Origin of the sequence: Amycolatopsis sp. NPDC001319 (assembly GCF_042896185.1) — a bacterium.
Taxonomy (GTDB): Bacteria; Actinomycetota; Actinomycetes; order Mycobacteriales; family Pseudonocardiaceae; genus Amycolatopsis.
Map to the genome: position 1 here is coordinate 1 of NZ_JBIAWY010000017.1, position 55,386 is coordinate 55,386.

The 55,386-nt window shown below is 71.4% G+C and carries 54 protein-coding genes, 1 tRNA gene and 1 rRNA gene (1 of these 56 only partly in view); 28 read left to right on the forward strand and 28 right to left on the reverse strand.

Going from position 1 to position 55,386, the window contains the following annotated elements; genetic code table 11:
• Window positions 1–88 (forward strand): 5S ribosomal RNA (gene rrf / locus ACFY1H_RS42495); the annotation flags it as partial.
• Between the two features lie 86 nt (window positions 89–174).
• On the opposite strand, the gene ACFY1H_RS42500 is transcribed toward rrf, so the two are convergent.
• Entirely contained in the window at window positions 175–1,119 is a 945-nt protein-coding gene (locus tag ACFY1H_RS42500) for an NADP-dependent oxidoreductase (protein ID WP_366590305.1), read from the reverse strand.
• Between the two features lie 92 nt (window positions 1,120–1,211).
• On the opposite strand from ACFY1H_RS42500, the gene ACFY1H_RS42505 reads away from it, so the two are divergent.
• Window positions 1,212–1,787 carry a TetR/AcrR family transcriptional regulator gene (locus tag ACFY1H_RS42505; protein ID WP_386955864.1) on the forward strand — a complete coding sequence of 192 codons (576 nt, stop codon included), beginning with the start codon at window positions 1,212–1,214 and terminating at the stop codon, window positions 1,785–1,787.
• Window positions 1,788–1,793: 6 nt separating this feature from the next.
• On the opposite strand, the gene cobF is transcribed toward ACFY1H_RS42505, so the two are convergent.
• Window positions 1,794–2,555, reverse strand: coding sequence for a precorrin-6A synthase (deacetylating) (gene cobF, locus ACFY1H_RS42510; protein WP_386955865.1), 762 nt, complete (start codon window positions 2,553–2,555; stop codon window positions 1,794–1,796).
• Window positions 2,556–2,667: 112 nt separating this feature from the next.
• Here cobF and ACFY1H_RS42515 point away from each other — a divergent pair, with 112 nt between their 5' ends.
• Entirely contained in the window at window positions 2,668–2,874 is a 207-nt protein-coding gene (locus ACFY1H_RS42515) for a heavy-metal-associated domain-containing protein (RefSeq protein ID WP_220243038.1), read from the forward strand.
• 6 nt (window positions 2,875–2,880) lie between these two features.
• Window positions 2,881–5,115: a heavy metal translocating P-type ATPase gene (locus tag ACFY1H_RS42520; protein WP_386955867.1), complete on the forward strand. Its 2,235-nt coding sequence runs from the start codon at window positions 2,881–2,883 to the stop codon at window positions 5,113–5,115.
• 84 nt (window positions 5,116–5,199) lie between these two features.
• Here ACFY1H_RS42520 and ACFY1H_RS42525 read toward each other — a convergent pair whose 3' ends face one another.
• The 4 genes from ACFY1H_RS42525 to ACFY1H_RS42540 form a co-directional block, all read right to left on the reverse strand.
• On the reverse strand, window positions 5,200–5,481 hold the full coding sequence (locus tag ACFY1H_RS42525; protein ID WP_366590316.1) for a metal-sensitive transcriptional regulator: 282 nt from the start codon (window positions 5,479–5,481) through the stop codon (window positions 5,200–5,202).
• A 78-nt stretch (window positions 5,482–5,559) separates the two neighbouring features.
• Window positions 5,560–6,276, reverse strand: coding sequence for a CPBP family intramembrane glutamic endopeptidase (locus ACFY1H_RS42530; protein WP_386955868.1), 717 nt, complete (start codon window positions 6,274–6,276; stop codon window positions 5,560–5,562).
• Between the two features lie 126 nt (window positions 6,277–6,402).
• Window positions 6,403–7,425, reverse strand: a complete 1,023-nt coding sequence (locus ACFY1H_RS42535; RefSeq protein WP_366590320.1) for a M protein — start codon at window positions 7,423–7,425, stop codon at window positions 6,403–6,405.
• Window positions 7,426–7,545: 120 nt separating this feature from the next.
• Entirely contained in the window at window positions 7,546–8,265 is a 720-nt protein-coding gene (locus ACFY1H_RS42540) for an MgtC/SapB family protein (RefSeq protein ID WP_386955869.1), read from the reverse strand.
• A 73-nt stretch (window positions 8,266–8,338) separates the two neighbouring features.
• On the opposite strand from ACFY1H_RS42540, the gene ACFY1H_RS42545 reads away from it, so the two are divergent.
• Window positions 8,339–8,959, forward strand: a complete 621-nt coding sequence (locus tag ACFY1H_RS42545; protein ID WP_386955870.1) for an L-threonylcarbamoyladenylate synthase — start codon at window positions 8,339–8,341, stop codon at window positions 8,957–8,959.
• 13 nt (window positions 8,960–8,972) lie between these two features.
• Here the strand turns inward: ACFY1H_RS42545 and ACFY1H_RS42550 are convergent, their stop codons facing one another.
• Window positions 8,973–9,533 carry a TetR family transcriptional regulator gene (locus ACFY1H_RS42550; protein ID WP_386955871.1) on the reverse strand — a complete coding sequence of 187 codons (561 nt, stop codon included), beginning with the start codon at window positions 9,531–9,533 and terminating at the stop codon, window positions 8,973–8,975.
• A 112-nt stretch (window positions 9,534–9,645) separates the two neighbouring features.
• Here ACFY1H_RS42550 and ACFY1H_RS42555 point away from each other — a divergent pair, with 112 nt between their 5' ends.
• The gene (locus ACFY1H_RS42555) at window positions 9,646–11,001 is read left to right on the forward strand and encodes an FAD-dependent monooxygenase (RefSeq protein ID WP_386955872.1); all 1,356 of its coding nucleotides are present in this window, start codon (window positions 9,646–9,648) and stop codon (window positions 10,999–11,001) included.
• Window positions 11,002–11,412: 411 nt separating this feature from the next.
• Here ACFY1H_RS42555 and ACFY1H_RS42560 read toward each other — a convergent pair whose 3' ends face one another.
• A complete protein-coding gene (locus ACFY1H_RS42560; protein WP_386955873.1) occupies window positions 11,413–12,957 on the reverse strand; it encodes an FAD-dependent monooxygenase in 1,545 nt (514 codons plus the stop codon).
• 111 nt (window positions 12,958–13,068) lie between these two features.
• On the opposite strand from ACFY1H_RS42560, the gene ACFY1H_RS42565 reads away from it, so the two are divergent.
• The 5 genes from ACFY1H_RS42565 (at window position 13,069) to ACFY1H_RS42585 (ending at window position 16,855) form a co-directional block, all read left to right on the forward strand.
• Window positions 13,069–13,809, forward strand: coding sequence for a TetR/AcrR family transcriptional regulator (locus tag ACFY1H_RS42565; RefSeq protein ID WP_366590335.1), 741 nt, complete (start codon window positions 13,069–13,071; stop codon window positions 13,807–13,809).
• Window positions 13,810–13,877: 68 nt separating this feature from the next.
• Window positions 13,878–14,261 carry a YciI family protein gene (locus ACFY1H_RS42570; protein WP_366590338.1) on the forward strand — a complete coding sequence of 128 codons (384 nt, stop codon included), beginning with the start codon at window positions 13,878–13,880 and terminating at the stop codon, window positions 14,259–14,261.
• On the forward strand, window positions 14,261–15,487 hold the full coding sequence (locus ACFY1H_RS42575) for an RNA polymerase sigma factor (protein ID WP_386955874.1): 1,227 nt from the start codon (window positions 14,261–14,263) through the stop codon (window positions 15,485–15,487). The genes ACFY1H_RS42570 and ACFY1H_RS42575 overlap by 1 nt, the downstream gene beginning before the upstream one ends.
• Before the next feature lie 59 nt (window positions 15,488–15,546).
• The gene (locus ACFY1H_RS42580; RefSeq protein WP_366590343.1) at window positions 15,547–15,936 is read left to right on the forward strand and encodes an SgcJ/EcaC family oxidoreductase; all 390 of its coding nucleotides are present in this window, start codon (window positions 15,547–15,549) and stop codon (window positions 15,934–15,936) included.
• 1 nt (window position 15,937) lies between these two features.
• Entirely contained in the window at window positions 15,938–16,855 is a 918-nt protein-coding gene (locus tag ACFY1H_RS42585; RefSeq protein WP_366590345.1) for a sigma-70 family RNA polymerase sigma factor, read from the forward strand.
• A 17-nt stretch (window positions 16,856–16,872) separates the two neighbouring features.
• Here the strand turns inward: ACFY1H_RS42585 and ACFY1H_RS42590 are convergent, their stop codons facing one another.
• The 4 genes from ACFY1H_RS42590 to ACFY1H_RS42605 form a co-directional block, all read right to left on the reverse strand.
• A complete protein-coding gene (locus tag ACFY1H_RS42590) occupies window positions 16,873–17,205 on the reverse strand; it encodes a YciI family protein (protein WP_366590347.1) in 333 nt (110 codons plus the stop codon).
• A 33-nt stretch (window positions 17,206–17,238) separates the two neighbouring features.
• Window positions 17,239–17,706 carry a nitroreductase family deazaflavin-dependent oxidoreductase gene (locus ACFY1H_RS42595; protein ID WP_366590349.1) on the reverse strand — a complete coding sequence of 156 codons (468 nt, stop codon included), beginning with the start codon at window positions 17,704–17,706 and terminating at the stop codon, window positions 17,239–17,241.
• A gap of 10 nt (window positions 17,707–17,716) precedes the next feature.
• Window positions 17,717–18,457, reverse strand: coding sequence for an alpha/beta fold hydrolase (locus ACFY1H_RS42600; protein WP_366590351.1), 741 nt, complete (start codon window positions 18,455–18,457; stop codon window positions 17,717–17,719).
• Window positions 18,458–18,526: 69 nt separating this feature from the next.
• Window positions 18,527–19,711, reverse strand: a complete 1,185-nt coding sequence (locus ACFY1H_RS42605) for an exo-alpha-sialidase (RefSeq protein WP_386955876.1) — start codon at window positions 19,709–19,711, stop codon at window positions 18,527–18,529.
• 139 nt (window positions 19,712–19,850) lie between these two features.
• On the opposite strand from ACFY1H_RS42605, the gene ACFY1H_RS42610 reads away from it, so the two are divergent.
• Both ACFY1H_RS42610 and ACFY1H_RS42615 read left to right on the forward strand, forming a co-directional pair.
• Complete coding sequence (locus ACFY1H_RS42610; protein WP_366590356.1) at window positions 19,851–20,441, forward strand: TetR/AcrR family transcriptional regulator; 591 nt, start codon at window positions 19,851–19,853, stop codon at window positions 20,439–20,441.
• A 53-nt stretch (window positions 20,442–20,494) separates the two neighbouring features.
• Window positions 20,495–21,109 (forward strand): MBL fold metallo-hydrolase, encoded by a 615-nt coding sequence (locus tag ACFY1H_RS42615; RefSeq protein WP_366590358.1) that lies wholly within the window; start codon window positions 20,495–20,497, stop codon window positions 21,107–21,109.
• 10 nt (window positions 21,110–21,119) lie between these two features.
• Here ACFY1H_RS42615 and ACFY1H_RS42620 read toward each other — a convergent pair whose 3' ends face one another.
• Entirely contained in the window at window positions 21,120–21,365 is a 246-nt protein-coding gene (locus ACFY1H_RS42620) for a hypothetical protein (RefSeq protein ID WP_386955877.1), read from the reverse strand.
• Window positions 21,366–21,549: 184 nt separating this feature from the next.
• On the opposite strand from ACFY1H_RS42620, the gene ACFY1H_RS42625 reads away from it, so the two are divergent.
• Window positions 21,550–22,128, forward strand: a complete 579-nt coding sequence (locus ACFY1H_RS42625; RefSeq protein WP_386955878.1) for a TetR/AcrR family transcriptional regulator — start codon at window positions 21,550–21,552, stop codon at window positions 22,126–22,128.
• 77 nt (window positions 22,129–22,205) lie between these two features.
• Here ACFY1H_RS42625 and ACFY1H_RS42630 read toward each other — a convergent pair whose 3' ends face one another.
• From ACFY1H_RS42630 to ACFY1H_RS42655, 6 genes are all read right to left on the reverse strand, one after another.
• Window positions 22,206–23,066 (reverse strand): alpha/beta hydrolase, encoded by an 861-nt coding sequence (locus ACFY1H_RS42630; RefSeq protein WP_366590364.1) that lies wholly within the window; start codon window positions 23,064–23,066, stop codon window positions 22,206–22,208.
• Window positions 23,067–23,169: 103 nt separating this feature from the next.
• A complete protein-coding gene (locus ACFY1H_RS42635; RefSeq protein ID WP_366590659.1) occupies window positions 23,170–23,526 on the reverse strand; it encodes a hypothetical protein in 357 nt (118 codons plus the stop codon).
• A gap of 48 nt (window positions 23,527–23,574) precedes the next feature.
• Window positions 23,575–23,814: a hypothetical protein gene (locus ACFY1H_RS42640; RefSeq protein ID WP_386955879.1), complete on the reverse strand. Its 240-nt coding sequence runs from the start codon at window positions 23,812–23,814 to the stop codon at window positions 23,575–23,577.
• Window positions 23,815–24,153: 339 nt separating this feature from the next.
• Window positions 24,154–24,230, reverse strand: a tRNA-Arg gene (locus ACFY1H_RS42645).
• Window positions 24,231–25,921: 1,691 nt separating this feature from the next.
• Window positions 25,922–26,455 carry a peptidase inhibitor family I36 protein gene (locus tag ACFY1H_RS42650; protein WP_386955880.1) on the reverse strand — a complete coding sequence of 178 codons (534 nt, stop codon included), beginning with the start codon at window positions 26,453–26,455 and terminating at the stop codon, window positions 25,922–25,924.
• Between the two features lie 168 nt (window positions 26,456–26,623).
• Window positions 26,624–27,691 carry a LacI family DNA-binding transcriptional regulator gene (locus tag ACFY1H_RS42655; RefSeq protein ID WP_386955881.1) on the reverse strand — a complete coding sequence of 356 codons (1,068 nt, stop codon included), beginning with the start codon at window positions 27,689–27,691 and terminating at the stop codon, window positions 26,624–26,626.
• A gap of 83 nt (window positions 27,692–27,774) precedes the next feature.
• Here ACFY1H_RS42655 and ACFY1H_RS42660 point away from each other — a divergent pair, with 83 nt between their 5' ends.
• Window positions 27,775–28,956, forward strand: a complete 1,182-nt coding sequence (locus ACFY1H_RS42660; RefSeq protein ID WP_386955882.1) for an MFS transporter — start codon at window positions 27,775–27,777, stop codon at window positions 28,954–28,956.
• On the opposite strand, the gene ACFY1H_RS42665 is transcribed toward ACFY1H_RS42660, so the two are convergent.
• Window positions 28,930–29,568: a histidine phosphatase family protein gene (locus tag ACFY1H_RS42665; RefSeq protein WP_366586677.1), complete on the reverse strand. Its 639-nt coding sequence runs from the start codon at window positions 29,566–29,568 to the stop codon at window positions 28,930–28,932. The genes ACFY1H_RS42660 and ACFY1H_RS42665 overlap by 27 nt on opposite strands.
• 63 nt (window positions 29,569–29,631) lie before the next feature.
• Here ACFY1H_RS42665 and ACFY1H_RS42670 point away from each other — a divergent pair, with 63 nt between their 5' ends.
• From ACFY1H_RS42670 to ACFY1H_RS42705, 8 genes are all read left to right on the forward strand, one after another.
• Window positions 29,632–31,650, forward strand: coding sequence for a cytochrome c oxidase assembly protein (locus ACFY1H_RS42670; protein WP_366586674.1), 2,019 nt, complete (start codon window positions 29,632–29,634; stop codon window positions 31,648–31,650).
• Window positions 31,651–31,750: 100 nt separating this feature from the next.
• Window positions 31,751–33,427: an energy-dependent translational throttle protein EttA gene (gene ettA, locus ACFY1H_RS42675; RefSeq protein WP_366586672.1), complete on the forward strand. Its 1,677-nt coding sequence runs from the start codon at window positions 31,751–31,753 to the stop codon at window positions 33,425–33,427.
• Between the two features lie 14 nt (window positions 33,428–33,441).
• On the forward strand, window positions 33,442–36,024 hold the full coding sequence (locus tag ACFY1H_RS42680) for a hypothetical protein (RefSeq protein WP_386955883.1): 2,583 nt from the start codon (window positions 33,442–33,444) through the stop codon (window positions 36,022–36,024).
• Window positions 36,025–36,517: 493 nt separating this feature from the next.
• Window positions 36,518–41,503: an NAD-glutamate dehydrogenase gene (locus ACFY1H_RS42685; protein ID WP_386955884.1), complete on the forward strand. Its 4,986-nt coding sequence runs from the start codon at window positions 36,518–36,520 to the stop codon at window positions 41,501–41,503.
• Complete coding sequence (locus ACFY1H_RS42690) at window positions 41,500–41,922, forward strand: thioesterase family protein (protein WP_366586665.1); 423 nt, start codon at window positions 41,500–41,502, stop codon at window positions 41,920–41,922. The genes ACFY1H_RS42685 and ACFY1H_RS42690 overlap by 4 nt, the downstream gene beginning before the upstream one ends.
• Window positions 41,915–42,559, forward strand: coding sequence for a hypothetical protein (locus ACFY1H_RS42695; protein WP_386955885.1), 645 nt, complete (start codon window positions 41,915–41,917; stop codon window positions 42,557–42,559). Before ACFY1H_RS42690 ends, ACFY1H_RS42695 begins: the two co-directional genes overlap by 8 nt.
• A gap of 185 nt (window positions 42,560–42,744) precedes the next feature.
• The gene (locus ACFY1H_RS42700; protein WP_386955886.1) at window positions 42,745–43,014 is read left to right on the forward strand and encodes a hypothetical protein; all 270 of its coding nucleotides are present in this window, start codon (window positions 42,745–42,747) and stop codon (window positions 43,012–43,014) included.
• Between the two features lie 231 nt (window positions 43,015–43,245).
• Entirely contained in the window at window positions 43,246–43,650 is a 405-nt protein-coding gene (locus tag ACFY1H_RS42705; protein WP_366586657.1) for a DUF6292 family protein, read from the forward strand.
• Here the strand turns inward: ACFY1H_RS42705 and ACFY1H_RS42710 are convergent.
• Window positions 43,637–44,533, reverse strand: coding sequence for an acyl-CoA desaturase (locus tag ACFY1H_RS42710; protein ID WP_386955887.1), 897 nt, complete (start codon window positions 44,531–44,533; stop codon window positions 43,637–43,639). The two genes, ACFY1H_RS42705 and ACFY1H_RS42710, sit on opposite strands and share 14 nt — an antisense overlap.
• A gap of 348 nt (window positions 44,534–44,881) precedes the next feature.
• Complete coding sequence (locus ACFY1H_RS42715) at window positions 44,882–45,085, reverse strand: cold-shock protein (protein WP_366586653.1); 204 nt, start codon at window positions 45,083–45,085, stop codon at window positions 44,882–44,884.
• 459 nt (window positions 45,086–45,544) lie between these two features.
• Here ACFY1H_RS42715 and ACFY1H_RS42720 point away from each other — a divergent pair, with 459 nt between their 5' ends.
• Entirely contained in the window at window positions 45,545–45,733 is a 189-nt protein-coding gene (locus tag ACFY1H_RS42720) for a hypothetical protein (RefSeq protein ID WP_220242999.1), read from the forward strand.
• Between the two features lie 19 nt (window positions 45,734–45,752).
• On the opposite strand, the gene ACFY1H_RS42725 is transcribed toward ACFY1H_RS42720, so the two are convergent.
• From ACFY1H_RS42725 to ACFY1H_RS42735, 3 genes are read right to left on the reverse strand one after another with little or no spacing between them, the layout of a single operon-like run.
• Complete coding sequence (locus ACFY1H_RS42725; RefSeq protein ID WP_386955888.1) at window positions 45,753–47,351, reverse strand: glycoside hydrolase family 13 protein; 1,599 nt, start codon at window positions 47,349–47,351, stop codon at window positions 45,753–45,755.
• A complete protein-coding gene (locus tag ACFY1H_RS42730) occupies window positions 47,351–47,749 on the reverse strand; it encodes a globin (protein WP_386955889.1) in 399 nt (132 codons plus the stop codon). Before ACFY1H_RS42730 ends, ACFY1H_RS42725 begins: the two co-directional genes overlap by 1 nt.
• A 24-nt stretch (window positions 47,750–47,773) precedes the next feature.
• Complete coding sequence (locus tag ACFY1H_RS42735; RefSeq protein WP_366586647.1) at window positions 47,774–48,754, reverse strand: mechanosensitive ion channel family protein; 981 nt, start codon at window positions 48,752–48,754, stop codon at window positions 47,774–47,776.
• A gap of 398 nt (window positions 48,755–49,152) precedes the next feature.
• Between ACFY1H_RS42735 and ACFY1H_RS42740 the strand changes: the two genes are divergently transcribed.
• Window positions 49,153–49,605, forward strand: a complete 453-nt coding sequence (locus tag ACFY1H_RS42740) for an HNH endonuclease (protein ID WP_366586692.1) — start codon at window positions 49,153–49,155, stop codon at window positions 49,603–49,605.
• A 143-nt stretch (window positions 49,606–49,748) separates the two neighbouring features.
• On the opposite strand, the gene ACFY1H_RS42745 is transcribed toward ACFY1H_RS42740, so the two are convergent.
• Window positions 49,749–49,892: a hypothetical protein gene (locus ACFY1H_RS42745; RefSeq protein ID WP_366586645.1), complete on the reverse strand. Its 144-nt coding sequence runs from the start codon at window positions 49,890–49,892 to the stop codon at window positions 49,749–49,751.
• Window positions 49,893–50,423: 531 nt separating this feature from the next.
• On the opposite strand from ACFY1H_RS42745, the gene ACFY1H_RS42750 reads away from it, so the two are divergent.
• Entirely contained in the window at window positions 50,424–50,678 is a 255-nt protein-coding gene (locus ACFY1H_RS42750) for a hypothetical protein (protein ID WP_220242995.1), read from the forward strand.
• The gene (locus tag ACFY1H_RS42755) at window positions 50,665–51,159 is read left to right on the forward strand and encodes a DUF5130 family protein (RefSeq protein WP_366586642.1); all 495 of its coding nucleotides are present in this window, start codon (window positions 50,665–50,667) and stop codon (window positions 51,157–51,159) included. Before ACFY1H_RS42750 ends, ACFY1H_RS42755 begins: the two co-directional genes overlap by 14 nt.
• Window positions 51,160–51,258: 99 nt before the next feature.
• On the opposite strand, the gene pepN is transcribed toward ACFY1H_RS42755, so the two are convergent.
• Window positions 51,259–53,823 (reverse strand): aminopeptidase N, encoded by a 2,565-nt coding sequence (gene pepN / locus ACFY1H_RS42760; protein ID WP_366586640.1) that lies wholly within the window; start codon window positions 53,821–53,823, stop codon window positions 51,259–51,261.
• A 181-nt stretch (window positions 53,824–54,004) separates the two neighbouring features.
• On the opposite strand from pepN, the gene ACFY1H_RS42765 reads away from it, so the two are divergent.
• Window positions 54,005–54,625, forward strand: a complete 621-nt coding sequence (locus ACFY1H_RS42765) for a DsbA family protein (protein ID WP_386955890.1) — start codon at window positions 54,005–54,007, stop codon at window positions 54,623–54,625.
• 4 nt (window positions 54,626–54,629) lie between these two features.
• On the opposite strand, the gene ACFY1H_RS42770 is transcribed toward ACFY1H_RS42765, so the two are convergent.
• Window positions 54,630–55,386 carry the 3' portion of an MBL fold metallo-hydrolase gene (locus tag ACFY1H_RS42770; RefSeq protein ID WP_386955891.1) on the reverse strand. Its footprint extends 47 nt past the window's final position, so 757 of the gene's 804 nt are visible here — the last part of the coding sequence; its start codon lies beyond the right edge, outside the window; the stop codon is at window positions 54,630–54,632.

Consider the following 55,386-nt stretch of genomic DNA (forward strand, 5'->3'; position numbering starts at 1 on the left):
CGGTCCCATTCCGAACCCGGAAGCTAAGCCTGGTAGCGCCGATGGTACTGCAACCGAAGGGTTGTGGGAGAGTAGGACGCCGCCGAACTTACTTTGACAGTCAGGCCCCGGTTGAGAACGCGACAGCGATCTCCCGGGGCCTGACTGCATTTCCACACCATTTTCGGCCTTGATCTAGAGGTCGATGACGATCTTGCCGCGCACGTGCCGGCCGGCCTGGAGCTCAGTCGCGCGGTGGATCTGCTCGACCGGGAAACTCGCCGCGATCGGCACCCGGAGCCGGCCTGCCGCGACCAGGCGGGCGATCTCTTCCAGGGCACCGGGAGCGGCGTTCGCGCCGTTGGCCGCCGGCACCCCGTCGACTTTCGTGGCGATGGTGCAGATGCGGCTGTCCGGAACGCCGAGTTCCCTCGCTGCGTGCAGTGTCTCTGTCCCGTACAGGTCGATGGCGGCGGTGACCCCACCGGGAGCGAGGGCTCGAACCCGGTCGGCCAGGCCGTCGCCGTAGGTGACCGGCTCCGCTCCCAGCTCGCGCAGGAACTCGGACGACGCCGCTGATCCCGTGCCGATCACGCGCGCTCCGGCCATCCGCGCCAGCTGGACGGCGAAGACCCCGACCCCGCCGCCCGCGCCGCCGATCAGCACGGTGTCGCCCGGGCCGGGCGACACCGCGGCGAGGGCGGCGGAGGCCGTGCGGCCGGCGATGGTGAAGGTGGCGGCGGTGCGGTCGTCGACGCCCTCGGGAGTGTGGTGGGCCTCGTTCGCCGCGGCCCCGGCCGGGTCGATCACCACGAAGTCGGCGACCGCGCGCGACAGGGCGCCTCCGAACACGCGGTCGCCGGGCGCGAAGCCGGTCACTTCGGCACCGACCTGGTCGACGACCCCCGCGTAGTCGGTCCCGAACCCGGCCGGGAGGCTCAAGCCGAACCGGGCGGCGGTGTCCGCGTCGGCGGTCATGATCCAGTCCATCGGGTTCAGGCCGGCCGCGGTGACCCGCACCCGGACCTGTCCCGGCCCGGCCTGCGGAGCGGGAATCTCGCGGACGCCCAGGACTTCAGGGCCGCCGAACGAATCGAGCTGCACCGCCCTGCTCCTGCTCGTGGGCAAGTGATCGCTCATGTATGCCTGTCTCCTTGGCTGAGGGAACGCAGTGAAACGGACTATGCTCCGTTTGCATGGACGACCCTAACACAATCGGAGCGTGATCCGTTTTGGCTGAGGCGGAGATGCGTACGCCGCGCGCGGACGCAACCCGTAACCGCGAGCAGCTGCTCGCGGTGGCGACTCGCGTGTTCGTGACGGCTGACGCCGAGCCGTCGATGCGCGCGATCGCCCGCGAGGCCGGGGTCGGCATCGCCACGCTGTACCGGCACTTCCCGACCCGCGAGTCCCTGGTCGACGCGGTCTACCGGGATCAGGTCGTGCGGCTGACGACCGGCGCTCGTGAACTGCTCGCCCGGGTGCCCCCGGCCGCGGCGATGCGGCGCTGGATGGACTTGTTCGGCGACTGGATCGCGACCAAGAACGGGATGCTCGACACGCTGCTCGCGATGATCGAGTCGGGCGAGATCGCCCACGCGCAGACGCGGACCGAACTGCTGGCGGCCATCACGACGATCCTCGACGCCGGCCGCGCGGCGGGCGACCTGCGCTCCGACGTCACCGCCGAAGACCTCGCCGCCGCCCTCATCGGCATCTTCACCGTGGCCCCGCGGCGCGAGCAGGAGGCCAAGGCCGGCCGCCTGCTGAACCTCCTGATCGACGGCCTCCGGCCACCGCCTGGCTGAGCCGCCTTAACGCTGGGGCCGGCGCAGGAGATACGTGTCCATGATCCAGCCGTGCTTCTCCCGCGCCTCCGCACGGACCGAGCTGATGCGCGCCGCCAGGGCGGAGTCCAGCGGGCCCGACAGCAGAATCTCGTCCGGCGTCCCCACGTATGCGCCCCAGTAGATGTGGATCCCCTGGTCGGCGAACTGGTCGAAGGTGGTGTGGGCGTCGAGCAGGACGAAGACGTCGTCGGCGTCCGCGGGCCAGCCCGCGGCGAGGCGGCGGCCGGTGGTGAGCTGGACGGCGCGGCCGATCTGGTTCATCGTCGTGCGGTGGCGGGCGACCAGCGCGGAAATGCTGCTCACGCCGGGGATCACCTCGTAGTCGAAAGCGATGTTGCCGCGCGCGAGGACTGCCTCGATGAGGGCGATGGTGCTGTCGTACAGCGACGGGTCGCCCCAGACGAGGAAGGCGCCGGTGTCGTCGGGGCCGAGCTCGTCGCGGATGAGGCGCTCGTAGACGTCCGCGCGGAGCTCGTGCCAGTCGGCGACAGCGGCGCGGTAGTCGGTCGGTGTGCGGTCGCGCGAAGGATCCGTGGCCGTGACCACGCGGTGGGGGCGTGTGACGAAGCGCGCCAGGATGTCCTGGCGCAGCCGCACGAGGTCGGCCTTCGCGGAGCCCTTGTCGAGGACGAAGAACACGTCGACGCGGTTGAGGCGGTCGATCGCCTGCACCGTGAGGTGTTCCGGGTCGCCGGCGCCGATCCCGATCGCGTAGAGCTTCCGCATCACCGCAGTCTGCCGGGCCGGGTAACCGGTCCCACAGGCGGCCCACGTGGTGAACCCCTACCCCCAAGGGGTATAAAGAGATCAGGAAAGCCACAGCACGAAGGAGCCGGTGATGACCGAAGCCACCTACACCGTCGAGGGTATGACCTGCGCGCACTGCGTCGGCGCGGTGCGTGAAGAGGTCGGGGAGCTCGCCGGTGTCCGGGAAGTCGACGTGGACCTCGCGTCGGGTGCGGTGAAGGTCGTCAGCGAGCAGCCGCTGGCCGTGGACGCCGTCTCGGCGGCCGTCACCGAGGCCGGCTACCGGCTGGTCGCGTAGGCCGCCATGACCACGACGACACACGCTCCACAGACGGTCGAGCTCGTCATCGGCGGGATGACGTGCGCCTCGTGCGCCGCCCGCGTGGAGCGCAAGCTGAACAAGGTCGACGGGGTCACGGCGAGCGTCAACTACGCCACCGAGAAGGCCCACGTCGAGTTCCCGGCCACGATCTCGGTCGACGACCTGGTCGGCGTCGTCGAGGCCACCGGCTACACGGCGCAGCGCCCCGAGCCCGAGAAGCCCGAAGCGCCCGAGCCCGACGACGAGACGCGTCCCCTGCGCGACCGGCTCGTCTACTCGGCGCTGCTGACGGTGCCGGTGATCCTTCTCGCGATGGTCCCCGCGCTGCAGTTCGACAACTGGCAGTGGCTCTCGCTCACCCTGGCCGCGCCGGTCGTGGTGTGGGGCGCGTTCCCGTTCCACCGCGCCGCGTGGACCAACCTGCGCCACGGCGCCGCGACCATGGACACGCTGATCTCTCTCGGCGTCTCCGCGGCCACGCTCTGGTCGCTCTACGCCCTGTTCTTCGGCACCGCCGGCATGACCGGGATGCGCGACGCCTTCACCCTGACCGTGACGCCGGGGATGGGCACGAACAGCATCTACCTCGAGGTCGCCTCCGGCGTCACCACGTTCATCCTCGCCGGCCGCTACTTCGAAGCCCGCGCCAAGCGCCGCTCCGGCGCCGCCCTGCGAGCGTTGTTCGAGCTCGGCGCGAAGGACGTCACCGTCCTCCGGAACGGCACCGAGCGTCGGGTCCCCGTGAGCGAACTGCGCGTGGGCGACAGCTTCGTCGTCCGGCCCGGCGAGAAGATCGCCACCGACGGCGTGGTCACCGAAGGCAGCTCCGCGGTCGACCTCAGCATGATCACCGGCGAGTCCGTGCCCGTCGAAGTCGCCGCCGGCGACGCCGTGACCGGCGCGACCGTGAACGTCGGCGGCCGCCTGGTCGTGAAAGCCACCCGGATCGGCGCCGACACCCGCCTCGCCCAGATGGCGCGCCTCGTCGAGGAAGCCCAGAACGGCAAGGCCGCCGTCCAGCGGCTGGCCGACCGGGTGTCCGGGATCTTCGTCCCGATCGTGCTCATGCTCGCTCTGATCACCCTCGTCGCGTGGCTGGCCGGTGGCGGCGACGTCGCCGAAGCCTTCACCGCCGCGGTCGCCGTGCTGATCATCGCCTGCCCCTGCGCGCTCGGCCTCGCCACGCCCACGGCGCTGCTGGTCGGCACCGGCCGCGGCGCGCAGCTCGGCATCCTGATCAAGGGCCCCGAGGTGCTCGAGTCCACCCGGCGCGTCGACACCGTCGTGCTCGACAAAACCGGCACCGTCACCACCGGTCGCATGAGCCTCACCGCCGTCCACGCCGCCGAGGGCGTCACGGAGGCCGAGGTCCTGCGCTACGCCGGAGCCGTCGAAGACGCCTCCGAGCACCCCATCGCGAAGGCCATCGTGGCCGGCGCCCGCGACCGCGTCGGCGAACTGCCCGCGGTCCAGGAGTTCCGCTCGACCGAGGGCCTCGGCGTCACCGGCCTCGTCGACGGCACCGCCGTCCTCGCCGGCCGCGCCGCTTTCCTGGCCGACTGGGGCATTCACGTCGACGGTCCGCTCGCCGACGCCAAGTCGGCGGCCGAGCAGCAGGGCGCCACGGCGGTGTTCGTGGCCTGGGACGGCGCGGCCCAAGCCGTGCTGGTCGTCGCCGACACGATCAAACCCACCTCGGCCCGAGCCGTCGCCGAGCTGCGCGCGCTCGGCCTCACCCCGGTCCTGCTGACCGGTGACAACGCGGGCGCCGCTCAGGCCATCGCGCAGGCCGCCGGGATCGACGAGGTCATCGCCGAGGTCCTGCCCGAAGACAAGGTCGCGGTGGTCAAGCGGCTGCAGTCCGAGGGCCGCGTGGTCGCCATGGTCGGCGACGGCGTGAACGACGCCGCCGCCCTCGCCCAAGCCGACCTCGGCCTGTCCATGGGCACCGGCACCGACGCCGCCATCGAGGCCGGCGACCTCACTCTCGTCCGCGGTGACCTGCGCGCCGCCGTCGACGCCATCCGCCTCGCGCGGCGCACGCTCGGCACGATCAAGGGCAATCTGTTCTGGGCTTTCGCCTACAACGTCGCCGCTCTGCCGCTGGCGGCGTTCGGCCTGCTCAACCCGATGATCGCCGGGGCTGCCATGGCCGTTTCGTCGGTGTTCGTGGTCTCGAACAGCCTCCGCCTGCGCGGCTTCCGCGCCGCACGCTGAATCGCACACAAAAGAGGGGCACCCCGGCCGGGGTGCCCCTCTTTCAGTGTCCGAATTTCACGGTCCGGATTTCACCGTCCGAACCTACGAGCGGACCAGCCGCGCGATCGCGTCGGAGGCCTCGCGGACCTTCAGATCGGCTTCCTCACCGCCGGCCGCCGCGGCCTCCACGACGCAGGTGGCCAGGTGCTCGTCGAGCAACTCGAGCGAGAACGACTGCAGCGCCTTCGTGGCCGCCGACACCTGCGTGAGGATGTCGATGCAGTACTTGTCCTCCTCGACCATGCGTTGCAGGCCCCGGATCTGTCCCTCGATGCGGCGCAGACGCTTCAGATAGGCATCCCGCTCGTTGCCGTAGCCCGTCATCGCGCATCGTCCCCTTCGTTCGCACCCGTACGTCGTCGAGTATACCCACCCCACGTATCCGATACGGGGTATGCGTATTCACGCCCGGACGGCCACCGCGATGACGAGCCCGCCGACGTTCGTCGTGAAGTGCACCAGCACCGACGCCAGCACGCCCCGGCCGAAGTGCCGCCACGCGTACAGGAAGACACCCGCCGCGGCGGCCGCGACCATCGCGAGCACCTGCAACAGCTGCGTCGGGATGCCGCCCAACGCCGCGTGCACGGCCGCGTTGCGCCCGACGGCCAGCGCCGGCAGGAAGTGCCACAGCCCGAAGAACGCCGACGCTCCGAGGATCGGCCCCCACCGCCAGCGGTCGTCACGCGCGCCGAGCAGCGCCGGCAGCACGCCGCGGAACGCGATCTCCTCCACGATCACCGTGCCGAACGTGATCCGCCCGAGCGTGAGCCACAGCAGTTGCGGCAGGTCGGGGTCGCCGACGCGCCCGTCGTCGTAGACGGTCCGCAACGCCGGCACCGCGGCCGCGATGCCGAAGACGACCAGGAAGAACGCCGCCCCGATCAACCCGGTGACGGCCGCCCGCCCGAGCGTCGCGCGGCTGACGCCGAGGTCGGCCGACGTGTACCCGGCGCCGAACGCGAGCGCGAGCAGCACCGCCGCCGTCACCGCACCGCAGATCGGGTATGCCCAACCCGGCAGGACCCGGTTGGCGAGCGTGGTCGCCGTGGCCAGCACCACCACGCACACGACGACGAGCAGCAACCGCGTCGACGTCCTCGGCCCGGTGATGGTCATGGCCCCAACTTAGGGGCGCACGTGATCTCGGCAGGGCGCTCCACGCCGGGGACGGGGTGAAAAGCCGGGGCGGCGCCGCGTGCTCAGGCTGCCCGGAAGAAGTTGCAGGAGTGAGACAACCGCAGGTCAGCCGGTTGCGGTTGCCTCGGTGAGCGCCGGTTTGCGGCGCTGGACGGGCACGGGGGTGTCGGTGTCGCCGGGCTGCGGGTCGAGCGCGGCGGTCGCCGACGCGAGGAGCTCGCGCGTGCCGGTGAGCGCCGTTTTCAGGCGGTGGTGGATGGCCGTCAGTTCGGCGACGCGATCGTCGGCCTGGGTGACGATGTCGTTGGCGTGCTCGGTCGCGCGGCGAACCCGGGCGTCGGCCTCCGTCTGCGCTTCGGCGATCTGCGCGGCGAGCACGCGGTGGGTTTCCGTGCGCTGGTTCTCCAGGTCGCGCAGGGTTTCCGTGCGCTGGGCAGCCAGCGCCCGCTCGGTTTCGACGCGTTCGGTCTCCAGCTTGCGCAGCGTTTCGGTGCGCTGCGCGTTCAGGTTCCGCACTGTCTCGGTGCGGTGGGCGTCGAGCTCGCGCAGCGTTTTCGTGCGCTGGGTGTCCAGTTCGGTGATCGTTGCGGTGCGGCGCTGGTGCAGGGCCTCGGTGAGGTCGTCCTCCATGCGGCGGCGCCGCGTGGCGGCGGCCTCGTCGGCGGCGGCGCGTTCGGCGGCCGCGCGGCGCATGAACTCCTCGTGCGCGGCCTGCTGGCGACGGCGATCTTCCTCGGTCGCGGCGACGAGCGCGCGTTCCTTCTCGGTGAGCCGCACCGCCTCGGCCTCGGCGTCGAGCCGCGTCTGCTCCGCCTTTTCCTTTGCCCGTGCGATGATTTCCGAAGCTTCTTCGCGAGTCAGCTCGATCATGCGCCGTGATCGTTCCTGGAGCGCGTCGGCTTCTATGGGGGTGCGGCTGATGCGGTCGATCGTCGCGTGCAGCTCGCGGTTGTGCTCCGCCAGCCGGGCCGAGCGCCGCATCGCCGCGTCGCGTTCGGCCGCCACGCGGCGGAGCTCTTCCTGGGCCCAGGCCACGAATTCCTTGACCTGGCCTCGGTGATAGCCGCGCCAAGCCGGTTCGAAACGCGGCTCGACGGACATCAGGTCCTCGCCACCTTCGGGGGCCATGGCCTCACCTCCCATTTGGATGGTTTCTCCCCGGGCGCGTTTTTTTCGTTGCCGCACCGAGGTTTCCGTGTGCCGTCCAGTGTGCCCGAAGACCGGGCCGCTGTGTGGACAGGCACGCGATCAATCTTCGAGTGGATCTTCCGCGCCCGTCGCGGTGCTCCGCACACCGGCCAGTTCCGCGAGTTCCGCCGTCAATTCCGCGAGATCACCGCGGCCCTGCAGGCGCAGCGTGACGACCGCGATCCGTTGCCCCTCTTCGGAAACCGTCTCCCTGTCGACCGCCACCTGGTGGACCACCCAGCCGCGTTCGGTACAGCTCGCGAGAACGTTTCGCAAAACTCCGTGCCCATCGGAGTAGCTCAGCCGCAGAATGGGTGGTTCACGCCGATGCCGTGCCACGAACCGGGAAAGGGGCGGGAAACCGCGAGTGATCACGATCAGTCCGACGGTCGTCGCCACCGCGAGCACGGGCAGCCCCGCGCCGCACGCGACGCCGACGGCCGCCGCGAGCCACACCGTCGCGGCCGTCGTGAGCCCGCGCACGGCGTCGCGGCGCACGAAGATCAGCCCGCCGCCGACGAACCCGATGCCCGAGACGATCTGCGCCGCGATCCGCGACGGGTCGAGCGCCACGTGCTCGGTGTTCAGCAGATCGGCGAACCCGTACTTCGACACGAGCATGAACACCGCCGACCCCACGCCCACCAGCGTGTGTGTGCGCAGGCCGGCCTGTTTGTTGCCGACCTCGCGCTCGAGGCCGATCGCCGTGCTCAGCACCAGGGCGAGCAGCACGGGGAGCAGCAGTGACCACTGTGCGTCCGTGGACCAGAGAGCGTGCACGCGGACACTTTGCCTCGCCGCGCGCTGGCGCGCCCGCCCGGCCCCCGAGGTGGATCACCCCTAAGCTCGGCGCATGGCCCGCTACTTCGACGTGCACCCGCAGAACCCGCAGCGGCGCTCGCTGGCCCAGGTTGTGGACCTGCTTCGCGAAGACGGGCTCATCGCGTACCCCACCGACTCGTGCTTCGCGCTCGGCTGCCGGCTCGGCAACCAGGAGGGCATGGAGCGGATCCGGGCGATCCGCAAGCTCGACCACCGCCACCACTTCACGCTCGTCTGCCAGGACTTCGCCCAGCTCGGGCAGTTCGTGCATGTGGACAACGCGGTGTTCCGCGCGATCAAGGCCACCACGCCCGGGCCGTACACGTTCATCCTCCCCGCGACGAAGGAAGTGCCGCGGCGGTTGATGCACGCGAAGAAGAAGACGGTCGGCGTGCGCATCCCGGAGCACGTGGTCACGCAGGCGCTGCTGGCCGAGTTCGGGGAGCCGATCCTGTCGAGCACGCTGCTGCTGCCCGACTCCGGCGAGCCCCTCACGCAGGGCTGGGAGATCAAGGAAGAGCTCGATCACCAGCTCGACGCGGTGCTCGACTCCGGCGACTGCGGCGTCGAACCGACCACGGTGGTCGACTTCTCGTCCGGTGAGGCGGAGATCGTCCGCTACGGCGCGGGCGACGCGACGCGGTTCGAGTGAGCTTCGAGGGAGCTCAGTACCCCACGAGGTAGCGCTGCAGCGTCGGCCCGAGCCAGCGCACGGCCTCGTCGTCGGTCATCTCCGCGACCGGCGGTAGCCGCAGCACGAACCGGCACAGCGCCAGACCCAGCACCTGCGACGAGATCAGCCCGGCGCGCACCGGCGCCTCGGCGGGATCCGGGCACACCTTCGCGACCTGCGGTCCGAGCTGGTCGGCGAAGATCGAGCGCATGCGTCCGGCCGCCGTATCGTTGGTGACGCCCGCGCGCAGGAGCGCGAACAGCGTCTCGTCGCCCGACCAGCGCGCCAGCACGTGCCGGGCGAGCAGCGTGCCGATGTTTTCGAGCGGCAGCTGCGTGAAGTCGGGCAGGCGCAGGTCGAACTGGGCCGCGGCCGCGAAGAGCTTCTCCTTGGAGCCGTAGTAGCGCATCACCATCGACGGGTCGATGGCCGCGTCGGCCGCGATCGCGCGGATCGTCGCGCGCTCGTACCCGTCCGCGGCGAAGCGCTCGCGGGCGGCGTCGAGGATGGCGGCGCGCGTCGCGTCGGAGCGCCGGGGTCGGGCCGAGGTCATGCCAACAACTGTAGGCCAACAGGTGTTGACACAGCTAGTACCAGGGCGTCTACTGAATGCCAACAGGTGTTGGCAAACGGATGTTGACTTGGGGGTCGGCATGGAATCGGAAGTGCTGGTGGTCGGAGCCGGACCCGTCGGGCTGCTGCTCGCCGGGGATCTCGCCGAGGCGGGCGTGGCCGTGACGGTGCTCGAACGGCGGACCACGGGATCGAACCTGACCCGGGCGTTCGGGGTGCACGCCCGCACGCTGGAGCACCTCGACGTGCGCGGCGTCGCCGACGAGCTCATCGCCACCGGCGCGCGGCTGCGTGAGCTGCGGCTGTTCGACCGGGTCGAGATCGACCTCGCGAAGCTGCCCTCGCGCTACGGCTACCTGCTGATCACCCCGCAGACCCACACCGAGGAGATCCTGCGTTCGCGCGCCGAGCGGCTGGGCGCGAAGTTCGTGTGGGGCGCCGCGGTGCGCACGCTCGCCCAGGACCACGACGGCGTCGACGTCACCACCGCCGACGGCGCGCGCTACCGCGCCCGCTACCTCGTCGGCACCGACGGCCTGCACAGCGTCGTACGCCGGCAGCTCGGCCTGCCGTTCCCCGGCCGTTCGGTGCTGAAGTCGATCATGCTGGCCGACGTCCGCCTCGCCTCGCCGCCCGAAGACCTCCTCATGGTCAACGGCGTCGGCGACGGCTTCGCGTTCGTCGCCCCCTTCGGCGACGGCTACTACCGCGTGTTCGCCTGGGACCGGCGCTCCCAGGCGCCGGACGACGCGCCGCTCTCGCTCGACGAGGTCCGCGACATCACCCGCCGCTCCCTCGGCACCGACCTCGGCATGCACGACGCCCGCTGGCTCTCCCGCTTCCACAGCGACGAGCGCCAGGCCCCGCACTACCGCTCCGGCCGCGTCTTCCTCGCCGGCGACGCCGCCCACGTCCACTCACCCGCCGGCGGCCAGGGCATGAACACCGGCCTGCAGGACGCGGCCAACCTGAGCTGGAAACTCGCCGAGGTCCTGGCCGGCCGCATGCCGGAGACGCTGCTCGACACGTACGAGACCGAGCGCCACCCGGTCGGCCGCCTCGTGCTCCGCAGCAGCGGCGCGATCATCCGCCTGGCGATGATCAAGCCGCTCGTGCTCCGCGAAGCCCGCAACCGCCTCCTCGGCGCCGCGTTGTCCGTGGGCCCGCTCGCCCGCCGCGTCGCGGGGGTTGTCTCGGGGGTGGGTATTCGTTACGCGCCTCCGAAGGGTGCTGATCGTCTGGTCGGAGCTCGTGCTGAGGACCGGGTGCTTCCTGGGAGCCGGCTGTACGAGCAGTTGCGGGGTGGCCGGTTTGTGTACGTCGGTGACCGCCGGCCGGCCGGATTGCCGGAGCGGGTGGTGTTCGCACGGGGTGCCGGGGAGGTGCTGGTGCGGCCGGATGCGCACGTCGGCTGGGTCGGGGATCCGGCGCGGTACTTCGGCCGGTGAGCTCGGTTTGCCCGGGTGGCTGCCTGTGTTGGTGGTTGCGGGGCGGTCATGTCTTCGTCGGCGAGCACCGCTCGGCCGGGTTGCCGGACCAGGTGGTGTTCGTGTGGAGGTGCGGGCAGGTACTGGTCCGGTCCGTGGCCCATATGGGCTGGGGCGGGATGCGGTGGGGTGCTGCGGCCGGTGAGCTCGGCTTGCTCGGGCGGCTGCCTGTGTTGGTGGTTGCGTGGCGGTCATGTCTTCGTGGGTGACCACCGCCTCGCGAGTCGGCCGGACCAGGAGGTGTTCGCGCGGGGAGGTCCTGGTCCGGGCTGATGTGCATGTGGGCGTGGGGGATCCGGGCGTGTACTTCGGCCGCCGAGCCGGGCTGGGCACGGTGGGCGGGCCGCGTCGGACGGCCGCCCGTGGGAGTGGTCAGCCAACGACGGCCGCCGGGTGGCCGAGGATGCGGGCGCAGGCGTCGGCGAGGGGGAGGTCGGAGGACGAGTGCCACGCGACGATGGCATCGGGGCGGAGGAGGAGGGCGCCGTCGGGGGAGAGGGCGGTGGAGGTGAGCCAGGTGGGGTCGGGGATCGAGACCGTGCGGAGGCCGAGGTGGTGGGCGATCGCGGTCCAGTGGGTTTCGCCGGGCGGAGTGAGGAGGACGAAGCCCGGGCCGGCGACGTCCACAGTGGACACCCCGGGCGAGACCCAGGCGTGGGGCACGCGGGTGCCAGGCCGGCCGGCCGGCGCGTAGTGGTCGGAGGGGGCGGGGCCGCGGGTGTCGGGGACGAAGGCGCCCTCGTCGTACTGCACGCCGAAGAGGGCGGTGACCGGGTCGACCGGGACGTCGCCGCTGGTGACGGACGTGATCATGGTGCCCAGGTGGCCGCTGATCCGGCTGGAGAACTCGGCCGTCGCGTAGCCCAGGGGCCGGCGTTCGGCGTGGTAGGTGTCGAGCAGCGCGGGTGACGCCGACCCGGCGAGCACGGCCGCGAGCTTCCACGCCAGGTTGTGGACGTCGCCGATCGCGGTGTTCGCGCCGGCCGCGGCCAGGGGCGGCATGGCGTGCGCGGCGTCGCCGGCGAGGAAGACGCGGCCCTCGGCGTAGCGGTCGGCCACGTACATGCCCGACTCCCACGGCATCAGGCTCAGCACCTCCACGTCGAGGTCCGGTACGCCGACCACGGTGCGCAGCAGGTCGCGCCAGCCGTCGTCGCCCAGGGTCGCGGAGCCGGTGAAGTCCGACGTGGAGAACAGCCCCCGATCGGTGCCGTTCACCGACACGAACGCGCCCGACGCCGCCGGGTTCTCGATCCGGCACAGGTTGAACTTCTTGTCCCGCACCAGATCCGTGAGATCCGCGCGGAAGGCGATGTCGAGGTTGTCCGCGAGGTGGCCGTAGCCGCTGCGCGGGATCCCCAGCGCCTCGCGGACCGGGCTGCGCGCCCCGTCGGCCGCGATCAGGTAATCCGCCGTCACTTCCGAGATCTCGCCCCCGGCGGAACGCAGCGACGCCGTGACCTCCGAGGGGGACTGCGTGAACGACACCAGCTCCGTCGAGAACCGCACCGAAACCCCACGATCCTCCGCGGCGCGGCGCAATACCGGCTCCAGCACGTCCTGCGGGCACAGCACGCTCGGCGCCGGGCTCTGATCGTTCATCCGGCCGAACTGCGCCATGCCGGCCTCCATTGCCGGCGTGACCTCCGGCCACGTCGCCTCGGCCAGCGTCGGCCCGCTCAGCATCCCCGCGAACGACGCCAGCGGCGCACTCGCCTCCGCCACCGCGTCGCTCAGGCCGAGCGCGCGGAACACCTCGTTGCTGCGGTGGTTGAACCGCCGCGCCTTCGGCTGCGGTGACGTGCTCGCGTGCTTCTCCACCAGCACCGCGCGCACGCCGTGGTGGTGCAGCAGCAGCGCGGCGGTCAATCCGGCGACCCCACCGCCGCTGATCAGCACCTGCGTCCGTTCGTTCATGACAACCCCCAATTCGACCGGCTTGGACATCCATTGATCGTGTGTGTACGTCGTACACTCTATGTACGTTGTACACGCCGAGTAGGATCGACGCAACCGACAGGAGGCCGCTTGAGCGCTCAGGGAACCCCGACCCCGCCGATCTGGCTGCTGCCCGAACCACCGGAACGGCGGTGGGGCCTCGGCCGCGCGGAGATCGTGAAGACCGCGATCGCGATCGCCGACTCCGGTGGCTCCGACGCGCTCACCATGCGCGCCGTCGCGAAGGAGCTGGGCTCGTCCACGCCCATGTCGCTCTACCGCTACGTGCACAACAAGGACGGCCTCGTCGACCTCATGCTCGACGCCGCGAACGCCGAGGTCACCACCCCCGAGAAGCCGAGCGAGGACTGGCGTGCCGAGCTCTCGCGCGTCGCGCACGACTCGTGGTCGATGATGAAACGCCACTCGTGGTTCGCCGAGCTCGTGCACCAGCGCCCGCCCGCCGGGCCGCACGCGAGCCGCCGCCAGGAGTTCGTGCTGAGCACCTTCGTCGGGCTGGGCCAGGACCTGCCGGCCGCGGTCTCCTACCACCGGCTGCTCGACGGTTACGTCGTCGGCCAGGCCCTGCAGCGGACCGAGGAGCGGAAGATGTGGCAGCGGCAGGGGTTCCGCGGGCTCGGCGACGTCCAGGAACTGGCCGGAGCCTGGTTCGTCGACTTCAGCGACGCGGAGCCGCGTTTCCCGCTGCTCGAACGCGTGGTCAAGGACTTCCTCAGCGCCGACCCCCACGCCCCGGCCACCCCCGCCGAAGACGTTCAGTTCGAGCTCGGGCTCGACTGCCTGCTCGACGGGATCGCCGCGCGCCTGTAGCACCGGCGCCGTGTGGTCCGGGACACGCTAGGTTGGGCCTCGTCGGGATCCGCACCGGGGAGGACGTCGTGAAGTTCCTGCTGATCATGCACATGAACCCCGAGGTCTGGGACGGCCTCTCGGAGGAGACCCGCAACGCGGTCATGGCCGGCCAGGGTGACTTCATGGCGAAGATCCGCGCGACGGGCGAGATGATCAACACCCAGGCGCTCGGTTCGCCCGCGGACAGTGCCGTGGTGCGCGTCCGCGACGGGGTGCCGGCGGTGACCGACGGGCCGTTCATCGAGTCGAAGGAGTTCCTCGCGGGCTTCTACCTGGTGGAGTGCGAGAGCCGGGAGCGCGCGCTCGAGGTCGCCGCGATGATCCCCGACGCCGGGATCGAGGGCCTCGGTGTCGAGGTCCGGCCGATCCTGTTCTACGCCGACGCCGAGAGCGACATCGAGCCCGGCTGATGGACGTCGACCTGCTCCGGCCGCTCGTGCCGCAGGTGCTCGGGGTGCTGGTGCGCCGGTACGGCCAGTTCGAGGCGTGCGAGGACGCCGTGCAGGAGGCGTTGCTCGCGGCCGTCGAGCAGTGGGCCGACGGAGACGTGCCGGACAACCCGCGCGCGTGGCTGCTCACCGTCGCGACCCGGCGGCTCACCGACTTGTGGCGCAGCGAGAGCGCCCGGCGCCGGCGCGAGGAGAACGTGGCCGTCCAAGAGGTCACCCAGGTGGCCGGGCCGGGCGAGGACCGCGCGCCGGAGCACGACGACACGTTGACGCTGCTGTTCCTGTGCTGCCATCCGGCGGTGACGCCGAGCTCGCAGGTCGCGCTGACGTTGCGCGCGGTGGGCGGCCTGACCACGGCGGAGATCGCGACCGCGTTCCTGGTGCCCGAGGCCACGATGACGCGGCGGATCACGCGCGCGAAGGAGAGCATCGCGGTCGCGGGGTCGACGTTCGCCGAGCCCTCGGCCGAGGACTGGCCCGCGCGGCTGCAGGTCGTGCTCCACGTGCTGTACCTGATCTTCAACGAGGGCTACACCGCGTCTTCGGGCGAGGAGCTGCACCGCGTGGAGCTGACCGCGGAAGCGATCCGGCTGACCCGCGCCGTGCACACGCTGCTGCCCGACGACGGTGAGGTCGCGGGACTGCTCGCCCTGATGTTGCTCACGGACGCCCGGCGCCCCGCGCGGACGCACGAGGGTGCGTTGCTGCCGCTGGCCGACCAGGACCGTCGCTTGTGGACGGTGCCGCTGATCGCGGAGGGCCTCGTGCTCGTGAACCGCACGCTCGGGCGCGGACCGGTGGGGCCGTACCAGGTGCAGGCCGCGATCGCCGCGCTGCACGACCGCGCGGCGAGCACCGAGACCACGGACTGGCCGCAGATCGTCGAGCTCTACAACGTGCTGGCGGAGCTCGCGCCGAGCCCGGTCGTGACGCTCAACCGGGCGATCGCCGTCGCGATGGTCGACGGGCCGGCCGCCGCGCTGGCCCTGCTCGCCACCGTGGCGGACGACAGCCGGCTCAAGCAGGGCCACCGCCTCGACGCCGTGCGCGCCCACCTGCTGGAGCTCGCCGGCGACACCGACGCGGCCCACGCGCACTACCTCCGCGCGGCCAAACGGACGTCGAGCCTGCCCGAACGCCGGTACCTGCAATCGCGAGCCGAAAAGTTCCTGCCGGTTCGGCGATGAGTTCCGGGCGGCCCGCCGGTATGTCCCTGCGAAACCACTTCACGGAAGGGACCGCCACGATGACCACCACCGCCACCCCCACCGAGATCCGCGATCTGCTGACCGGCCTCTACGCCGCGTGGGCCGACAACGACGCCGACGCGTTCGCCGCGCGCTACACAGAGAACGCGACCGTGGTGATGCCCGGCGTCTTCCACCAGGGCCGTGCCGCCGTGCGCGAGTACATGGGCGCCGCGTTCGCCGGTCCGCTCAAGGGTTCGCGCGGCGTCGACGAGCCGCAGGACGTGCGCGTGGACGGCGACACCGCGATCGTCGTCAGCCGCGCCGGGATCCTGTTCGCCGGCGAGGACGCCCTGCCGGCCGAACGCGAGCGCATCGCCACCTGGGTCCTGACCCGCGCCGACGGGTCGTGGTCGGTCGCCGCCTACAGCAACGCCCCGGCGCACTGACGTGCCCGACTTCGCGGCGAGCACCGGTCCGCACCGGGCCGAGCTGGTGGTGCACTGCTACCGCCTGCTCGGCTCGGTGCACGAGGCCGAGGACCTCGTGCAGGAGACGATGCTGCGCGCCTGGCGCGCGTGGGATCGCTACGACAGCACGCGCGCCTCGATCCGGACCTGGCTCTACCGCATCGCGACCAACGCGTGCCTCACCGCGCTCGAAGGCCGCGCCCGCCGGCCGTTGCCGACGGGACTCGGCGGCCCGAGCGAAGACCCGCTGCAGCCGCTGGTGCCGGCGTTCGACGTGCCGTGGCTGCAGCCGCTGCCCGACGACCCGGCCGCCGTCACCGCCGCGCGCTCGGGCGTGCGGCTCGCGTTCGTCGCGGCGATGCAGATGCTGCCGCCGCGTCAACGCGCGGTGCTCGTGTTGCGGGACGTGCTCGACTTCAGCGCCGTCGAGGTCGCCGAACTGCTCGGCACCACCGCGGCCTCGGTGAACAGCGCCTTGCAACGCGCGCGAACCGGCGTCGCCGGGGTGTCGGCCGACGAGCTCACCGAATCGGGGGACGAGGTGATCGACGGCTATGTCCGCGCTTTCGAGGCGGCCGACGTCGACGCGCTGGTTTCTCTGCTGACCGACGAGGTCGTGCTGGAGATGCCGCCCGTCCCGCTCTGGTACCGCGGCCGCGCCGACTACGCCCGCTTCATGGCGCGCGTGTTCGAGATGCGCGGCACGCGCTGGCAGCTGCGGCGTACGCACGCCAACGGCCAGCCGGCCTTCGCCGCCTACTGCTGGGACGGCTCGGACTTCCGCTTGCACACGCTGCAGGTGTTCTCGATCGCCGACGGCCGCGTCGCGCACACCGTCGTGTTCCAGGACCCCGGGGTGTTCGAGGTGTTCGGCCTGGCGCCGGTGCTCACTCGCTGAAGCCCGCCCGTTCGGACTCAGCCGCCGAGCAGCGGCCGGACCTCGACGCCGCCGTCGAGCACGGGGACGAAACCGCCGATCTCCACGGCGTGGTCGAGGTCGCGCGCGTCGACGATGAAGAAGCCGGCCATGGCTTCCGGGCTCACCGCGAAGGCGCCGGGGGTGACCGACGCGCCGCGAAGCGACCGCGTCATGGCCGAGGGCTGGGTGGCGTACCCGGCGATCAGCGTGCCGCCCGAAGCGGTGATGCGGTCCTCGACGCGGGCGTGCTCTTCAAGCAGCTCGGGCGGGAGATCCGCGACGCCGCCGGGCGTCTCGCGTTCGTAGATCAGGATCGCGTAGTGCGGCATCCGCCTCTCCTTCGCTCGGCCGAATGGCCCAAGCTACCGGGGCGAGAGGAGGAACACCCGGATTTCGCGATGGGCGGCGCGCACGGCGTACGTGTCGTAGGCGGGCCAGTACCGGGCGACGGCGTCCCACATCTCCTGGCGCTCGTCGCCTTCGAGGAGCCGGCCGCGGACCGGGGTGGTGCGCCCGCGCATGCTGACCGTCGCCTCGGGCTGGGCGAGCAGGTTCGCCGACCACGCGGGTTGTTTCTCGCCGCCCCAGTTGGAGCCGATCACGACGTAGCCCCCGTCGCGTTCGACGTAGAGCAGCGGCACCTGGCGCGGCTCACCGCTCGTGCGGCCGACCGTGGTGAGCAGCAGGGCCGGCAGACCCAGCGGCGTGCCGACGCCGAGGCGGCCGCCGGTCACGCGCAGCATCAGGCGGTCGGCGGGGACGAGCGCCCGGCCGAGCGCGGCGAACGCGGGGGTCTTGCCGAACCCGGTGAGGAGCTTTCGCAGTCCCATTTCGCGCACCCTACTGGGTGATCACCAAGGTCTTCCGCAGTGCCGCCACGACGTCGGCGAGGTGCTCGGTGAGGTAGAAGTGGCCGCCGGGGTGGGTCGTGAAGTCGAAACCGCCGGTGGTGTGGGCGGCCCAGGCGCGGACGTCTTCGGGGGTCACGCGCGGGTCGTCGGCGCCGGCGTGCGCGTGGATCGGCGCAGCCAGCGGTGGGGCGTCGGGGTGGGTGTGGGTTTCGACGGCGGTGTAGTCGGCGCGCAGCGCGGGCAGGACGAGGGCACGCAGTTCTTCGTCGGCGAGCACGCGCGGGTCGGTGCCGCTGAGGTTCGCGACTTCGGCGAGCAACGCGTTGTCGTCGAGCAGGTGTTTGGTGTTGTCGCCCGGGCGGGACGGGGCGCGGCGGGCGGAGACGACCACGGCGTGCGGCCCGGAACCCCGGGCCTCCAGCCGCAGGCCGACTTCGTAGGCGAGCATGGCGCCCATGCTGTGGCCGAAGAGCACCACGGGCACGTCGAGCCACGGCAGCACGGCTTGGGTGATGGCGTCGGCGAGGTCCGGGATCCGCGTGAGCGGCGGTTCGCCGAAGCGGTCCTGCCGGCCGGGGTACTGCACGGCGAGCACGTCGACGTCGGGCGAGAGCGCCTTCGAGAACGGGTGGAAGAACGACGCCGAACCGCCCGCGTGCGGCAGGAACACCAGGCGCACCGGTGCGTCGTCCGCCGGGTGGTAGCGCCGGATCCACCGGTCTTCGGTCATCGCCGTGCCCCTTCCGCCCCGGTCCCCGATCCTGCCGCACCCCCAGGCGCGGCAGGACCGAGGTGTGGGTCAGCGCACGCCGGAAAGCGGGATGCGCTGGAACACCACGCTTTCGTAGGGGCCGGCGGTGCCCGTCTCGTACAGCAGGCCGACGGTCGCCGGGTCGGCTTGCACGAGGTCGGAGTAGCCCGCCGGGTTGCTCGTCAGCGTGCGGCCCGGGTTCCACGTACGCCCGCCGTCCGAGCTGAGCCGCAGCTGCATCACCGCGCGGGTGGCCGGGTCGGCCGGACCGGAGTAGACCAGCAGCCAGGGGATCGTGGTCTGCAGCACGCTGCCTTCCACCTTCGTGCCGGAGATCCCCGGCTGCACCTGGTACGGGCGCACGAGCGTCTTGCCGCCGTCGAAGCTGTAGCCGTCGACGCGGTGGTCGGCGGCGGAGCCCTGGTTGCGGCTGGTGAAGTACAGCGCGCCCGTGGGCAGCTCGGTCATCGACGTCTCGTTGGCGGCGATCACGCCGTCGGTGCGGTCGTCGGTGAAGCCGATGTGCCAGGTGCGGCCGTTGTCGTCGCTGTAGAGGTCGTGGCCGCCGTAGTACTTCGCCTCCGTGCCGACGTCGGTCGAGCCGGCGGGCGGAGCGCTGGAGTGGTTGGCGGGCACCACGATCCGGCCGGCGTGGGGGCCGTGGCGAAGGAGCGTGGCGTGTCCCGGACCGGTGGCGTACCAGCGCCAGGTGGGCAGTTTGGTCTCGGAGGTGATGTCGCGGGCCGGCGTCCAGGTGCGGCCGTTGTCGCGGCTGCTGGACACGAACACCCGGCGGGTGTCCTGCGCGGACGCGGTGCCGGACATGATCTGCGCTTCGCTGACCGGTCCGTTGTGGACGGTCAGCAGCACCAGCTCGCCGTCGCGCGCCACGACCGGGGTGGGGTTGCCGGCGGTGTTGTCGCCGTTGCTGTCCACGACGGTCAGCGGGCCCCAGGTGCAGCCGCCGTCGCGCGAGGTTTTCGACACGGTCTGGATGGCGCCGGAGTCGCCGGCCGAGTCGCGCCGGCCTTCGGCGAACGCCACCAGCGACCCGTTGGCGGCGCGCACGACCGCGGGGATGCGGAAGGTGTCGTAGCCCTCGGAGCCGGAGGTGAAGGGCACCGACGACGTGCAGCCGTGGTGCGTGGGTGCGGCCGTGGCCGCGGGGGTGAACGACAGCCCGAGTGCGGCTGCCGCGAGAAGAGTCGTCCCGAACCTGCGGATCGGTGACACGTTCCGCCTCCTCGTCAGTGGGGATGGGGGAGAGACACAGGACGTGGGATGTCCGACGTCCTATGTCCGGACAACCTAGGGAGCGGTGCGGGGTTCGTCAAGGTGTTGTCGCTGCCTACACGCGCGTAGGGTTCCGGCCATGATCCAGGCGCGCACCGGCTACCACCACGGCAACCTGCGGGCGGTGCTGCTCGAGAACGCCGAGCGGGTGCTGGAGGAGTCGGGGCCCGACGAGCTGTCGCTGCGGCAGCTCGCCCGCGACGCCGGCGTGAGCCACGGGGCGCCGCGCCAGCACTTCGCGGACAAGCGGGCGTTGCTCGACGCCCTTGCTGAGCGGGGTTTCGAGCAGCTGGGCCAAGAGCTCGAGGCAGCGCGCGCGGACGACGGTGCGCCGTTCTCCGCCGCGCTGCTGGCCTTCGCGCGGGCGTGGGTGGGGTTCGCGACGAGGCGGCCGGCGCTGCTGGACCTGATGTTCGCGGCGAAGAACCGCGAGGACGCCCGTGACCTGCGGGCGGTGGCGGACCGGACGTTCGCCGCGACGTCGGCGATGATCGCCCGTGCGCAGGCGGGAGGCGACGTGGTGGCGGGTGAGCACGTGGCGTTCGCGATCTTCGCGACGCTGCAGGGGCTGGCCGCGCTCGTGACCAGCGGGATGAGCGGGACGCGGCCGGTGGCGCAGCTGGTGGACGAGACCATCGCGACGCTCGTCGAGGGGCTGCGGCCGCGCTGAGCTGTCGCTATTTGAGACCACCGCGGCTCGTGGTGCGTGCGATCGTCCCGGGCGTGGACGTCGATCTCACGGTGACCGCCGGGAACTACCGCTTCGACGGGGTGTCGTTCGCGGTCGACACGAACATCTGGCTCCTCGGCGACGAGGAGGAGGTGCTGGTCGTCGACGCCGGCTTCGACGCGACCGCCATCGCCGCCGCGATCGACGGGCGCGACGTGCTGGGCATCCTGTGCACCCACGCGCACAACGACCACGCGGACGCCGCGCTCACCCTGGCCGACGCGACGGGCGCGCCCGTGCTCCTGCACCCGGGCGACGCCAAGCTGTGGGCCACGGTCAATCCGGGCCGCCGCCCCGACGCCGAGCTGGCCGACGGGCAGGTGCTCACCGTCGCCGGCTCACCGGTGGTCGTGCTGCACACCCCGGGTCACACGGCGGGTTCGGTGTGTCTGCACCTGCCCGACGAAGGCCTGCTCTTCAGCGGTGACACGCTCCTGTCCGGCGGCCCGGGCATGACCGGCGACGTGATGTCGAGCGCCTCGACGCTGCACGATTCGGTGCGCCGGAAATTGCTCGTGCTGCCCGATGAAACGGTGGTGCACCCGGGTCACGGATACGACACCGACATCGGCACCGAACGCGTGGAATCGTGGGCCGGACGGATTTGACCGGCCGCGGTCAGATTCTTTCGCACGCGATCGTGAGGTCCACGCCGTAGAGCACGTAGGAACATTCGTGCGACGCGTGGGTGGCGTCGGTTTCCGTGCAGGCCAAGGGGAAACCGAGCACGTCGATGGAGCAGTAGGCGTAGAACCGGTCCGGGTTGCCGGGCACTTGGTCGGCTGACGCGGGCAGTGCCGTGGCCACCAGCCCGCCGCACACGAGTGCGCCGGCCGTGGCCCAGGAAGCGATTCGGGTTTTCATCTTCGCCGTCCTTTCCGTCGAACGCGGGGTTTCCGCTTTCGGGAAATGCCCGGATTCCGGTGATTCCACCCCTTGAGTCACCCCAACGTGTCACTTCCGGCTGTCGTGGGCGTCACGGTCGTCGACGGGGAAAAGATGATGGTCCTCATATATCATGGAGGGAGGTTTCCCCTGAGGAGGACGCATGGGACGCGTGTCGCGAGCCGAGGCCGATCGGCACCGCAGTGAGGTCGTCACGGCAGCCGCGCGGCTGTTCCGCGAGCGGGGCGTCGGTGGCGTCAGCGTCGCCGAGCTGATGGGCGAAGTGGGCCTCACGCAGGGCGGGTTCTACCGGCAGTTCGCGTCGAAGGAAGCGCTGGCCGGGGAAGCCGCGGCGGAGGCGTTCGAGCAGTTGGCCTTGCAGCTGCGGCAGATCCCCGAGGCGCCGGTCAGCGAACGGCGCGCGGAGCTGGCGGCTTCGTACATGTCGCAGGAATCGCGGGACACGCCGGGCGAGGGCTGCCCCGCCACGGCGCTCGGCGGCGAGGCCGCGCGGGACGAGCAGGGGAGCCCGCTGCGCAAGTCGTATGCCGACGGCGTGCGGACATTCCTCGACGTCCTTGCCGAGTTCGACGGCGAGTCCGCCACGCGGGAAGACCACATGGCGACGCTGGCGACGTTGGTGGGTGCGCTGTACCTGGCCCGGGGGACGGCGGGGGATCCGCTGTCGGACGAGATCCTCGAAGCCGCGCGCCGGCGGGTGGTCGAGACCTCGCACGAGTGAGTCCTTTGTGGATTTTCGGTTGAGGGAACGACAATGGTCCGGCACCGCGGTGCCGGACCATTGTCCGTTGTGGAGGATCAGCCGAGGAAGGCGTTGACGTCACCGGCGAACTCGGTGGCGTAGTGGAACAGGAAGCCGTGGCCGGCGCCCGGGTAGAGGGCGAGGCGGGCGTTGGGCAGGTGGTCCGCCAGGACCTTCGAGTTGGGCGTGGGGACCATGATGTCGTTGTCCCCGTTGGCGACCAGCGTCGGCTGCGTGATGGCGGCGAGGCGCGCGAGGCGGCTCGGGTCCGGGATGCCCCACGCGCTGATCGCGTCGAGCTGCGCGTCGCGGGTGGCGAGCGTGACGCCCTCGTCGCGGTCCTCGGTGCGCGTGAAGATGCGCTGCACGAATTCCCAGCCCTTCGCGACACCGGTCGGAGTCTTGGCGAAGAACAGGTGCAACAGGTGCTCGGCGGCGGGCTCGTCGGCCGTGGCGGCGTTGCCGGTCTCGCCGGTCCAGGTGTGGAAGCCGAAGCCGCCTTCGTGGCTGGTGCCGGCGAGCACGAGCCGGTTCACCAGCAGGGGCCGGATGAGGACGAGTTCCTGCGCGACGAACCCGCCCAGCGAGAAGCCGAGCACGTCGATGTCGGTGAGCCCGAGCGCGTCGAGGAAGGCCAGCGCGTCGTGCGCCATGGCGGTGACGGTGCGCGGGGTGGCGCCCGAGCTGCCGCCGACGCCGGTGTTGTCGAACAGGATCACCTCACGCTCGGCCGCGATCGCGTCGACCAGCTGCGGGTCCCAGTTGTCGAGGTTGCCGCGGAAGTGCTGCAGGAACACCAGCGGGCGCACGTCGCGCTCGGTGTTGCCGAAGCGGCGGTAGGCGTAGGTGACGCCGTTACCGGCCTCGACGGTGAGGTTCGGGGCGGTCAGCTGGCTGGGGGTGATGGTCTGCGACATCTCCGGGACTCCTTCGACTGGGTCGATCTGCTTGATTAGATTATGTACCTCATCTATTCGAGAGTGATAGATGACGTGCATCACCTAAACGGGCTGTCTCGGGCTAGTCCAGGGGTTCGAGGCGCAACACGGTCGTGGGCCGGCCGTCCGGGAAGTTCGCGGCCTGGGCTTCGAGCACGGGCTGCGCTTCTTCGTCGCCGACGCGCCGGACGCGCCGGACGGTGTCCCGGCCTTGCGGCCCGTCGCGCTCTACGCGGCAGTACCCGGCGGCGAGCAGGTTGCGCACCCAGCCGCGACCGTCGGGTGCGCAGACGTACTGCCGGCCGTCCAGCGGCGTCACCTTCAGCACTACCGGCCGCGGCTCCCCGGACCGCCGCCCGACGACGTCGACGACCCTGCTCACCGGCACCCCGTCCACGTACGGTTCGACGGCGGCTTCCCGCACCTGCTCGACGTCCACGGCGCCTCCCTTCGTCACTCGAAGATACGGTTCGCCTACGGTCGGGCGTCAGGCAGCGTCCGATGTGGACTGTCCGGTGGTTGTCCTGTCGTCGTTCGGTTCTCCTTCCGGTGCGAAGTCGAACACCAGCTGAACTGCGGGTGGTGTGCGGCGTCGTCGGCGCGGTGTGCCATCGAGCGGGAACGGCGCGGCCGGGGTTTCCCCCTGCTGCTGCGGGTGATCGGCGAGGTAGCGCAGCTTGAGCAGGTGCCGCCGCACGAGCCCGGCACGCCGCGCCTCGTCGAACAACGCGCGCGCCGCCCGGTTCCCGGCGCGCCGCCGGTTTGGCGATTCGTTGTGGTCCACGGGGTCCTCGCTGGGGTCGATTGTGGCTGCGCGTGACCGCTCGGTCGCGCATTTCACGTGGCGGCGCCAGATAACAAGCGTGTCTCAAGTGGAACTCGGCCCGGAGCTGTTGGCCCATTCGGCCGCTGCACGATCCGGCGTCCGGTCGTGTCGAAGATCGCGGACCTGGCGGGCCGTCCACAGTGGGCTCTTTGCGGCGCCACCGGCGCGACCCGTGGCATGGCGCCGAATTCTCGGCCCCGGCGGAAGCCGCGCGCTGACCGCGCGCGGCATTTCCGCTGGTGGTGCCCCCGGCAGGACTCGAACCTGCGACCTAGAGATTAGAAGGCTCTTGCTCTATCCAGCTGAGCTACGAGGGCCCGGGTCGACGACGGTTGCCGATCTCCAGCACCGGCAGCTTAGTCGTCGCCATCCTCTCGATCGTTCGACACCGTCGAATCGTTTCAGGTCTCGTTCGCCGGATTCGCCGGATGCCACGCCCCTGCCCCGTCCCCGCGCGGGTGATCTTGGTCGTCGCCACGGGGACACGCCGGCGGCGCGTTCACCAGGGGTTCATCGGGCACTCCGGGCTCGCTCGCGGCCGTTGCCCGCCCACGACATCCCGCCCGAATGGGTGGGATCGCCACGACTCCTCGGAGCGGGCCTCGGCCGGGCGGGGAGGGGGGTGGTTTCGGCAGGTCGGTGGGCGGGGGTCGGGGTGCACGGGGAGCTCCTCGTGGGGTTGGGGCCGGGACTTCGGCCAGACGTGATGAATGGTGGTTGATCGGTGCGCCGGGCTGGCGCGCTGCGACGGTCGTGGCGGGTCGAAACCGATCAGGGCGATCGACTGCGGCCGCTGCGGAGGGTGCCGGCTGCGGTGCTATTTCGGGACGGGGCGGAGCGCAGGGAACGAGACGGGCGGAGGTCGGAGCATCGGTGGCTGGGTTTCGGTCGGGACAGTGGCGCTGGGCTGGGCGGTTTTACGGCCGGTGCGAATCTGGCCCGGCGGTGGGCGGGGAGAGCGGTGGGGACCGGGGTAAGGCCCCGTGGGCGCGCTGGACACGGGGAAGGTGGCGCGCCCACGGGGGTGGGGCCGCTCGGGGGACGGCCCCGGGGGCCGGCGATCGGTGTGGCGGCGCGGTGGGGGCCGCGGGATGACCGATCAGCCGGTCCCGGTCGGGTGGTCGAGGTGGTGGCAGGTCAGCGGCACGGTGGTGTGCGTGCTGCTGGGCTTGGTGGCCGGGGTCGGCGGCTCCGGCGAGGGCAAGGCAGGGCGCCGCAGGGTGAGATCGCTGGTTGGAAGTGCCCTGCGGCGGCTGGCTGGGTGAGCTGTCTGGGGCGGGTTCGCTGGTCGCGAAGCCTCGGAGGAGATCGAGGCTGGTGGGCGTGCGGGCGCCGCGGGGTTGGGTTGTTGGTTGGGCGAGCCCTGTGGTGGCTGGTTGGGTGAGTTGTCTGGGGTGGGTTCGCTGGTTGCGAAGTCCCGGAGGAGATCAAGGTCGGTGGGCGTGCGGGCTTAGCGGGGTGGGGTCGCTGGTTCGGAGTGCCGTGTGGTGGCTGGTTGGGTGAGTTGTCTGGGGTGGGTTCGCTGGTTGCGAAGTCCCGGAGGAGATCAAGGTCGGTGGGCGCATGGGTGCGCCGGGGTGGGGTTGTTGGTTGGGCGAGCCCTGTGGTGGCTGGTTGGGTGAGCTGGCCGGGGTGGGCTCGCTGGTTGCGAAGCCGCAGGGAGTGCCTGTCCGGTGGGGCACGGGTGCGGTGGGGTGAGGTTGTTGGTTGGGTGTGCCCCGCGTTGGGCGAGTCGGGTGGGCTGGCCTGAGGTGGGTTCGCTGGTTGCGAAGGCCCGGAGGCGAGCAAGTCCGGTGAAGTCGTCCCCCGGGGAGATCTCGTTGGTGAGGGCGCTGCGGAGTGGGCAAGTCGGGTGGCTGTGTCACGGGTGAGGCGACCGGCGGTGAGCGAGCAGGGAGCGTTCGGCGTGGGCGACCGGATGAGGGCACCCCGGGGTGCCAAGCGTGGGGCGGTGGGGCGCCACGGGGTGGCAAGCGGGGGTCGTGGCACCCCGGGGCGCGGTGGGGCGTCAGTTCCAGATTTTGATGGCGCGGACCACGAAGGGGGATTGCGGAACGTAAGTGCCGCCACCCGGATAGGTGGTGAAGTCTCCCTCGGTCGTGCATTCTTCGCTTTGGTAGATGGTGACGTCGCGGGTCAGGCGGTTGACGAAGGAATGCCCCTCGAATCCCTCGGGCAGGGGAATGCAGTCTTCGGGATTGGCGGTGCGGAGGTCGTAGTGCTGAGTGGTGCCGGAGTAGCTTTCGGTGGTCCAGAGGCACAGTTCGCCGACGGTGCAGGACGGGTCCGGAGTGGCGGAGGCGTGGGCAGAAGGCGCAGTGAAAGCTGCCTGCGACGAAGGAACAGCAGAAGCCGCAGAAGGTGCAGCAGGAGTCGCGGAAGGCGCAGCAGAAGCCACCCCCGGGCCGGCCAGCAAGCCTGCCGTTGCCAGCAGGAGTACGCGGGGCAGGCGCGGCGGCAGGCCGGGCAGGCGGGACGGCGTGGTGGGCCGGCCGGAGTGGCCGGGGAACGTGGGCAGCTTCGGCAGCAGGCGTCGGAACATCGTGGGAACTCCCCCCTCGGTGGCGGCCGGAGGGGCCGCCGTGGAATGTGTGAGTTCCACGATGGCGGGTGGGGGTGGGTTTGTCTGCCCGCATTCCTACGTCTGTGGACAAGTAGTATTCCGTCGCTCGAACGGCGCGAGTTGTCCACAGATCGGTGAACGGTATTGCTAAACCTCGGCCGTGCTGTTTCGGCGGATCAACGACACCGGGAGCACCACCGGCGGAGGCGGATTGTCGCCGGCCAGCAGGTGCAGGATCAGCTCGCCCGCGGTGCGGCCCTTGCCGGCGAGATCCTGGCGGACGGTGGTGAGCGGCGGCTCCGCCCAGGCGGCCTGCGGGGTGTCGTCGAAGCCGACCACGGAGACGTCGTCCGGCACGCGCAGGCCCAGCTGCCGGGCGGCGGCGACGGCAGCCAGCGCGAGCTGGTCGGACATGCACAGCAGCGCCGTCGGGCGGGGCGTGCCGGTGAGGAGCTCCGCGGCGCTCGACCGGGCGGTGTCCGCCGACAGCCACGGCGCCTCGGCCACGGCGACGTCGGTCACGCCGGCCGCGGACAGCGTCGACAGGTAGCCCGCCAGGCGCTCGCGGGTGCCGTGGAACGAGCTCGCCCGCGCGGACTCCAGGCCGGAGGGGCCGTCGGGCGACAGCCGGGGCGCGGACAGGATCGCGAACCGCCGGTGCCCCAGCTCCAGCAGGTGCCGCGCCGCCAGGGCGGCCCCGCCGCGGTCGTCGCAGCCGACGCGGGCCGTGTCGGGCAGCAGGGGCTGGTCGATGACCACGAGCGGCAAACCGCGGTCGTGCACGGCCTCCAGCGCGGGGCTGCCGTCGGCCAGTGAGTAGGCCACGGCGATGTCGGCCTGCGCCGCCAGCACGCGCTCGGCCGCCGGCCCGCCGTGCGCTTCGCCGCCGGGCAACAGCAGCAGCGCGTGACCGGTCGGCTCCACGGCCTTCGCGAGCGCATCGAGCGTGATCGACAAGGCCGGGTCCGAGAACGCCGCCGACAGCGACGCGTCGAGCAGGAACGCGATCGCGCCCGTCCGGCTCGTGGCGAGGCTGCGCGCGGTCGGGTTCGGGCCGGGGTAGCCCAGCTCCTTGGCCGCGCGCAGCACCTGCTCCCGCAGCTGCGCGGACAGCTGGTCAGGCCGGTTGTAGGCGTTCGAGACGGTCGCGCGGGACACCCCGACCGCCTCGGCGACGTCGTCCAGCGTCGGGCGCCGGCGCCGGGTGCTCGTCATCGGCGGAGCATAGCGCGGCCTTGCCTTGCTGAAGCGCTTAAGTCATTCTGGGCCAAGGACTCCCGGCAGAGAGGCGGCGGAGGATGCGCGATCGGACGGCGGTGTTCGCGGTCTTCGCGCTCAACGGGGCGGCCCTCGGTTCGTGGGCCCCGCGCACGCCCGCCATCGCCGCGCATGTGCACGCCGTGCCCGGTGTCTTCGGGCTTGCGCTGCTCGGTGCGAGCGTCGGGATGCTGTGTGCCGCACCGGTTTCCGGCCGGATCACCGAACGCGTGGGTGCCCGCGCGGCCGTCGCGGGCAGCACCGTGGTGGCCGCCGTCGCACTCGCCCTCGTCGGGTTCGCGCCGAACGTGCCGTTGCTCGCCGGTGCCCTGTTCGTGCTCGGCGCGGGCGTGGGGTCCCTCGACGTCGCCATGAACATCGCGGGCGTCGCCGTCGAGCGTCGCACCGGCCGCGCCGTGATGCCGACGCTGCACGCCGGGTTCAGCTTCGGTGCGCTCGGCGGCTCCCTGCTCGCGGGCCTGGCCGCGGGCCACGGCTGGTCGCCCGCGCGGCACCTCTCCGTGGCCGCCGTCACCGCCCTCGTCGTGCTCGTCGTCGTGGTCAAAGCGGTGCCGGGGGACCGGCCGCCGAAGGAGACCACACCGCCGCAACGCGGGAAAGCGCCGATCCGCAGGCCCGCCCTGTGGCTGCTCGCGGTCGTCGCCTTGTGCTCGGCGATCGCCGAGGGCGCGAGCTCCGACTGGTCGGCCCTGCTCATGGTCACCGTCCACGGCGTCGGCCAAGGTGCCGCGGCGCTGGCCTACTCCGGGTTCTCGCTCGCCATGGCGCTGGCCCGGCTCGGCGGCGCGTGGAGCCAGGAACGCTTCGGCGCAACGCGTTCCCTCGCCGTCGGCGCGGGTGTCGCGGCGATCGGCCTCGTCTGCACCGCCGTGTTCACCCCGGCCGCCTTCGCGTACGTCGGCTTCGCGCTGGCCGGCGCCGGACTCGCCGCGGCGTTCCCACTGGCGCTGAGCCTGGCCGGCAGCGCCGGCAAACGCGCCGACGGGGGAGGCGGCGAACGCGAGCTGGCGTTCGTCAGCACCATCGCCTACTCCGGCTTCCTCGCCGGTCCGCCGATGATCGGCGGCATCGCGCAGGCGACGTCCTACTCCGTGTCGTTCGTGGTCGTCGGCCTCATCGCGGCGCTGATCGTGCCGGCTGCCCTCGTCGCGGCCCGCGCGCGGCGGCGCGAGGACCTAGCCCTGGGTCTCCCCGTCCGGTGACTCGCGCCACTGCCCGAACGGCCGGTCGAGCGACCACTTGTCCCCGTCGTGCTCCAGCACTCGGTACTCGCACGTGCGCAGGTTCGACAGCGACTCGAACAGGTCCACGCTCCAGCCGAACAGCCGGCGGCACAGCAACCGCAGCGTGAGGCCGTGGGAGACGACCAGCACGCTGCGGGGGTGAGTTCCGCCACTGTGCAGCAGTTCGGCGAGGAAACCGGCCACGCGGTCGTCCACGTCGGCACCCGACTCGCCGAAGGGCAGCCGGTAGAAGAAGTGGCCGAACTCGTGCCGCCGCTGCCGCTGCACCTCCTGGTCCTGAGGGTCCTGGAGGTTGCCCCAGTCCTGCTCGCGCAGCCTCGGTTCCTGCACCACGCGGTCGCAGTCGCTCTCGATGTTCAGCAGCCGCAGCGTCTCGCGTGTACGCAGGTAGGGGCTCACGTACACCGCAGGGCGCTCGCCGCGTAGCAGTTCCTTGATCTCCGGCCCCGTCGCGGCGGCCTCCGCCCGGCCCTTTTCCGTCAGCGGGATCGCGTGGTCCGGGATCCGGGTGTACGCGAGTTGGTCGACGCTCCCGAGGGACTCGGCGTGACGCAGCAGGATGATCCGCACGAAACCATCATGCCTGGCCGCACCCCCGTGCCGCGGAAAACGAGACCGGCCTAATCTCGAACGGTGAGCACCGACGCAGTGACGAAACCCGAACCGGCAGCGCGACGCAGGACCAGTGTGCTGCCGCTGCTCTCGGTGGGCGTGGTGCTCGCCGCCGTCGTCGCGGTCGGGCTCGTGGCGCTCACCGGCGGCGCCGGCTACCTGATCACCGGTCTGCCCGACCCGGGGCTGGTCACGCGCTACGGCATCACGGTCGTCCGGGTGCTCGCCGAAGCCGCGTCCGTGGTCTGTGTCGGCGCGCTGCTGCTGGCCGCGTTCCTGGTGCCGCCGCAGAAGTCCGGCACGCTCGGGCCCGAGGGCTACGCCGCCGTGCGCGCGGCCGGCATCGCCGCCTGGGTGTGGTTCGCCTCGTCGCTGCTGTCGGTGGCCTTCACCGCGGCCGACGGCGCCGGCAAGCCGTTCCTGGAAGTCCTTTCACCCCAAACGCTCCTGGACCTCGTCGACGCGATCGAGCAGCCCAAGGCGTGGCTGTGGACGGCGCTCATCGCGGTGCTGCTCGCGCTCGGCTGCCGGCTCGTGCTCACGTGGGGCTGGACGGCGGTGCTGTTCTTCGTGGCGGTCGCGGGCCTGGTGCCCGTCGCCGTCACCGGGCACTCGGCGAGCGGCGGCTCGCACGACATGGCCACCAACAGCCTGCTGTTCCACCTGATCGCGGCCGCCCTGTGGGTCGGCGGCCTCGTGGCGCTGCTCGCGCTCGGCTGGCGCCGGGGCGCGCACCTGTCGCTGGCCGCCCGGCGGTTCTCCAAGCTGGCCCTGGTCTGCTGGGTCGTGATGGCGATCTCCGGCGTGATCAACGCGCTGGTGCGCATCAACCTCGGCGACCTGTTCACCACCGACTACGGCCTGCTCGTGGTCGCCAAGGTCGTCGCGTTGCTGCTGCTCGGCGTCTTCGGGCACCAGCAGCGCCAGCGCGGCGTGCGCGACCTCGTCGACGGCAAGGGCGGCGGCCAGCTGCTGCGGCTGGCGGCCGTCGAGGTGCTGATCATGTTCGTGACGCTCGGAATCGCGTCCGGCCTCGCCCGCACGCCACCTCCGGCCGACGCGGTCACGCAGCCCTCCACCACCGAACTGCTGATCGGCTACAACCTCGACGGCGCGCCCACCTTCTGGCGCCTGCTCACCGACTGGCGCTTCGACCTGATCTACGGCACGGCCGCGATCGTGCTGGCCGGGCTCTACCTCGCCGGCGTGCGGCGGCTGCGCAAGCGCGGCGACTCGTGGCCCACGGGCCGGATCGTCGCGTGGCTCGCCGGCTGCCTGGTGCTCCTGATCGCCACGTCGTCGGGGATCGGCCGCTACTCGCCGGCGATGTTCAGCGTGCACATGGGCACGCACATGCTGCTGTCGATGGTCGTGCCCGTGCTGCTGGTGCTGGGCGGGCCCGTGACGCTCGCGCTGCGCGCCCTGCCGACCGCCGGTGCCGGCGCGCCGCCGGGGCCGCGGGAGTGGCTCCTGGCGGCCGTGCACTCGCCCGTGTCGCGGTTCCTGACGCACCCGATCGTCGCGCTGCTGTTGTTCGTGGGCTCGTTCTACGCGCTGTACTTCTCCGGCCTGTTCGACGCCGCGCTGAACTACCACTGGGCGCACCTGGCGATGAACGCCCACTTCCTGCTCGCCGGCTACGTCTTCTACTGGCCGGTGATCGGCGTCGACCCGGCGCCGCGCAAGATCCCGCCGGTCGGGCGGCTCGGGATGATGTTCGCCGCCATGCCGTTCCACGCGTTCTTCGGCGTGATCCTGATGAACATGCAGGCCGTGATCGGCCAGGAGTTCTACACGTCACTGCGCCTGCCGTGGGTCGGCGACCTGCTCACCGACCAGCGCCTCGGCGGCGGCATCGCGTGGGCCGCGGGCGAGGTGCCCGTGCTGCTGGTGCTGATCGCGCTGCTGGTGCAGTGGGCGCGCGCCGACGAGCGCGAAGCCAAGCGCAAGGACCGCCGCGAGGAGACCACCGGCGGCGAAGAGCTGGCCGCCTACAACGCGATGCTCAAGAACCTGGCCGACGGCAAACGGGCGGAATGACCGCGCGGATGATGTCGTCCGCGTGATGTGGGCATGACCCTCGGTAGCGCGGTGGTGACCGCCGTCAGGGCGCGGATCGGGCCACTCTACGATCGATGGCATGGCCGAGTTCATCTACACCATGAAGAAGGTGCGCAAGACCGTCGGGGACAAGGTCATCCTCGACGACGTCAGCACCGCGTTCTACCCCGGCGCCAAGATCGGCGTGGTGGGGCCGAACGGTGCCGGTAAGTCCACCGTTCTCAAGATCATGGCGGGGATCGAGCAGGCCAGCAACGGCGAGGCGTTCCTGCAGCCGGGTGCCACCGTCGGCATCCTCATGCAGGAGCCGGAGCTGGACGAGACGAAGACCGTCCGCCAGAACGTCGAAGAGGGCCTCGGCGAGACCAAGCAGAAGCTCGACCGCTACAACGAGATCGCCGAGCTCATGGCGACCGACTACAGCGACGAGCTCATGGAGGAGATGGGCCAGCTCCAGGAGGACCTCGACCACGCCGACGCGTGGGAGCTCGACTCCACGGTCGAGCAGGCCATGGACGCCCTGCGCTGCCCGCCGCCGGACGAGCCCGTGACCCACCTCTCCGGTGGTGAGCGCCGTCGTGTCGCGCTGTGCAAGCTGTTGCTGTCCGCCCCCGACCTGCTGCTGCTCGACGAGCCCACCAACCACCTGGACGCCGAAAGCGTGCTGTGGCTGGAGCAGTTCCTCTCGAAGTACGCCGGCGCCGTGCTGGCCGTGACCCACGACCGGTACTTCCTGGACAACGTGGCCGAGTGGATCATGGAGCTCGACCGCGGCCGCGTCGTCGGCTACGAGGGCAACTACTCCACCTACCTGGAGAAGAAGCGCGAGCGCCTCGAGGTCCAGGGCAAGAAGGACGCGAAGCTCGCCAAGCGCCTCAAGACCGAGCTCGAATGGGTGCGGTCCAACGCCAAGGCCCGCCAGACGAAGTCCCGCTCGCGCCTCGACCGCTACGAGGAGATGGCGGCGGAGGCCGACAAGCACCGCAAGCTCGACTTCGAGGAGATCCAGATCCCGCCGGGCCCGCGCCTGGGCAGTGTCGTGGTCGAGGTCGAGAAGCTGCGCAAGGGCTTCGACGACCGCGTGCTCATCGACGGCCTGTCGTTCGACCTGCCGCGCAACGGCATCGTCGGCGTGATCGGCCCCAACGGCGTCGGCAAGACCACGCTGTTCAAGACGATCGTGGGGCTCGAGGAGCCGGACGCCGGCACGGTCAAGATCGGCGAGACGGTCAAGCTGTCCTATGTGGACCAGAACCGCGCCGGCATCGACCCGAAGAAGACGGTGTGGGAGGTCGTGTCGGACAAGCTCGACTACATCCACGTCGGGCAGACCGAAATGCCTTCGCGCGCGTACGTGAGCGCGTTCGGCTTCAAGGGTCCGGACCAGCAGAAGCCCGCGGGTGTGCTCTCCGGTGGTGAGCGCAACCGGCTGAACCTGGCGATGACGCTCAAGCAGGGCGGAAACCTGATCCTGCTGGACGAGCCGACCAACGACCTGGACGTGGAAACGCTGGGGTCGCTGGAGAACGCGCTGGAGCAGTTCCCGGGTTGCGCCGTGGTCATCTCCCACGACCGGTGGTTCCTCGACCGGGTCGCCACGCACATCCTGGCCTGGGAAGGCACGGACGAAGACCCCGCGAAGTGGTTCTGGTTCGAGGGCAACTTCGAGGGCTACGAGAAGAACAAGATCGAGCGCCTCGGCGCCGAAGCGGCGCGGCCGCACCGGGTCACCCATCGCAAGCTGAAGCGCGACTGACGCCGGGGGCGGGAGTGGAAGCCAGCAGGCACAACCGGTCGAGCTCGCCCGCACCCGCGGGCGGGCGGCTCGCTGCTGCCGGCGGGGCGACCCTCTCCGACCTCGGGCGGCTGATCGAGCGGGCGGACGCGCTGCACCTGCGCGCGCCCGAGCTCGCCTTGGTGCTCGGCGAGCGCGCGGCCGCGCTCGCCGAGGCCGCGGGCGCGGACGAGCAGTGGATCCGCGCCGAGAGCCTCGTGGTCGCGGCGCGCGTGCGCCTCGGCGGTCGCACGTCGACCGTCGGGCGCGCCGTCGCCGCCCTGCGGGCCGCGGAGCACGCCGGGTACACCGACACGGCCGCGCGGCTGCGGATCGACCTGGCCCTGTGCGCGCGCAGCCTCGGCACACCGTTGACCGGGCTCGCGGCGCTGCGGCCCGTGCTGTCGGAGCCGGCGGTTTCGGCCGTGCACCGCGCCGAAGCGCTGTGCCACCTGGTGGGCTGCCTCGCGCAGTTCGGCCGCAAGCCGGAGCTCGACCGCGTGCTCGTCGAGGCCGACAAGCTGGTGGTCGCCGACGAGTCGCTCGACGCCGACACCCGCCTGCTCGTGCGGGCGTTGCTGCGCAACGGAGCCGCGGCCCACCGGCGCCGCCACGGTGACCTCACCGCGGCCGCCGACGCCGCCCGCACCGGCCTCGGGTTCCTCGAGAAGCTCGACAACCCGGCCGACGACGGCGGTCTCGTGCGCGTGCGGCTCGTGCTGCAGCTCGTGAGCACGCTGCTCGACCGCGGCGACACCGACATGGCGTACGACATCGCCGAACCCATGCTGAACGAGCCCGTGCGCGCGGCGGGTGTCGCGCCCACGGCGTGGCTGCGGCTGGCCGTCGCGACGCGGATCCACCTGCCCGCCGGTGCCGGCGACGCCGCGTCCGAGCTGGTGCGCGAAGCCGTGGCGAGCACGGACCGCCACGGGCTGTCCGCGATCACCGCGCGGCTGTGGCTGGAGCTGGGGCAGATCGAGGAACGGTTCGGCAGCGCCGAGGAAGCCATCGCGTGCCTGCACCGCTCGCGCGCGGCGGAACACGTCCACTCGCGGGCTCGCCGCCAGGCGTGCGGGCTGCTCGCGGGCGAGTTCGGCGCCGGCACGGTGGCGCCGCTGGACCTCGACGACGTGATCGCGCGGTCGGCGCCGCAGGGTGGCCGTCCGGTGCCGATGGCCGTGGAGCCCCCGGTGCGCGACGTCGAGACGACGGCGCTGATCCGGGCGATCCCCGCCGAGCCGGCTGCCCCGGAACCGGTCGCCGCGAAACCAGCCGCCGCGAAGCCGGTCGCCGCGAAGCCGGCCGTGGCGAAGGCTCAGCGTCCGGAAGCCCAGCCGCAGAAGGAAACCCGGTCGCGGACGGAAACCCCGGCGCGTGCGGAAGCACCACCGCGGCCGGCCGCTCCGGCGGAGACGACGTACGTGCGCGCGGCCGGTTCGGTGCCGGAGAAGCCGGTTCGCAAGCCGGAGAAATCCGGGTCGAAGACGCCGACGTGGTCGTTCGGGCGAGCGGCCGCGGAGTCGGAGGCCGAGCGGACGTCGGTGATCCCGGTGATCCGCGACGAGCCGGAGCCCGTGGCGCCCGTCGAACCGAGCGACCAGGTCGCCCGCTTCACGCTGTCGGCGCCGCGCGCCGAGGCTCCGGACCGCCCGCGCGTCGCCGAGCCGCCCGCAGCACCGGCCAAGCGGCCCGTGAACGGGTCGCACCCGGCTTCCCGCCAGGCTCCCGCGGAGACGGGCCGCCGGGCGGCACCCGAGCCGCCGGCGGCGTTGCCGGGCTGGGTGAAGCCGTTCAAGAAGCCCGGAGCCGTGCGGGCTCCGAAGCCGGAGCCCGTCGCCGAGGTCGTCCGCGAAGAGCCGGCCCCGCCGATCCCGGCCGTGGCCGAGGACCTGCCGCGCCTGGCGCTGCCGGACCTTTCGGACATCCTGCCCGAGCTGCCGATGGCCCCCGCACCCGCGGACGAACCCGCCGCGCCGCTGTGGGAGAGCGACGAGTGGGCCCGCGAGGAACGTGCCCGCCGCGACGAGATCTCGCGCGGCCGCAAGACCCGGCACGACGCGGAACACGGTTCTGTCGCCGCGCGCTCCGTGCTGGACCGCCTCGGGATCTCCGCGGGCGGCGGTGGCGGTCGCCGGCGAGCGGACGAGGCCGGTGCGCGCGAGGAAACCGCGCGCACGGAGGAGCCCGAGGCCGTCTCCGACGTGACGGACCCGCCGTGGAAGCGCGAGACGCCGGACCTGGCACCGGCGCCGCGGGACGAAGAGGTGTCCGAGGAAGCCGTGGACCCGTGGCTGCCGCGGCTGCGGATGCCGCCGGCGCTGGATCCGCTCGAGGACTTCGACTCGTGGACGCCGACGTCGCAGCCCTTCCCGGAGAGCTACGCGCGGGCGATCGCCGAGGACGAGCCGCCGCCGGACGCCGGGCTGGCCGAGCTGCTGGCCCGCGCGCTGGCCGAGCACCAGGCGGGAACGGCGAGCGCCGCCGCGCTGGTGAAGCGGCTGGGCTCCGAAGACGACAAGAAGCGCCGTCCGGTCAACGGGCACGCTTCGGGAGAGCGCAAGAGCAACGGCGACTGAGGCCGTCGCCGAAGCCCCAGCGCGGACAACGCCCTCTTCGACGTACCCGGAAACCGGTGAGCTCCAGCGGGTTTGCCGACGCCGGCTTCGGGGCACCTCCACCTTGGACCGCCCCCGTGCGGTCGCCCGTCCGGGCGGTTTCGGTGTGGGAATCCTCGCAGTGCCGGAAGGCAACCTTTTCCGGTTTGGCCGCGGGCTTCCGTGCGGCCGCGCGAGGACTGAACCGATCACGAACCCGGTCCGGCACCACCGGACACCCCGGGTGACCGCGGGGCGTGCCCGGGGCCAAGGGATTCCCCCCTGAACGGGTATCACCCGACTCCCGGGTAGCTGAACCGATCAACGCCGAAAGTCCTCGTCCTGTAAGGCAAACGTAAGTCTGGACAACTCCTGGTCTTTGTCACGGGTCCGGCGGGGTCGGATTAGTGTGGGGGAGTCCGCCACGTTGTGGTGACGGACGCGTCTCGATCTCGAAACTGGAGAGTTGCCTCACATGAGCTCGACGGGAGTCTCGTCCCCGCCCGGAACAGATGTCGGTGCCGAGGTCGGCGCGTTGCGTCGCTCGGCCAGCCCGGAGCAGCTCCGGGACGAGCTGATCGACGCCGCGGCGGCGTTGGCGCCCGAGATCGGTGACCTGATCCGCCTGTACTACCGCCACATCCCGGCCGAGGAGATCGTCGGCGACGACCCCGTGGCGCTCGTCGGCGCGGTGCGCTCGCACCTGCAGCTGGCCAAGCAGCGCATGCCGGGACGCCCGGCGGTCCGGCTGCTCAACCCCACCGCGGCGCAGGACGGCTGGACCCGTGAGGCCACCGTCGTGCAGGTGGTCACCGACGACATGCCCTACCTCGTCGACAGCGTGGCGGCCGAGTTCGCGCGCGACGGCGTGCAGGTGCACCGCATCGTCCACCCGATCGTCGTGGTCAGCCGCGACGTCACGGGCGAGCTCGCGGGCCTGCACCCCGACGCCGACCCGGCGAACCCGCCGGCGATGTCGGCGGCCGAGTCGTGGATGTACCTGGAGATCGACCTCGTCACGGACCCGAACCGCGCCCGCGAGCTGGACAACCGGCTGGCCTCGGTGCTGGGTGACGTCCGCGAGGTCGTCGAGGACGCCGACAAGATGGCGCAGACGGCGTGCTCCGTGGCGGAGTCGCTGGAGCAGCACCCGCCGAAGCTGCCCGACCCCTCGCAGGTCGAAGAGGGCGCCCGCCTGCTGCGCTGGCTCGCGGACGGCCACTTCACCTTCCTCGGCTACCGCCGCTACGAGCTGGTCGAGAACCCGCACCCCGACTCCGACGAGCCGGCCCTGCGCGCGGTCCTCGCGTCCGGCCTCGGTGTGCTGCGCCAGGACAGCCTCGCCGCCCGCAGCCTCACCGCGGGCCCGGACGACTACGCCAGCGCGCTGTCCCCGACGCTGCTGGTGCTCACGCAGGCCAGCGCCCCCTCGACCGTGCACCGCCCGGTGTACCCGTACTACGTCGGCGTGAAGACGTTCGACGACGAGGGCACCGTGACCGGCGAGCACCGGTTCCTCGGCATGTTCACCACCACGGCGCTGCACGAGAACGTGCTCGACATCCCCGTGGTGTGCAAGCGCGTGCGCGAGGTCATCCACCGCGCCGGCTTCCCGATGGAGTCGTTCTCCGGCCAGCGCATGCTGGAGGTGCTGCAGAACTGGCCGCGCGCCGACCTGTTCTCCGCCGACACGGATTCGCTCTACGCCACCACCACCGGCGCCATCACGCTGTCGGACCGCCGCCGGCTGCGGCTGTTCCTGCGCCGCGACCCGTACGGCCGCTTCTACTCCTGCCTGGTCTACCTGCCGCGCGACCGCTACACGACGCGTTCGCGGCTGGCGATGCAGAAGGTGCTGCTGGAGGAGCTGGAAGGCACGCAGCTCGAATACAGCGCGCGCATCGGCGAGACCGTGCTCGCGCAGGTGCACTTCATCGTGCACACCGACCCGGCGCACCGGATCGAGCCCGACACGCTGCGGATCCAGGAACGCCTCAACACCGTCGTGCGCAGCTGGGACGACCGCATGGTCGAGGCGATCCTCGCCGAGCGCCGCGAGCGCGCGGGCGACGGCCAGCCGATCGGCGTGATGGGCGAGGAGTCCGCCGTCGACCAGGGCCAGCGCTTCGCCGCGGTGTTCCCCGAGGGCTACAAGGAGGACTTCACCGCCGACGAGGCGCTCGCCGACCTGCGCAAGCTCGACACGCTGGCCGACGAGGGCGACCTGGCGCTGTCGTTCTACCTGCCCGCCGACGCCGAGCCGGGCGAGCGCCGCTTCAAGCTCTACCTGCGCGGCGAAGGCGTGACGCTGTCGAAGGTCCTGCCGCTGCTGCAGGCGATGGGCGTCGAGGTCGTCGACGAGCGGCCGTACGAGCTGTTCCGCGAAGACGGCGGCGCCAGCTGGATCTACGACTTCGGCCTGCGCATCTCGGCGAAGTACCTCGACGAGAGCAGCACCGTCGCCCTCGACGCGCTGCGCGATCGGTTCCAGGACGCGTTCCACGCGGCGTGGCGCGGCGACGCGGAGGTCGACGGCTTCAACGGCCTCGTGCTGCGCGCCGGCCTCACGTGGCGCCAGGCCGCGGTGCTGCGCGCGTACTCGCGTTACCTGCAGCAGGCCCGCAGCCCGTTTTCCCAGGAATACATCCAGAATACGGTGCTCAAGCACACCGAAGTGGCCATGCGGCTGCTGAACCTGTTCGAGACGCGCTGCGACCCGCAACTGTCCGATGTGGACCGCAAGACGCGCGAGGACTCGCTCGTCGGCGAGATCACCGCGATGATCGACGAGGTCACGAGCCTCGACGAGGACCGCATCCTGCGCCGCCTCATGGCCGTGATCAACGCGACGCTGCGCACGAACTACCACGTGACCGGCGCGGACGGCGCCGCGCGGCCGTACCTCGCGATCAAGCTCGACCCGAGCGGCGTGCCGGAGCTGCCGGAGCCGCGGCCGAAGTTCGAGATCTTCGTGTACTCGCCGCGTGTGGAAGGGGTGCACCTGCGCTTCGGCGAGGTCGCGCGCGGCGGCCTGCGCTGGTCCGACCGGCGCGAGGACTTCCGCACGGAGGTGCTCGGCCTGGTCAAGGCGCAGGCGGTGAAGAACGCCGTGATCGTGCCCGTGGGCGCGAAGGGCGGCTTCGTCGTGAAGCGCCCGCCGGCTCCCACCGGGGACGCGAGCCTCGACCGCGACGCGCAGCTCACCGAGGGCATCGCGTGCTACCGCATGTTCATCTCGGGCCTGCTCGACCTGACGGACAACCGCGTCGAGGGCAAGACCGTGCCCGCGCCGGGCGTGGTGCGCCACGACGCCGACGACAGCTACCTCGTCGTCGCGGCCGACAAGGGCACCGCGAAGTTCTCCGACATCGCCAACGAGGTCTCGGGCCAGTACGGCTTCTGGCTCGGCGACGCCTTCGCCTCCGGCGGCTCGGTCGGCTACGACCACAAGGCCATGGGCATCACCGCCAAGGGCGCGTGGGAGAGCGTGAAACGCCACTTCCGCGAGCTGGGCAAGGACACCCAGACCGAGGACTTCACCACCGTCGGCATCGGCGACATGATGGGCGACGTCTTCGGGAACGGCATGCTGCTGAGCGAGCACATCCGCCTGGTGGCCGCGTTCAACCACATGCACGTGTTCCTCGACCCGAACCCGGACGCCGCGTCGTCGTTCGCCGAGCGGCGCCGACTGTTCGACCTGCCGCGCAGCTCGTGGGACGACTACGACCGCTCGCTCATCAGCGAGGGCGGCGGCATCTACCCGCGTTCGGCCAAGACGATCCCGATCAGCCCGCAGGTGCGCGAGGCGCTGGGCATCGACGAGGGCATCACGCACCTGCCGCCGATGGAGCTCATCCAGGCGATCCTGCTGGCGCCGGTCGAGCTGCTGTGGAACGGCGGCATCGGCACCTACGTCAAGGCGGAGACCGAGACCCACGGCGACGCGGGCGACAAGGCCAACGACGCGATCCGCGTCAACGGCAACCAGCTGCGCGTGAAGGTCGTGGGCGAAGGCGGCAACCTCGGCCTGACCCAGCTCGGCCGGATCGAGTTCGCCCGCTCCGGTGGCAAGATCAACACCGACGCGCTCGACAACTCGGCCGGGGTGGACTGCTCCGACCACGAGGTCAACATCAAGATCCTGCTCGACCACCTCGTGGCGACCGGGGACCTCGAGCACACGCGGCGCAACTCCCTGCTGGAGGAGATGACCGACGAGGTCTCCGACCTGGTGCTGGCCGACAACTACCGGCAGAACGCGGTGCTCGGCGTGAGCCGGGCACACGCCGGTCCGATGGTGTCGGTGCACGCGCGGCAGGTGTCGTCGCTCGTCGCGAAGGGCGCGTTCGACCGCAAGCTGGAAGCCCTGCCGACGTCCTCGGAGTTCCGCGCGCTGGAGAAGGCGGGCGAAGGCCTGTCGTCGCCGGAGCTCGCGACACTGCTGGCCCACGTGAAGCTCGACCTCAAGGACGAGCTGCTGGCCAGTGAGCTGGTCGACTCGGAGGTGTTCACGCGCCGGCTGCCCGAGTACTTCCCGAAGCCGCTGCGCGAGCAGTTCTCCGACGCGATCACGCAGCACCCGCTGCGCCGTCAGATCATCACCACGCTCGTGACCAACGAGCTGGTGGACGGCGGCGGCATCTCGTTCGTCTTCCGCCTCATGGAGGAGATGAACGCGACGGCCACCGACGCGGTGCGCGCGTACGCCGTGGTCACCCACGTCTACGACCTGCCGAAGCTGTGGGCCGAGATCGACGCGCTCGACAACGTGGTGCCCACCGCGGTCGCCGACGCGATGGTGCTGGAGACGCGCCGGCTGCTCGACCGCGCAGCCCGCTGGTTCCTCACCAACCGCCCGCAGCCGCTCGCGCCGCTGGCCGAGATCAACCGCTTCGGCCCCGTGGTCGGGGAGCTCGGCCCGAAGCTGGGCGACCTGCTGCGCGGCCGCGAGCTGGAGTCCGTGGAGGAGCACGCCGGCAGGCTCGTGGCCGACGGCGTGCCCGCCGACCTCGCCCGCCGCGTGGCGCTGCTGCTGCACAGCTACGGCCTGCTCGACGTGGTCGAGGTCGCCGAGCTGGCCGAGCAGCAGGTGGGGCTCGACGCGCTGCACAGCCCGGCCGACACCGCCGAGCTGTACTACGCGCTCTCGGACCACCTGGACATCGACAAGATGCTCACCGAGATCAGCAAGCTCGAACGCGGCAACCGCTGGCACGCCCTCGCGCGGCTCTCGCTGCGCGACGACGTCTACGGCTCGCTGCGCGCCATCACGCTCGACGCGCTGCGCCACAGCGACCTGGACGTGGCAACCGACGCGAAGATCTCGCAGTGGGAGAAGACCAACGCGTCGCGGCTGTCGCGCGCCCGCGTGGCGCTGGACGAGATCACCCGCTCCGGGCGCCTCGACCTCGCGACGCTGTCGGTGGCGGCGCGCCAGATCAGGAGCACGGTGCGGTGACCTACGTTTCGCACGTCCGGCCGCGCTGGTCGGACATGGACGTCTACGGGCACGTCAACCACGCCAACATGGTGACGCTCCTGGAGGAGGCGCGGATCCCGGTGCTGTTCGGTGACGCGGTGAAAGCCGGCCTCACCGAGCTGCCCAAGGGCGTGGTCGTGGTGAAGCTCGGCGTGCACTACCGCGCGCCGATCGTCGTCACGCCCGAGACGTCGGTGCGGGTGGAGATCACGCTCACCGAGGTCAAGTCGGCCACCATCACGCTGGCCTACGTCGTGCACACCGGGCCCGAGGAGTCGGATCCGGTGGCGGTGACCGCGGAGACCGTGCTGGCGCCGTACGACACCGTCAAGCTGCGGCCGCGGCGCCTTTCCCCCGAGGAGACCGAGTTCCTCAAGAAGGTGTTCGCCGATGCCTGAGCTGCGCATCCCCGACGCGGGCGACCGCGACACGCTCGGCGCGTTCGTCGCCCGCGCGGTGCGGCTCGACGGCAACACCGCCGTGCGGCTGCGCAACCGCGCTTCCGGCGACGGCGGCGTTGTCGAAGCGTGGACGGCCACGCCGTTCGAGGTCCTCGCCACCCGCGCGGTGGCGGGGACCGTGACCCCGGCCGACATCACCGTGTCGGGCAACGAGCTGCTGGCGGCCCTCACGGTCGCCGGCGGCGACGTCATGGACCCCGGACCCGCGCGCGACCTGCTCTGGCACGCGGAGCTGCCCGCGCCGGGCCGCTGGCAGCTCGTGGACGACCTGCCGGTCGGTGTGGTGTCCGACCTGGCCGACCGCGGCGTCACGCTGGCCCGCGACAACGTCGGCCCGCACGGCACGCCGCCGGCGTCGCTGATGGACCAGGCCGTGCTCACGGTCACCGGCGGCGAGCTCGAGGTGAAGGTGCAGCTGCGCTGTTTGTTCGCCTTGTCCGGTATGGGGCTGTTCGACTCGTCGATCGACGGCGACGTCGTCCGCGTGACGGCCACGGACTCGTGGCTACGGCTGGATGCCCGATATGGGGCGGTGCTGAAGCGCAGGCACGCGTTGTTGCCGCTTCTGTTCTGAACTGATCTTCGCCATTCCCGGGACGAGCCTCGCCATTCCGCGGGGCTCGTTCCGGTCACATTGTCTGTTCGCTTTGTCTGGAATAAGCGCGCGGAAGGCACGCGCCATTGCCCGTTCGCTTCTGATTTCCTTGCGATTCCCTTGCGGCCGTGGTGCTTTCCCGGCGGCGGTGCGAGGGTGGGGACATGACCGACCCCGACGGTGACCCGACGGCGGATTTCCTCGCCGGCGTACGGGCCGAGCAGACACCGTGGCGCACCGACCGCCCGGTGGCTGCCGAGGGGCCCGAGCAGACGGGCCAAACCGTGCGCCCCGGGCGTTTTTCGCGGGTCGGCCGAGCCGTGGGTGAGGCTGCGCCGTATGTGCAAGCCGCATTGTTCGCGGCGTGGATCGCCACGTCAGTGGCCGATTCCGGCGACGGTTCGGGCGGAATGAACGGAAGCCAGAACGGTTAGGTGGTCCCGTGGACGGAAACTCCGGGTAGAGTCGGTGCCGGATGAGCCGCCGATGTCCGATTCGGCGCGACCTCGAACACCGCACCGCCGGTTGTCGTGGCTTATTGCGCGCACGCGGTCCGCAGGCCGTTTCCGCCCGCCAGAGCCGAATTGCCGACGGTGGAGGGGAGACCCATGCTCCTGTCCGGTCCCGATCGTCTGACAACCGAAGCCGTACACGAAGACCCGCTGGTGCTGAGACGCGCGCTGGTCGGCTACGTACACGCGGTGGCCGAAGCCGTGGACGTCTCCGCGGAGGGGACGTCGTGCGAGGTTGCCGACACAGTCACCGCCTATGTGGCGCTGAGCCGCCGCTCGCCGCGTTACCCCGGCCGTGACCTGATGTTGCTCTGGAACTCCCGGCAGGGCTGGACGCTTTCCGTGGAGACGAGGCCGGCCGAGGCGCCCCTCGTCGTCGCGCGCCTGGGCGGAGACGTCGTCCCGGAGCCCGCCCTCGTGGGCCGGTTCGTCGCCGAGGTCGTCTCGGCCCCCGGCAACAGCTCGTGGACCACGCCGCCCAGCCGTGCCGCCGCCGATCGGGGCGAGCTGGCGGCTCGGCTGGAACGACGTGTCCGTCCCGTCGTCAGGCGGTCTTGAGCTTTCGCGCCAGCCGCTCCGGGCGGGGCCAGCGAACCTGAGACGCCCAGTTCAGCTTCTCGAACAGCCAGATGAGCCGAGCCGAGGTGTCCAGCTGGCCCCGGCCCACGCCGTGGCGGGCGCCGGTCGGGTCGGCGTGGTGGGAGTTGTGCCACGACTCGCCGAACGACAGGATCGCCAGCGGCCAGAAGTTGGCCGAACGGTCCCGCGCCTCGAAGGGGCGCTCACCGATCATGTGGCACAGCGAGTTCACCGACCACGTCACGTGGTGCAGCGCCGCCACCCGCACGAGCCCGGCCCAGAAGAACGCCGTGAGCGCGCCCCACCAGCTCATCGTGGCGAGGCCGCCGATCAGGGCCGGCGCCAGCAGCGTCACGGCGGTCAGCACGGGGAAGAGGCTGTCGACGCGACGGATGTCCGGATCGTCCAGCAGGTCCGGGGCGAAGCGGCGCGAGTTGGTCTTGTCGCGGTCGAACAGCCAGCCCATGTGCGCGTGCCAGAAACCCTTGGCCAGCGCGGCGGGCGTCGTGCCGTAGCGCCACGGGGAGTGCGGGTCGCCGTCGCGGTCGGAGTACGCGTGGTGGCGGCGGTGGTCGGCGACCCACGAGATCACGGGGCCCTGCATCGCCATGCTGCCCGCCACGGCGAGTGCGATCCGCAGGCCACGGCGGGCGCGGAACGAGCCGTGGGTGAAGTAGCGGTGGAAGCCGATGGTGATGCCGAGGCCGCTGAGGTAGTAGAAGCCGACGGCGAGGCCGATGTCGAGCCAGCTGAGCCCCCAGCCCCAGGCCAGGGGCACCGCGGCGACGACCGCCAGCAGGGGGAGCACGGCGAACAGCTTCACGAGGAAGGCTTCGGTGCCCGTCTTCTGCCCGGCGAGCATGGGCTCGGGTGCGGGCCGTTCACGGACGGCGGTTGCCGTGCTCGATGAGGTGGGGGCAGGGGAAGGAAGGGTGTCGCGGGGGGTGTCGATGCTGGAACGCTCCTGTCGAGCTGGTCCGGTCACTGCACTCTGCAGGACCGAGGCCGGTTCGACGGTGTGCCCGGGCGGCATTGCCGTTGCGGGGGCGCACACCGTTCGTGCGGTCCGGCCCCGGAGGGCCGGCCTTGACCTTCTCGGTCAACGAACGGTGCGCCGGCAAGGTTCCCGGCGGATTTCCCGGAACTTCCCCGAGAACGGCCGAAGGGCCGGTGCACGTGGCACCGACCCCTCGGAGAAACCGTTGTGACGTCAGAGAATCGTGACGGCAGTGGCCTGCGGCCCCTTCTGGCCCTGGCCGATTTCGAACTCCACGCGCGCGTTCTCCTCCAGGCTGCGGAACCCGTTGCCCTGGATTTCGGAGTAGTGCACGAACACGTCGCCACCGCCGTTGTCCGGCGTGATGAAGCCGAAGCCCTTTTCGGCGTTGAACCACTTCACGGTGCCTTGCGTCATAAATGTCTCCACCACTGAAAACGATCGAGGTACCACTTCGGCACCCGGGTCGAAGACCGACGGTTTGATCTTCCGGTGAGGGAGAACCACTACGCCCGCGCATCTTGCGAGCGTGGCTGCGGGGAGTACCCACCGCACGAACACAAAATATGACCGCGGCCAGTTAACCACGTCCGACGCGGTCGCACCAGCCCACTGATCAGGTGGGCCACCGTGGCCGGAACCAGTCCACACTGTCTGTCCCTTGTGGACTCAAGCCGCGCCGGCGCTGGTGCTGACCAGTGCTTCATTGTGCCCGCGGGTGCACGTCGTGTAGCGTCGGTCACGTCGAGAGAGTTCTTCCGCGCGCCGGCAGCAGAGCCGGCGTCGTCTTCGGCCGACCGCGAGGCCCGAGCCGGCTGCTCGGTCCGGCCGTCGTCCCACCCGTCTTTCGACGACTGCATTTCACAGAGGAGCCTGATGCGCTCGGAACGTCGTCCGCTGTCCCCCGACACCAGTGAGTTCGCCCGAGCCCGCGTCTCTGCGGAGCTGGGCCTGCGCCACCAGCGCGACCAGGCGGCCCGGACCGTCGCCGGCCGTGCCCGCGACGTGGACGACCTGCGTGGCCTGCTGGCCATGCTCGGCCTCGAGGCCGGAGCCCGCGGCTAGCTCTTCCGCATCACCAGGTTCAGACCAGCCACGCCGCCGAGTCCGGCGGCAGCCTGCCGTCCACGAGCGGGGTGCTGGACAACAGCAGCTCGCCGGGCGGCAGGGCGATCGAGCTCGCCGACGTGTTCAGCGCGCAGATCAGCCCGCCCTTGCCGCCGCGGCGGAACGCGAAGCAGCCGGCGGGCGCGCCGTACCACTCCAGCTCGTCCCCGACGCGGAAAGCGGCGTGCGTCTTGCGCAGCTCGACGGCCTGCCGGTACAGCGAGAGCGTGGACGACGCGTCTTCCAGCTGGCGTTCCGCCGTCAGCCCGGCCCACTCGGCCGGCATCGGCAGCCACGTGCGCGGGTTGCGCGAGAAGCCGAACGGCGGCAGCGAACCCTCCCACGGCATCGGCACGCGTTCGGGATCCCGGCTGAACTGCGGGCCCTGGCTGCGCGCCCGGGGGTCGGCCATCGCCTCGGGCGGGATCTCGACGTTCGGCAGGCCCAGCTCTTCGCCGTTGTACAGGTAGACCGCACCCGGCAGCGCCAGCTCCACCAGCGCCATGGCCCGCGCGCGCCGCAGCCCGGCCGCGCCGCCGCCGTAGCGGCTCACGGTGCGCCACACGTCGTGGTTGGACAACGTCCACGTGGCGGGCGCGCCGGCCGCGCGCGGCACGGCCAGCGACCGCTCGATCGACGTGCGCATCGCGTCGGCGTCGAAGTGCGTGAGCACCAGACGGAAGTTGAACGCCAGGTGCAGCTCGTCGGGCCGCTGGTAGCGCGCGAGGCGTTCCTCGTCGTGCACCCAGATCTCGCCGACGGCCATCGTGTCCGGGTACTCGTCGAGCACCTTGCGGATCATCTGGTGGACCTCGTGCACGCCGTCGTCGTCGAAGCGCGGGTCGAAGTGCTCGCCGCCGCCGAAGCCGGCCGCGCGCGGGTCCATGTCGGGCAGGCCGGGCGGCTTCGCCATGCCGTGGGCCACGTCGATGCGGAAGCCGTCGACGCCGCGGTCGAGCCAGAAGCGCAGCGTGCGCTCGAGGTCGTAGCGCACGTCGGCGTTGGCGTAGTTGAGATCCGGCTGCTGCGGGGCGAACAGGTGCAGGTACCACTGCCCGTCGGGCACGCGCGTCCACGCGGGCCCGCCGAACACGGAAACCCAGTTGTTGGGCGGTTCCGAGCCGTCGGGGCCGCGGCCGTCGCGGAAGACGTAGCGGTCGCGCTCGGCGCTGCCGGGCGCGGCGGCCATCGCGGACTTGAACCACGAGTGCTGGTTGCTGGTGTGGTTCGGGACGATGTCCACGGTCACCTTGATGCCGCGCCTGTGCGCCTCGGTGAGCAGCACGTCGAAGTCGCCGAGCGTGCCGAACATCGGGTCCACGTCACGCGGGTCGGACACGTCGTAGCCGTGGTCGGCCATGGGGGAGCGGTAGAACGGCGTGAGCCACAGCGCGTCGACGCCGAGCAGCTCCAGGTACCCCAGCCGGCTGCGGATGCCTTCGAGGTCGCCGACCCCGTCGGCGTCGGAGTCGGCGAACGAGCGCACGTAGACCTGGTAGAAGACGGCGTCGGACCACCACGCCGGGCGGGGCCGGCCCTCGGGGGACCGCCGGTGGCCCGCCACCGGGCGTCTCATCAGACGAAGCTGTTCATCATGCTGTGCGCCGCCATCTCGAGGTAGGCCCACAGCTGCTCGCGGTACGGCTCGGGCAGGTTCTCCTCGTCGACGGCCACGCGGATGGCGCGCAGCCACGCGTCACGCTCGATCGGCCCGATCTTGAACGGCGCGTGGCGCATCCGCAGCCGCGGGTGGCCCCGGCGGTCGGAGTAGGTGTGCGGGCCGCCCCAGTACTGGATGAGGAACAGCCGGAAGCGCTCCTCGGCCGGGCCGAGGTCCTCCTCCGGGTACAGCGGGCGCAGGATCTCGTCGGTCGCCACTTCCTGGTAGAAGCGCGCCACGATCCGCCGGAACGTCGGTTCGCCGCCCACGGCCTCGTACAGGTTCGCGGGTTCGGAGCCACTCACAGTCGACACCCCTCCATCTTGCCCTTACCGCGGCTACTTGTCGGCGCCCGGTGCGGACAGGTACCGCCCGAGCGGCGGCTCGAAGCCCGCCTCCTCGAGCGCGGCGAGCAGGTGCGCGCGCAGCGCCCGCTGCACGGCCCACTGCTTGCCGGGCCGCACCTTCACCGTCAGCCGCAGCTGGATGCCCTCCGGTGTGACCTTCTCCACGCCCAGCATCTCCGGCGGCTCCATCACGTTGACGGCCAGCGCCTCGCTCTCGGCGGCCTTCGTGGCCGCCCCCATGAGCACGGTCGTCGCGAGGTCGACGTCGGCGGAGTAGCCCAGCGGCACGTCGACCACGGCCACGGCGAAGCCCTGGCTGGAGTTGCCGACGCGCAGCACCTCGCCGTTGCGCACGTACCAGACGGTGCCGCCCAGGTCGCGCAGCGTGGTGATGCGCAGGCCCACGGCCTCGACGGTGCCGGTCGCCGGGCCGATGTCCACGACGTCGCCCACGCCGTACTGGTCCTCGATCATCATGAAGATCCCGGACAGGAAGTCGCGCACGAGGTTCTGCGCGCCGAACCCGAGGGCGACGCCGACGATGCCCGCCGACGCGATGATCGGCGCCAGGTCGATGCCCAGCTCACCCAGCACGAGGATGAACGCCAGGCCGTAGATGAGGAACGTGGCCATCGACTTCAGGACCGAGCCGATGGTCGCGGCGCGCTGCCGGCGCCGCTCCACCACGGCCGGGCCGAGCACGTCGGGGGCGCGCTCGCGCAGCGGTCTCAACAGGGCGGGCAGCTTGCCGTTGCCGCCGCGCGGCAGCGTGGTCACGCGGTTGATGACCCGGCGTGTGAGGTACCGCACCACGAACGCGAGGACCAGGATCAGGATGATCCGCAGGGGCTTGGTGACGACCCAGCCCGCCGAACCGGCGAGCCACTCGTTGTGCGTGATCGAAAAGACCTGCGAGCACCACGTGCTGGGGTCGGAGATGCACGCTGGCGGGGCGCTGAGCACGGCGTTCACGGGGTCGAACAGTCCTTCCGTCGCTTCGGTTCACCCAACGGCAAGTGGATGTTGGGTCGCGGGCACGTGACACGTCACGTAACACACGTGCACTTTGGGGCTGATGTGTGGTCGACTATGCCTGCACCGGTGGAGGTGGTCGAGTGCCAGACCGACAACCCGTCCCCCTCGGCGGCGCCGGCCAAGCCATGGCCGAGCAGTCGCCGGAGACGGTCCTGCGCGCCTGCCCGGGAGGTTCCGCACCCGGCGGAACGAACCCGGCCGGGCCGGGGACCCGACCAGGGGGAGTTTCCCGTCCGCCCGGACAGCGTAGAGGCCGGGACCCGGCGACCCCGCCCTGGGGCCGCCGTCGCGTATTGCTGCTGAACGCCACCTTCGAGCCCCTCACCGCGTTGCCCATGCGGCGCGCGGTGGTGCTCGTGATGTGCGGGAAGGCGGAAGTCGTCCACGGCGACCCGGGTGGCGTGGAGCTGCACGCCGCGACCGTGTCGCTGCCCGTTCCGTCCGTGATCCGGCTCAGCACGTACGTGCGTGTGCCGTACCGCGCGAAGGTGCCGCTGACCCGGGCCGGGCTCATGCACCGCGACCGGTACCGCTGCGCCTACTGCGGTGGCCGGGCCGAGACGATCGACCACGTCCTGCCGCGCAGCCGCGGCGGACCGCACAGCTGGACCAACTGCGTGGCCTGCTGCGCCAAGTGCAACCACCGCAAGGCCGACAAGCTCCTCTCGGAGCTGGGCTGGCGCCTGCGCGTGGTGCCGAGGGCGCCCCACGGCCCGCATTGGCGCCTGCTGGCGCACTCCAAGGAGGCCGACCCGCTGTGGCAGCCGTACTTGGGTTCGGCGGCCTGACGGGCCGCTGAGACGTCGGCGCCCCGGCTGCCTGTGCGGCGGCCGGGGCGAGCCGATGAGTCGCTGAGCCGTGCCCGCGCGTGCTCCGCGCGGCGGCTCCTCTCGCGCGCGCCCTCCGTCCGGGTGCGCGCGTTCTGCTTTCGTCAGGCGGCCAGTGCGAAGTCGGCCTGCGAGGTCACGCGGGTGCCGTTGGTCACGCGCGTGCCGCGGGTGACTCGCGTGCCCCTCGTGACCCGGGTGCCGCACGTGACGCGCGTGCCCCCGGTGACGCGGGTGCCCCGGGTCACGCGGGTGCCCCTCGTGACGCGGGTGCCGGCCGTCACGCGGGTGCCGCCGGTGACTCGCGTGCCGCGGGTGACCCGGGTGCCGCGCGTGACTCGCGTGCCGCCGGTGACGCGGGTACCGCGAGTGACCCGAGTACCGCGGGTAACCCTTGTGCCGGACGTCACACGCGTTCCGGTCAGGAATTCGGTCTCGCTGGGTGACGAAATCGGCTCGGTGATCGCCTGAGCGGGGGGCTGGACGCTCTGCATGAGGTGGCCTCCTGGGACCGGTGCGTGACCTGCTGGGGCTGAGGAGCGGACCGCAAGGCCCGTACAGGTGAAAAAGCTACGAGCATTTCAGTGCGCCGACAAGACGGGGGCGACCGGTACGGCCGCCTGTACGTTGAGTTGCAACCTTTCGGCCCGCCCGGCTTCGCCCCAACGTTCCAGCGCGGGCGAGCCAAGCGGCGGACGGACGGTCCCGCACGACGAGCGGTCGCCTTCCGGCGCGGCGCCGCGCGGTGGCCACCAGGGCCATCCGATACGCTCACCGGCGTGAACGTTGTCGAGACGATCCTGGTCTACGCGGTCATCCCCCTGGCCATCTACTTGGTGGTCGGTGCGGCCACCCTGCGGAAGAAGTTCTCGGGGACGCCGCGGTACCGGCCGGGACAGCCGTGGGAGTACCCCGCGATGTGGTGGACCGCCAACCCGGAGGGTGTCGGTGCGGGTCACCACGCCGTCGATCCGGACTCTGTGGTGCCCTCGGGCACCGTGACCGCTGCCGGAGGCGCACGTGGCAAGTGGTGAACTCGCGCACTCGGCCACTGCGGTCGACGTTGCGGAGAAGGACCTGCCCTTTGGTGAGGTGATCACCAACAGCGGCCGCCGTTCGGCGGCCAAGATGTACGAGCCGGCCGAGCCGACCAGCCCGTTCTCGGTGCAGCAGCTCGCTCGCCTGGACGAGGCGCTGACCTTCGCGACGCGCGAGTCCGGCGTCGCCTTCAGCGTGTACCTCGGCGACCTCGGCGAGGACACCCGCGCCGCGGCCGAGAAGCTGCTGGCGTCGACCGAGGACCCGGCCAACGCCGTGGTCCTCGCGGTCTCGCCCGCGCAGCGCGCGATCGAGATCGTGATCGGCGAGCGCTCGCACGTCCGCCTGCCCGACCGCGGTGCCAACCTGGCCGTGGCGAGCATGGTCGCGTCGTTCAAGGAGGGTGACCTGGTCGGTGGCCTCGTCAACGCCCTGCGCATGCTGAGCGACCAGGCCGGGCCGGACCCGAAGCACTGACGTCTTCCTGACGCACCGAAGGGGGCCTCCTCGAGAAGTCGAGGAGGCCCCCTTCGGCGTTTCCGGGTGGGCCGCTCGGGCGTGAGCGGCCCACCGCGGTCAGACCTGGCTGTCGAACTCCCGCGCGGCGAGCGCGCGGACGATGCCGGCGCGACCTTCGGACACGAGCCGGCGCAGCGCGGCCGGGTGCTCGCCCTTGAGCCATTCGTCCGACGCCGCCACCGTGGCGGGCTCGACGGCCCACGACGGGTAGAGCCCGATCACGGTCGGCTGGGCGCGCTCGCTGGAGCGGCGGGCCCACACCTCGTCGATGACCTCGAAGTACCGCGCGACGTAGCTGCCGAGCAGCTGCTTCTGGCCCGGGTGCGAGAAGCCCGAGATGAGGGCGTCGCTGACGGCGTTGGGGATCTCGTCGTCGTAGACGGCGCGCTGCCACGCGTCGGCCTTGGCCTCGGCGGTCGGCTGCAGCGCGCGGCACCGCTCGGCGTGGCGGCGGCCCGCGGCCGTGTCGTCCTTGGCCAGCTCGGCCTCGATGTCCGCGGTGCCGGCCTTGCCGTGGGCCACGAGCGCCTGCAGCAGACGCCAGCGCAGGTCGGTGTCCACGGTGAGGCCGGGCAGCGGCGCGGAGCCGTCGAGCCAGCCCGCGACGACACCCAGCGTCGCCTCGTCGAGCACGCCACCGGCCAGCGAGTTCACGAACGCCAGCTGGTGGTCGGACCCGGCCTCGGCGTTCCGGGCGAGCTCCAGCAGCCGCCCGGTGAGCGCCGGCCAGCCCTGCTCGGCGGCCCACTTCTGGTCCGCGTACGAGTTGAGCGCCGTCTGCGCCTGCAGCAGCAGCCGCTGCACCACGCCGACCTCGCTCTCGGCGTGGATGCCGCGCGCCACCAGCGTCACGAAGTCGCGGGCCTTGAGCTCGGCCTCGCGCGTCATCTCCCACGCGGCCGACCAGCACAGCGTGCGGGGCAGCGGCTCGACGATGTCGGCGATCCGGTCGATCAGGGTGGTCAGCGACGCCGGGTCGAGGCGCATCGTGCAGTAGGTGAGGTCGTCGTCGTTGACCAGCACGAGCTTGCCCGCCGGCTTGCCGACGAGCGCGGGCACCTCGGTGCGGTCGCCCGACACGTCCAGCTCCACGCGCTCGGTGCGCACGACCTTGCCCTCGACGTCGTCGTACACGCCCACCGCGACGCGGTGCGTGCGCAGCTCACCAGCGCCCGGCTTGGCGCCCGTCTGCACCACGGCGAACGACGCGAACGTGCCGTCGGCCGCCACCTCGTAGCGCGGGCTGAGCGAGTTGAGGCCGGTCGTCTCGAGCCACTGCGCGCTCCACCACGACAGGTCGCGCCCGGACGCCTCTTCCAGCGCGGCCAGCAGGTCGGCCAGCGTGGCGTTGCCCCACGCGTGCTTTCCGAAGTAGACCTTCAGGCCGTCGAGGAAGTGCTCGATGCCCACGTAGGCCACGAGCTGCTTCAGCACGCTCGCGCCCTTGGCGTAGGTGATGCCGTCGAAGTTCACCTCGACCGCGTGCAGGTCGACGATGTCGGCCGCGATCGGGTGCGTGGAGGGCAGCTGGTCCTGGCGGTAGGCCCACGACTTCTCGATGTTCGCGAAGCTGGTCCACGCGTTCTTGTACTCGGTCGCCTCGGCCTGCGCGAACACGCTCGCGAACGTCGCGAACGACTCGTTGAGCCACAGGTCGTCCCACCAGCGCATGGTGACCAGGTCGCCGAACCACATGTGCGCCATCTCGTGCAGCAGCGTCTCGGCGCGGCGCTCGTAGGCGTAGCGCGTGACGCGGCTGCGGAAGACGTAGTCCTCCAGGAAGGTCACGGCGCCGGCGTTCTCCATCGCGCCCGCGTTGAACTCCGGCACGAACAGCTGGTCGTACTTGGAGAACGGGTAGGGCGTGCCGAACTTCTCGTGGAAGAAGCCGAAGCCCTGCTTGGTCTCCACGAACAGGCGGTCGGCGTCCATGTGCTCGGCGAGCGAGGCGCGGCAGTAGATGCCGAGCGGAATCGTGCGGTGGGCGTCGGAGAACTCGTCGCGCCACTCGGCGTACGGGCCGGCGATGAGCGCGACCAGGTACGTCGAGATCCGCTCGGACACGGCGAAGTTCGTCACGCGGGCGCCGTCGGGAGTGTCCTCTTCGGTCTCGACGAGCGCGTTGGACACGATCTTCCAGTCGCGCGGCGCGTGGACCGTGAGCTTGTACACCGACTTCAGGTCGGGCTGGTCGAAGCAGGCGAACATGCGCTTCGCGTCCGCGGTCTCGAACTGCGTGTAGAGGTACACGCCGTTGTCGACCGGGTCGACGAAGCGGTGCAGGCCTTCGCCGGTGTTCATGTACCGGCAGTCCGCGGTCACCACGAGCTCGTTGTCCGCGGCGAGCTCCGGCAGCGCGATGCCCTTGTCCTCGACGTAGGTGCTCACGTCGAGGTCGGTGCCGTTGAGCACGGCGGAGCGGACGCCCTCGGCGACGACGTCGATCCACGACGACTCGCCCGGCCGGGTGGCGGAGAAGCGCACTGTGGTGGTGGAGAGGAAGGTCTTCTCACCGGGACCGCCGTGGCCGTCGGTCAGGTCCAGCACGATGTCGTAGGACGCGACATCCAGCAGGCCGGAGCGCTGCTTGGCTTCGTCACGAGTCAGGTTGGGGGCGGGCACGGGCACCTCTGGTCTTCGATTCCGGTTGCGGTTTTCGGGCTGTCGAGCATCCAATCATGCGAAGCGGTCCTCGGGCGACGGGGAACAACCGGGCCTGTCGCGCGCGTTGGCCGTCATTGGGGGATACCCCGCTGAAAAAGGCATGCCTGCCGACGTCGACCCTCGCGAGGAGCTCGTTGAGATGACCGCTGCGTCCCAGCCCACCAAGGTGGACTTCTACTTCGATCCGATCTGTCCGTTCGCGTGGATCACCTCGCGGTGGATCCTCGAGGTCGAGAAGCACCGCGAGCTGGACCTGAACTTCCGGATCATGAGCCTGTCCGTGCTCAACTCGGGCCGCGAAGAGCTGCCGGAGCGCTACCAGGAACTGATGGACAAGGGCTGGCGTCCGGTCCGCGTGGCCACCGCGCTGGCCGCCGCGAAGGGCGAAGGGGTGCTGCGCGACTTCTACACGGAGTTCGGCACGCGCTACCACAACCAGGGCAACAAGGACTTCGACGTCGTCCTCAAGGAGGCCCTCGAGGCCGTCGGCGCGCCGCCCGAGCTGATCGAGGCCGCCGACTCGACCGAGTACGACGAGGCGTTGAAGAAGAGCCACCACGAGGGCATGGACCCGGTCGGCATGGACGTCGGCACCCCGACCATCCACATCGACGGCGTCGCGTTCTTCGGCCCGGTGCTCAGCTCGATCCCGAGGGGCGACGACGCCCTGAAGCTGTTCGACGGCGCCGTCGCGATGGCGAGCTACCCGGACTTCTTCGAGCTCAAGCGCACCCGCACGGGTGAGCTGAACTTCGACTGACGGCTCAGGGGGTCGCGAGTGCGGCCCTCGTGACGCCGGCGGGGTAGGGCGAAGCCGCGATGGCTTCGTCCGCCCCGCGGGCGCCGGCCGCCACGGCGGCCTTCAGCTCGTTGAGCCGGCGCAGCCCGTCGCGGTGCTCCCGGACGAACCCGGGACCCACGGGCTCGCCGTGCCCGGGCACCACGACCCGCGGGTCGAGCGCGAGGATCGCCTCGAGCGCGCCCGGCCATTCGCCCAGGTGGGTCTCGTCGCTGAACGAGTACTCCGTGAAACCTTCGGGCCCGTGCTCCACCACGTCGCCGGCGAAGACGACACCCGCGTCGGGCACGTGCACCACCAGGTCGTGGTCGGTGTGGGCGCGGCCGGGGTGCACGAGCGCGACGGTGCGGCCGCCGAGGTCGAGCTCGGCGCGGTCGGTCACGAGCCGGTCGGGTGGCATGAGGCCGGTCCGGTCGAGGGCGTCGGCGGTCTCCGGCTTGCCTTCCGCGCGATAGTGCGCGCTCCACTTCGCTTTCGCGGCTTCGCCGTGGTCCAGCAACTCGCGCAGGCAGCGCTCCTGCGCCCAGACGTCGCACGGCAGGAACGGCGTGGTGCCGAAGCTGTGGTCGAAGTGCGCGTGCGTGTAGACGACGCTCCACGGCAGGTCCGTCAGCTCCCGCACGGCCGCGGCCAGCTCCGCGCCCTGGTCGACGTCGCCGCGCGTGTCGATCACCAGGCAGCGCTCGGTGCCGATCACCAGGCCCGTGGTCAGGTCGAGCTCC

Coding starts and splice junctions, on each gene's coding strand:
- ACFY1H_RS42500 (WP_366590305.1), bottom strand. CDS start 1,119: ATGAGCGATCACTTGCCCACGAGCAGGAGCAGGGCGGTGCAGCTCGAT.
- cobF (WP_386955865.1), bottom strand. CDS start 2,555: ATGCGGAAGCTCTACGCGATCGGGATCGGCGCCGGCGACCCGGAACAC.
- ACFY1H_RS42515 (WP_220243038.1), top strand. CDS start 2,668: ATGACCGAAGCCACCTACACCGTCGAGGGTATGACCTGCGCGCACTGC.
- ACFY1H_RS42520 (WP_386955867.1), top strand. CDS start 2,881: ATGACCACGACGACACACGCTCCACAGACGGTCGAGCTCGTCATCGGC.
- ACFY1H_RS42525 (WP_366590316.1), bottom strand. CDS start 5,481: ATGACGGGCTACGGCAACGAGCGGGATGCCTATCTGAAGCGTCTGCGC.
- ACFY1H_RS42530 (WP_386955868.1), bottom strand. CDS start 6,276: ATGACCATCACCGGGCCGAGGACGTCGACGCGGTTGCTGCTCGTCGTC.
- ACFY1H_RS42535 (WP_366590320.1), bottom strand. CDS start 7,425: ATGGCCCCCGAAGGTGGCGAGGACCTGATGTCCGTCGAGCCGCGTTTC.
- ACFY1H_RS42545 (WP_386955870.1), top strand. CDS start 8,339: ATGGCCCGCTACTTCGACGTGCACCCGCAGAACCCGCAGCGGCGCTCG.
- ACFY1H_RS42550 (WP_386955871.1), bottom strand. CDS start 9,533: ATGACCTCGGCCCGACCCCGGCGCTCCGACGCGACGCGCGCCGCCATC.
- ACFY1H_RS42560 (WP_386955873.1), bottom strand. CDS start 12,957: ATGAACGAACGGACGCAGGTGCTGATCAGCGGCGGTGGGGTCGCCGGA.
- ACFY1H_RS42575 (WP_386955874.1), top strand. CDS start 14,261: ATGGACGTCGACCTGCTCCGGCCGCTCGTGCCGCAGGTGCTCGGGGTG.
- ACFY1H_RS42580 (WP_366590343.1), top strand. CDS start 15,547: ATGACCACCACCGCCACCCCCACCGAGATCCGCGATCTGCTGACCGGC.
- ACFY1H_RS42590 (WP_366590347.1), bottom strand. CDS start 17,205: ATGCCGCACTACGCGATCCTGATCTACGAACGCGAGACGCCCGGCGGC.
- ACFY1H_RS42595 (WP_366590349.1), bottom strand. CDS start 17,706: ATGGGACTGCGAAAGCTCCTCACCGGGTTCGGCAAGACCCCCGCGTTC.
- ACFY1H_RS42600 (WP_366590351.1), bottom strand. CDS start 18,457: ATGACCGAAGACCGGTGGATCCGGCGCTACCACCCGGCGGACGACGCA.
- ACFY1H_RS42610 (WP_366590356.1), top strand. CDS start 19,851: ATGATCCAGGCGCGCACCGGCTACCACCACGGCAACCTGCGGGCGGTG.
- ACFY1H_RS42620 (WP_386955877.1), bottom strand. CDS start 21,365: ATGAAAACCCGAATCGCTTCCTGGGCCACGGCCGGCGCACTCGTGTGC.
- ACFY1H_RS42625 (WP_386955878.1), top strand. CDS start 21,550: ATGGGACGCGTGTCGCGAGCCGAGGCCGATCGGCACCGCAGTGAGGTC.
- ACFY1H_RS42630 (WP_366590364.1), bottom strand. CDS start 23,066: ATGTCGCAGACCATCACCCCCAGCCAGCTGACCGCCCCGAACCTCACC.
- ACFY1H_RS42650 (WP_386955880.1), bottom strand. CDS start 26,455: ATGTTCCGACGCCTGCTGCCGAAGCTGCCCACGTTCCCCGGCCACTCC.
- ACFY1H_RS42655 (WP_386955881.1), bottom strand. CDS start 27,691: ATGACGAGCACCCGGCGCCGGCGCCCGACGCTGGACGACGTCGCCGAG.
- ACFY1H_RS42660 (WP_386955882.1), top strand. CDS start 27,775: ATGCGCGATCGGACGGCGGTGTTCGCGGTCTTCGCGCTCAACGGGGCG.
- ettA (WP_366586672.1), top strand. CDS start 31,751: ATGGCCGAGTTCATCTACACCATGAAGAAGGTGCGCAAGACCGTCGGG.
- ACFY1H_RS42685 (WP_386955884.1), top strand. CDS start 36,518: ATGAGCTCGACGGGAGTCTCGTCCCCGCCCGGAACAGATGTCGGTGCC.
- ACFY1H_RS42695 (WP_386955885.1), top strand. CDS start 41,915: ATGCCTGAGCTGCGCATCCCCGACGCGGGCGACCGCGACACGCTCGGC.
- ACFY1H_RS42700 (WP_386955886.1), top strand. CDS start 42,745: ATGACCGACCCCGACGGTGACCCGACGGCGGATTTCCTCGCCGGCGTA.
- ACFY1H_RS42710 (WP_386955887.1), bottom strand. CDS start 44,533: ATGCTCGCCGGGCAGAAGACGGGCACCGAAGCCTTCCTCGTGAAGCTG.
- ACFY1H_RS42715 (WP_366586653.1), bottom strand. CDS start 45,085: ATGACGCAAGGCACCGTGAAGTGGTTCAACGCCGAAAAGGGCTTCGGC.
- ACFY1H_RS42720 (WP_220242999.1), top strand. CDS start 45,545: ATGCGCTCGGAACGTCGTCCGCTGTCCCCCGACACCAGTGAGTTCGCC.
- ACFY1H_RS42725 (WP_386955888.1), bottom strand. CDS start 47,351: ATGAGACGCCCGGTGGCGGGCCACCGGCGGTCCCCCGAGGGCCGGCCC.
- ACFY1H_RS42740 (WP_366586692.1), top strand. CDS start 49,153: ATGCGGCGCGCGGTGGTGCTCGTGATGTGCGGGAAGGCGGAAGTCGTC.
- ACFY1H_RS42765 (WP_386955890.1), top strand. CDS start 54,005: ATGACCGCTGCGTCCCAGCCCACCAAGGTGGACTTCTACTTCGATCCG.